Source organism: Pseudomonas donghuensis (assembly GCF_000259195.1).
GTDB classification, from domain to species: Bacteria; Pseudomonadota; Gammaproteobacteria; order Pseudomonadales; family Pseudomonadaceae; genus Aquipseudomonas; species Aquipseudomonas donghuensis.
Genome location: NZ_JH650764.1, coordinates 147056 through 192274, shown reverse-complemented (window position 1 = coordinate 192274; position 45219 = coordinate 147056). Strand labels below are relative to the sequence as shown.

Genomic DNA, 45219 nt, shown 5'->3' with positions numbered 1-45219 from the left:
GCTGTCCCGCCAGTCCATCGACGACCCCGATGCCTTCTGGAGCGAACAGGCCAAGGCCCTGGACTGGATCAAGCCCTGGAGCCAAATCCAGCAGAGCGACATGAATACCGGCCGGGCTGCCTGGTTCAAGGGCGCGCAACTGAACGTCAGCTACAACTGCATCGACCGCCACCTGGCCACCCGGGGCGATCAGCCGGCGATCATTCGTGAGGGCGACAACCCCACCGACTCCAGCGTCATCACCTACCGCGAACTGCACCAGCAGGTCTGCCGCCTGGCCAACGTGCTCAAGCAACGCGGGGTGAAAAAGGGCGACCGGGTGTGCATCTACATGCCCATGGTTCCGCAAGCGGCCTATGCCATGCTCGCCTGCAGCCGCATCGGCGCCATTCACTCGGTGGTGTTCGGTGGTTTCTCGCCGGATGCCCTGCGCGACCGTATTCTCGACGCCGATTGCCGTACGCTGATCACCGCCGATGAAGGCATTCGTGGCGGCAAGAGCGTGCCGCTGAAGAACAACGTCGACAAGGCCCTGCTCAGTTGCCCGGACGTCAGTACGGTGGTGGTGATCAAACGTACCGGCGGCGAGATCGACTGGAGTGAAGGTCGCGATCTCTGGTACCACGACGCAATCAAGCAGGTCAGTGATGATTGCCCACCCGAGCCAATGGACGCCGAAGACCCGCTGTTCATCCTCTACACCTCCGGCAGTACCGGCAAACCCAAGGGCGTGCTGCACACCACCGCAGGTTACCTGCTGCAGGCGGCGCTGACCTTCAGGAGCGTGTTCGATTACCGCGATGGCGAGGTGTTCTGGTGCACCGCCGACGTCGGCTGGGTGACGGGCCACAGCTATATCGTTTACGGCCCCCTGGCCAACGGCGCGATCACCCTGATGTTCGAAGGCGTGCCCAATTACCCCGATGCCTCGCGCTTCTGGCAGGTGGTCGACAAGCACCAGGTGAACATCTTCTACACCGCCCCCACCGCCCTTCGCGCACTGATGCGCGAAGGCCAGGGCCCGCTGGCGAGCACCTCGCGCAAGAGCCTGCGCGTGCTCGGCAGCGTGGGTGAGCCGATCAACCCGGAAGCCTGGGAATGGTACTTCGAGGCCGTCGGCGAAAAACGCTGCCCCATCGTCGACACCTGGTGGCAGACCGAAACCGGCGGCATCATGATCAGCCCGCTGGTGGGCACCCGGCGGGTCAAGCCCGGCTGCGCCACCCAACCGATGTTCGGCGTGCAGCCGGTGTTACTGGACGACAAGGGCACGCTGATCGAAGGCCCCGGCAGCGGCATGCTGGCAATCAAGGCCAGCTGGCCCGGGCAGATCCGCAGCGTGTACGGCGACCCGCAGCGAATGATCGACACTTACTTCAAGCCGCTGCCGGGTTACTACTTCACCGGTGACGGCGCGCGCCGCGACGAGGACGGCGACCTGTGGATCACCGGGCGCATCGATGATGTGATCAACGTCTCCGGACACCGCATCGGCACCGCGGAGGTCGAAAGCGCCCTGGTGCTGCACGACAGCATCGCCGAAGCCGCCGTTGTCGGGTACCCTCACGATCTCAAGGGGCAAGGCATCTATGCCTTTGTCACGCCCATGAATGGCGTAACCCCGGACGACAGCCTCAAGCAGGAGCTGCTGGCCCTGGTCAGCAAAGAGATCGGCAGCTTCGCCAAACCCGAGCTGATCCAGTGGGCGCCGGCACTGCCCAAGACCCGCTCAGGCAAGATCATGCGGCGCATCCTGCGCAAGATCGCCTGCAACGAGCTCGACAACCTCGGCGACACGTCGACCCTGGCCGACCCCAGCGTGGTCCAAGGCCTGATCGACAAACGCCTGAACATTTAAGCGGCAGCCTGTTTGGCTGCCTTGCAGACAAGGTAGCCATGGAAGCGATTCGCCGCCGTATCGAAACCCAGGTGATGAGCCTGACCGGTTTGTCCCTGGGGCAACTTGACCTGGAAAACCCCAAGGGTGACCCCGGGCTGTTCGGCCCGGGCAGCCTCAGCTGGCGCGTGCATGGCGACTTCCCAAGCATGTTGATCGGCGGCATCAGTGCCCTGCTCCTGCAACTGCTGCACCCGCTGGCGCTGGCCGGCGTGTGGGATCACTCCAACTTTCGCCAGGACCTGCTTGGCCGCCTGCGTCGCACCAGCCAGTTCATCTCCGGCACCACCTTCGGCTCGACTCAAGATGCCAACTGGCTGATCGAAAAAGTGCGCACCATTCACTTGCAGGTAGTCGGTAGCGCCGCCGACGGCCGGCCGTACGCGGCCAGCGATCCAGACCTGCTGACCTGGGTGCATGTAGCCGAGGTCAGCAGCTTCCTGGCTGCCCATAGGCGCTATCGCAACCCGCACATGCCGATCGCCGAACAGGATGCCTACTATGCCGAGATCGCCCTGATCGCCGAACGCCTGGGCGCCCGTAACGTGCCGCGCTCGCGCCAGCAGATTGCCGACTACCTGCAGGCCATGCGCCCACAACTGATCTGCGACGCCCGCAGCCATGAAGTGGTGCAGGTACTGCTCGACGCACCGGCGCCTAGCCGCCTGGCCCAACCGGTGGGCGCCCTGATGCTGCGTGCCGGGATCGACCTGCTGCCCGACTGGGCCAGCGCAATGCTCGAGCTGAGCCAGAACCCGCTGCAACGCCGGCTGATCCGCCTGGGCATCAACAGCACCGCACCGGTCCTGCGCTGGGCCATGCGCGATGGTTCCGCCCACCGTGCCCGGCGGCGCATGGGTATCGCCTGAACGGTGCGCCAATAGCCCTCGCCCGGCCATCTATGCCACCATGCAGGTCTAGCCAGGCCCTGGGGCCTGAACCGTTCTGACGCCAAATCCAATAAGAGTGAGGACCTGCGCCATGCAAGATGTCGTTATCGTTGCCGCCACCCGTACCGCTGTCGGTAGCTACCAGGGGGCGCTGGCCAACATTCCCGCCGTCGACCTGGGCGCTGCGGTGATTCGCCAGTTGCTGACCCAGACCGGCATCGATGGCGAACTGGTCGATGAAGTGATCCTCGGCCAGGTACTGACCGCCGGTGCCGGGCAGAACCCGGCGCGCCAGGCCGCGATCAAGGCCGGCCTGCCTCACGCGGTGCCAGCCATGACCCTGAACAAGGTCTGCGGCTCGGGCCTCAAGGCCCTGCACCTGGCAGCCCAGGCGATCCGCTGCGGCGATGCCGAAGTGATCATCGCCGGCGGCCAGGAGAACATGAGCCTGGCCAACTACGTCATGCCCGGGGCCCGTACCGGCCTGCGCATGGGCCACAGCAGCCTGATCGACAGCATGATCAGCGATGGCCTGTGGGATGCGTTCAACGACTACCACATGGGCATCACTGCCGAGAACCTGGTGGAAAAGTACGGCATCAGCCGTGAGGAGCAGGACGCCTTCGCTGCCGCTTCGCAGCAAAAGGCAACCGCAGCCATCGAAGCCCGGCGCTTCGTCGATGAGATCACCCCGATCCTGATCCCGCAGCGCAAAGGGGATCCGCTTGCGTTTGCCACCGACGAGCAACCGCGTGCCGGCACCACCGCCGAATCGCTGGGCAAGCTCAAGCCGGCATTCAAGAAAGACGGCACGGTAACCGCCGGTAATGCCTCGTCGCTCAATGACGGCGCAGCCGCGGTGCTGCTGATGAGCGCCGCCAAGGCGCAGCAACTGGGCCTGCCGATCCTGGCGCGCATCAAGGCCTATGCCAATGCCGGGGTCGATCCGGCGATCATGGGCATCGGCCCGGTCAGCGCCACCCGCCGCTGCCTGGCAAAGGCCGGCTGGGACCTGGCGGACCTGGACCTGATCGAAGCCAACGAAGCCTTTGCCGCCCAGGCCCTGTCGGTGGGCAAGGAGCTGGGCTGGGACGCCAGCAAGGTCAACGTCAATGGCGGCGCCATTGCCCTGGGCCATCCGATCGGCGCCTCGGGTTGCCGGGTGCTGGTAACCCTGCTGCACGAAATGATCAAGCGTGATGTCAGCAAGGGCCTGGCCACCCTGTGCATCGGCGGTGGTCAGGGCGTGGCCCTGGCAATCGAACGCTGATCAGCGCGGGAGGGGCCGCAACGGCCCCTCCCCTGGCTTGAACTGGTAAACTGCACGTCCGCAAACCAAGGCCACGTGCATGTCCCTCTTGAATCAGGCGCTGCGCGCCGCCCTCGACGCCCGCCTGGGCCTTCTCGCCGAACTGCATGCCCAGGGCACCGACTGCTATCGCCTGTTCCATGGCAGCCAGGAAGGCGCCAGCGGCCTGACCATCGACCGCTACGGCCCGCAGTTGCTGGTGCAGAGCTTCCACCACAGCCTCGAAACCAGCGCCTTGCTGGAGCTGCACGCCGCTGTCGAAGCGCACCTGGGCCTTGAGCTGCTGCTGGTCTACAACGACCGCTCCCAGGGCAACAGCCGCATCGACCGCCGCGACCCGGTGTACCAGGCCAGCGAGGCCGCGCTGGCCGATCACGTCGGCCACGAATGGGGCCTGAACTACCGGGTGCGTGGTCGCCATGCCGGGCAGGACCCACTGCTGTTTCTTGACCTGCGCAATGCCCGTGGCTGGGTCAAGCAGCACAGTGCCGGCAAAAGCGTGCTGAACCTGTTCGCCTATACCTGCGGTGTCGGCCTCAGCGCGGCGGCGGGCGGCGCCCGCGAGGTGTGCAACCTGGACTTTGCCGAAGGCAACCTGGCCGTCGGCAAGGAAAACGGCGCACTCAACCCGCAACTGCTGCCGATGAGTTTCATCCAGTCCGATTACTTCCCGGCAATCCGCCAGTTCGCCGGCCTGCCGGTCAGCCAGCGCCGCGGCCACACGCTGCCGTCGTACCCACGCCTGCAACAACGCCAGTTCGATCTGGTGTTTCTCGACCCGCCGGCCTGGGCCAAGAGCGCCTTCGGCACCGTCGACCTGCTGCGCGATTACCAGAGCCTGCTCAAGCCGGCACTGTTGAGCACCGCCGAGGACGGCGTACTGATCTGCTGTAACAACCTGGCCAAGGTCAATGTCGACGACTGGCGCGAGCAAGTGCTGCGCTGCGCCGACAAGGCCGGGCGGCCGGTACGCGACTGGCAGGTGCTCAAGCCCGCCGGCGACTTTCCGTCGCAGGACGGTCAGCCCCCATTGAAGACCTTGATTCTTCAGCTCTGAAACAAAAAATCGTTAATTTTCGGGGTATCTTCGGAACCGATTTTACGTGCCATACTCCAACCACTCCCGCTCGAGACAGACGACGCCACACATGCCCAAAGGATTGAAACGCGCCCTCGGCGCCATGCTGGCCGCAGTGGCCTTGTACAGCCTGCTAGGCTTTCTGATTCTCCCAGGGGTTGCCCTGCGTATCGTCAACCAGCAACTGGCCAATTACGCCACAGTACCTGCGCACCTGCAGCGGATCGAGCTCAACCCGTTCAGCCTCGAACTGACCCTCTGGGGCCTGCAGATCGGCGAGCCGGGCAAGGAGCAGGTCGGTTTTGAACGCCTGTACGCCAACCTGCAGCTCGACAGCCTGTGGAGCGGCGCCCTGCACCTGGACGGGGTCGAACTGGACAAGGCACGTACCGAGCTGCTGTTCGCCAAGGACGGCAGCCTCAACCTCACTCAGTTGTTCAAGCTGCCACCGAGCGAGCCCAAGCCTGAAGAGCCGGCCAGCGATCCATTCCCGCTGCGTATCGGCAGCATCAAGCTCAGCGAAGGCTACCTGCACTTCCAGGACCTGCGCCCGAGCGAGCCGATCGAGTTCCTCTACGACTCGATGAACCTGGAGCTGAAGAACCTCAGCACCCTGCCTGACGACAGTACCGAGATGACCCTGGTCGCCAATGGCCCGGCAGGCGGGCGCATCGACTGGTCCGGCAATTTCAGCCTGGTACCGATCGCCTCCGAAGGTACCCTGAAGGTCACCGACGGCAAGATGAAAGCCTTCTGGCCCTATGTCCGAGATGCCGTGCCGCTGGTGCTGGAAGAAGGCGTGGTCAGCCTCGATACCCACTACAAGCTGAATCTGTCCAAGGAAACCGAGCTGCTGCTGGACAACGCCTCGGTGAGCATCGCGCCCTTTGCCATCAAGGCCCCGGATGGCCGTCCGCTGGCGCGCCTGGCGCGTCTGGATGTCAGCGAAACCTCGATCGACCTGGCCAAGCAACTGGTCACCGTCGGCAAGATCCGCAGCGACAAGCTCGAAACCTGGGCGGCGCTGGAGTCCGACGGCCAGCTCGACTGGCAAAAACTGTTCGCCAGCCAGCCGGCCAAAGCCACGCCAAAAGAGCAAGCCGAACCCGCTACCGCCGAGCCGGATGCCAAGGACAAAGCCGCAGCTGAAGCGCCGAGCAAGCCATGGCAGGTACTGCTCAAGGACGTGCAACTGCGCAATTACCAGGTACACCTGGCCGACCGCTCGCAGAAAGAGCCAGTGGCTCTGGACGTTGGCCCGCTGAACCTTGACCTGCAGAATTTCGACAGTCTCAATCAGTCGCCCTTTACCCTCAAGCTCGATACCGGCGTCGGTAAACAAGGCAAGCTGCAGGCTGCCGGTGAGGTGAACCTGGCGCCCGTCACCGCCAAGCTCAAGGTCAACACCCAGGACATCGACCTGCGCGTCGCCCAGGCTTACATCAGCCCCTACATCCGCCTCGAACTGCGCAGCGGCATGCTCGGCAGCGACCTCAATGTCGACCTCAAGAGCACCGCACCGCTGGCCTTCAGCATCGACGGCAAGGCCCAGGTCAACCAGTTGCATACGCTGGACACCATCAAGGACCGCGACTTCGTCAAATGGCAGCAACTGAACCTCGACGCTGTGTCGTACCGCCACGGTGATGCCCTGACCATTGGCAAGGTGACCCTGAAACAGCCTTACGCGCGCTTCATGATCAACGAGGACCGCACCACCAACGTCGATGACCTGCTGATCCCGCAGCCGGCCACCGCGCAGTCCAAAGCGCCAAGCAAAGCCAAGGCCCCGGCCGAGAAGCCACTGGGTATCCGCATCGGTGAAATCGACATCAACGACGGCTCGGCCAACTTCGCCGACTTCAGCCTGACGCCCAACTTCGCCACGGCCATCCAGCAGCTCAATGGCCAGATCGGCACCATCGACAACCGTCAGCCAAAGCCTGCCAAAGTCGATATCAAGGGCAAGGTCGATCGCTATGCGCCAGTGACCATCAAAGGCTCACTGAACCCCTTCGACCCGATGGCCGCCCTGGACATCGCCACCAGCTTCAAACGCGTCGAGCTGACCACGTTGACGCCGTACTCGGGCAAGTTCGCCGGGTTCCGTATCCGCAAAGGGCGGCTGAACATCGACCTGCACTACGTGATCACCCAGGGCAAGCTCCAGGCCGAGAACAAGGTGGTGGTTGAGCAGCTGCAACTGGGTGAGAAGGTCGACAGCCCGGACGCGGTCGACTTGCCGATTCGTCTGGCGGTGGCCCTGCTCAAGGACACCGACGGCAAGATCTCCATCGAGCTGCCGGTGAGCGGCGACCTCAACGACCCGCAGTTCAGCGTCATGCCGATTGTCTGGCAGACCCTGCGCAACCTGGTGCTGCGTGCGGCCCAGGCGCCCTTCAAGTTCATTGGTGGGCTGGTCAGCGGCGGTGATTCCCAGGACCTGGGGAGCGTGGCCTTTGCCGCCGGCTCCAGTGACCTGAGCCCGGATGCGCAAAGCGCCCTGGACAAGCTGGCGACCGCACTCAAGGAACGCCCTGCCCTGCGCCTGGAAATCGAAGGCACCAGCGCCCAGAGCAGCGACGGCCCGCTGATTGCCCAGCAGCGACTGGAGCGTGAGTATCAGAGTACCTACTACAAGATCCTCCAGCGTCGCGGTGACAAGGTGCCAGCCCAGGCTTCCGACCTGAAGGTGCCGGATGGCGACAAACCGGCGATGCTCGAAGGCATCTACCGCGCCCGCATGAAACAGCAGCCACCGGCCGAATGGGAACAGCTGGACCGCGAGCAGCGCACTACCCAGTTGCGTGACGCGGTGCTCAAGTCGTGGGGCGAAAGCCCACTGCTACTGCGCCAGCTGGGGCAGGCCCGGGCCAGCAGCATCAAGGACTACCTGGTGGACAAGGGCCAACTGGCGGATGACCGGGTGTACTTCGTAGACGCCAGCCTGGGCCAGGCCGAAACGGATGGCCGGGTGATTTCGCCGCTGCACCTGGACGCGGAGTGAAGTAACCCCGATCGCGGGGCAAGCCCGCTCCTACAAATCCCCCCCCAAAAAAGAAGCCCCGGCAACCAGTGCCGGGGCTTTGAGTGACCAAGTCCTTTTGGTCTTTCGCATGAACCTGCAAGGGTCAGCGAGTCGGGAGCAACTACTCAGTTGGTTTTCAGGCCATCAGCCGAGACGGCTTGAACGCCTTTGATCTTCTTGGCAATGGCGACCGCCATCTCTTTCTGCGAATCGGTCAAGGTCACATCGGAAGACAGGGAGACCACGCCTTTGTTGGTTTCGACCTTGATGTCGGTGCCCGGGATGCCTTTCTCGGTTACCAGGTCAGCTTTGACCTTGGTGGTGATCCAGGTGTCAGAGGTCGCTTCTTTGACTTTGGTGACTTCACCGGCAGCAACAGTCAGCGGAGCCTGGGAAGGCTGTTGGGCAAACGCCGCATTAGCCAGGGTCAGGGTCAGGGCGGTGGCAGTAGCGGCAGCAATAGCGAACTTCTTCATACGAGACACTCCTGTTTTTCGAAAAGTCTGCGCCATCAGTCCTGGCAGCAGGGTATGAGAACTATTGCAGGGCTTGTGCCAGCTACTGTTATTGACTTTTTTACTTATAAATCAGCTAGTTATATATAAAGCTGAAATCCCGAATCGTGCAATTTGCACGCAGTGGCAAAATCCTGCATGCAAGATGCAAGTCCGCAAGACAATGCCTACAGGCATAAAAAAAGGACCCCGAGGGGTCCTTTTTCTTACGCTACGTTCTTAGACGCCGGATGCCTTGGCAGCGGCAACATCCTTGATCGACAGCTTGATACGGCCGCGGTTGTCCACGTCCAGTACCAGTACTTCAACTTCCTGACCTTCTTTGAGGATGTCGGTCACTTTCTCAACACGAGCATCGCTCAGCATGGAGATGTGAACCAGACCGTCCTTGCCAGGCAGGATGTTGACGAAGGCACCGAAGTCAACGATGCGCTCGACCTTACCGACGTAGATCTTGCCGATCTCGGCCTCGGCAGTGATGCTCAGAACACGCTGACGCGCAGCTTCAGCAGCGTCTTTGGTCTCGCCGAAGATCTTGATCGAGCCGTCGTCTTCGATATCGATCGAAGCCTTGGTTTCTTCGCAGATGGCACGGATGGTCGCGCCGCCTTTACCGATGACGTCACGGATCTTGTCGGTGTCGATCTTCATGGCGATCATGGTCGGAGCGTTTTCCGACAGTTCGCTACGGGACTGACCAATGATCTGGTTCATCTGGCCGAGGATGTTCAGGCGCGCTTCCAGGGCCTGGCCCAGGGCGATTTCCATGATCTCTTCGGTGATGCCGTTGATCTTGATGTCCATCTGCAGCGCGGTAACACCTTTGGCGGTACCGGCTACCTTGAAGTCCATGTCGCCCAGGTGGTCTTCGTCACCGAGGATGTCGGTCAGGACGGCGAATTTCTCGCCTTCTTTAACCAGACCCATGGCGATACCGGCAACCGGTGCCTTCATCGGTACACCAGCGTCCATCAGGGCCAGGGAAGCACCACAGACCGAAGCCATGGAGCTCGAACCGTTGGATTCGGTGATTTCCGATACGACGCGAATGGTGTACGGGAACACGTCGGCGGCAGGCAGCATGGCCTGGACCGAACGACGGGCCAGACGGCCGTGACCGATTTCGCGACGGCCAGCACCGCCCATGCGACCACACTCGCCCACCGAGAACGGCGGGAAGTTGTAGTGCAGCATGAAGGGGTCTTTCTTCTCGCCTTCGAGGGTGTCCAGCAGTTGCGCGTCACGGGCAGTACCCAGGGTCGCAACGACCAGGGCCTGGGTTTCGCCGCGGGTGAACAGCGCCGAACCGTGGGTCTTTGGCAGTACACCGACTTCGATGTTCAGCGGACGTACGGTCTTGGTGTCACGGCCATCGATACGTGGCTTGCCGTTAACGATGTTTTCGCGAACGGTGCGGTATTCGATTTCGCCGAAGATCTCTTTGACTTCGGAAGCCGAAGGTTGACCTTCTTCACCGGAGAACTTGGCGATCACTTGCTCGCGCAGTTCGCCCAGGCGAGCGTAACGGTCAGCCTTGACGGTGATGGTGTAGGCGTCGGAAACCGCAGCACCGAATTCACCACGGATGGCGTTCAGCAGTTCGGTGTTGGCAGCGGCTGGCTTCCAGTCCCAGGTCGGCTTGGCAGCTTCGGCGGCCAGCTCTTTGACAGCCTGGATCACAGCCTGGAATTCATCGTGGGCAAACAGTACGGCGCCCAGCATCTGGTCTTCGGTCAGCTCTTTGGCTTCCGATTCAACCATCAGCACGGCGTCGGAGGTACCGGCAACGACCATGTCCAGGCTCGAGGCAGCCAGTTGCTCGTAGGTCGGGTTCAGCAGGTAGCCGGTGCTTTCGTGGAAAGCAACACGGGCAGCGCCGATCGGGCCTTCGAACGGAATGCCGGAGATGGCCAGGGCAGCCGAGGTACCGATCATCGCAGCGATGTCCGGATCGGTCTTCTTGCTGGTGGAAACGACGGTGCAGACAACCTGCACTTCGTTCATGAAGCCTTCTGGGAACAGCGGACGGATCGGACGGTCGATCAGACGCGAGGTCAGGGTTTCTTTCTCGGAAGGACGGCCTTCACGCTTGAAGAAACCACCAGGGATCTTGCCGGCGGCGTAGGTCTTTTCCTGATAGTGAACGGACAGGGGGAAGAAGCCTTTGCCTGGATCGGCCTGTTTGGCACCGACCACGGTCACCAGTACGGTGACATCGTTGTCGACGGTGACCAATACGGCGCCGGACGCTTGACGAGCAATACGGCCCGTCTCGAGGGTAACGGTCGATTGACCGAACTGGAATTTCTTGATTACCGGGTTCACGGTTTCCTACCTTTTTCAGTGGCTCTGGGGGAACTGGTTCTTGCGAATTCTTGGGCAGCACAGGGAATCGGCCCTGTTGGCAGTCCAGATAAAACTAGAGGTTGGGAGCCTGCCCTGCCCTCGCGGTAAACCGCTCAGGCGAGACAGACAGCCAACCTCATAGATACACAAGGCGTGCTCACCAGCACGGGGGCCAAAGGCTCCGCCTGGTGACTGCAGCACGCCGTGCACACCACTGGCCAGGCCGCTATTAGCGACGCAGACCCAGACGACCGATCAGGGCGCTGTAACGAGTGGTGTCCTTGCCTTTCAGGTAGTCCAGCAGCTTGCGACGCTGGTTAACCATGCGGATCAGACCACGACGGGAGTGGTGGTCTTTGCCGTTGGCCTTGAAGTGGCCTTGCAGCTTGTTGATGTTGGCGGTCAGCAGAGCAACCTGCACTTCCGGGCTACCGGTGTCACCGGCGGCTTGCTGGTATTCGCCAACGATCTTTGCTTTTTCTTCAACGCTGAGTGCCATCTGGCTTCTCCAAATCAAGGGAAACCGAACAAACGGTTTCCAATAGGCCAGGGACTGCTCCCTGTATTCATAAAGTGAGGCGTGACCGTGCCTATTAACAGCCATCCTCTTTACCACCAGTGCCGGGCCTGAACCTGACGCTGAAGGTTTCGATCATTCTGACCGAATCAAGCGACGAGGCGCGATGCGCCCGTCTTCGCTCACTTCACCGATACCGATGAAGCGACCGTTGTGATCCTGTACCCGGACCATGCCGAACTTCGGCGCGTCGGGGGCTCTGACCGGCTGACCATTGAGCCAGTAGAACGCACTGTGCTCGGAGAACTGCAACAGTGGCCAGTCCAGCAGACCGCTGTCCGATGGCATCAGGAAGCGATCGACTGCTTCGTTGCCACCTTCGGCGTGGACCGCTTCGAGTTCTTCGAGGGTCACGGTCTGGGCCAGCTCGAAAGGACCGGCGTGCGTACGGCGCAGTTCAGCGACATAGGCTCCGCAACCGAGCACCTCGCCGATATCCTCGACCAGAGTGCGGATGTAGGTGCCTTTGCTGCAGCCGACTGACAGCCGAACACGGGTGCCTTCGCACTCGAGCAATTCCAAGCGGTTAATAGTAACAGAACGCGCCTCGCGCTCCACTACTTCACCTGCACGGGCGAGCTTGTACAGTGGCTGACCGTCGCGCTTGAGGGCCGAGTACATCGGCGGTATCTGACTGATTTGACCACGAAATTGTGGCAAAACCGCTTCGATATCGGCGCGACCAACGGTCACGTCACGGGTTTTCAGCACTTCACCTTCGGCATCGCCCGTGGTGGTGGTCTGACCCAGTTGCATGACCGTCTCGTAGCCCTTGTCGGAATCGAGCAGGTACTGCGAGAACTTGGTCGCCTCACCAAAGCACAGCGGCAGCACGCCGCTGGCCAGTGGATCGAGGCTACCAGTGTGCCCGGCCTTTTCGGCGTTGAGCAGCCAGCGGACCTTCTGCAGGGCGGCGTTGGAGGTGAACCCCAACGGCTTGTCGAGCAGGATGATGCCGCTGACGTTACGACGGATACGCTTGACCTGAGCCACCGCTTACTCCTTGGTGTCCAGGGGCGTGTCGGAAGCCTGGTGCAGCTTGTCTTCGGCGACGGCGCGCTCGATCAGTGCCGACAGGTGGGCACCGCGACTGATGCTTTCGTCATAGTGGAAATGCAGTTGCGGCACGCTGCGCAGTTGCATTTCCTTGCCCAGGTGCACACGCAGGAAACTGGCCGCGCCGTTGAGCACTTTGAGGGTCTGCTTGATGTCTTCCGCGCCTTCCTGGCCCATGGAGGTGATGAACACCTTGGCATGGCCGACATCGCGGCTGACATCCACAGCGGTAATGGTGACCACGCCGACGCGCGGGTCTTTGACTTCACGACGGATCAACTGGGCCAGCTCACGCTGGATCTGATCGCCGATGCGTTGGGTACGGCTATATTCTTTTGCCATTTTTGCTACCTGTAACTAAAGCGGCAAACGCCCGGCCAGGCTAGAGCCGGACCGGGCGTTGCGTTCAGAGCCGCCAAGCGGCGCCCTGGGGCGGGCGATTGGCGGTTCCCATGCTCGCGGCTTAGAGCGTACGAGCCACTTGGACTTTCTCGAAGACTTCGATCTTGTCGCCGACCTTGACGTCGTTGTAGCTCTTGACGCCGATACCGCATTCCATGCCGGCACGTACTTCGGACGCATCGTCCTTGAAACGACGCAGCGATTCCAGCTCGCCTTCGAAGATCACCACGTCCTCGCGCAGTACGCGGATCGGACGGTTGCGGTAGACCACACCCTCGACGACCATACAGCCGGCGATGGCGCCGAACTTCGGCGAACGGAACACGTCACGCACTTCGGCGATACCCAGGATGTTCTCGCGAACATCGCTGCCGAGCATACCGGTCAGGGCTTTCTTGACGTCTTCAATGATGTCGTAGATCACGTTGTAGTAACGCATATCCAGACCTTCCTGCTCGACGATCTTGCGCGCGCCGGCATCGGCACGCACGTTGAAGCCGAACAGTACTGCATTGGAAGCCAGGGCCAGGTTGGCGTCGCTCTCGGTGATACCACCGACACCGCCACCGATCACGCGAACCTGTACTTCGTCGTTGCCCAGGCCGCTCAGGGAGCCCTGCAGGGCCTCGAGAGAACCACGAACATCGGACTTGAGCACGATGTTGAGGGTCTTCTTCTCTTCCTGGCCCATGTTCTCGAAGATGTTCTCGAGTTTGCCAGCGTGAGCGCGAGCCAGTTTGACCTCGCGGAACTTGCCTTGACGGAACAGGGCAACTTCACGGGCTTTCTTCTCGTCAGCCACTACCGACAGCTCGTCACCGGCGTCCGGGGTGCCATCCAGGCCGAGGATCTCGACCGGGATCGACGGGCCGGCTTCTTTAACAGTCTTGCCGTTTTCGTCGAGCATGGCCCGTACACGGCCGTAGTTCGAACCGCACAGGACCATGTCGCCCTGACGCAGGGTACCGTCCTGAACCAGCACGGTAGCCACCGGGCCGCGGCCCTTGTCCAGACGCGACTCGACCACCACACCACGACCCGGGGCCGATGGAGTGGCCTTGAGCTCGAGGATCTCGGCTTGCAGCAGGACGGCTTCGAGCAGTTCGTCGACACCGGTACCCATCTTCGCCGACACCTTGACGAACGGCGTGTCTCCACCCCAGTCCTCGGAAGTGACGCCTTCGACGGCCAGTTCGTTACGGATGCGATCGAGGTCGGCACCCGGCTTGTCGATCTTGTTCACCGCAACGACCAGCGGAACACCGGCAGCCTTGGCGTGCTGGACCGCTTCGCGGGTTTGCGGCATCACGCCGTCGTCCGCCGCGACCACCAGGATCACGATGTCGGTCGCCTTGGCACCACGGGCACGCATGGCGGTAAACGCGGCGTGACCAGGGGTGTCGAGGAAGGTGACCATGCCGCGGTCGGTTTCCACGTGGTAGGCACCGATGTGCTGGGTAATACCACCGGCTTCGCCAGCGGCCACCTTGGCACGACGGATGTAGTCGAGCAGCGAAGTCTTACCGTGGTCAACGTGGCCCATTACGGTCACGACCGGCGCACGGGCGAAGGCTTCACCTTCGAACTTCAGCGATTCGGCCAGGGAATCTTCCAGGGCGGTATCGCTGACCAGGGTGACCTTGTGGCCCAGCTCTTCGGCGACCAGTTGAGCGGTCTCCTGGTCGAGCACCTGGTTGATGGTCACCGGAGTGCCCAGCTTGAACATGAACTTGACGACTTCAGCGGCCTTGACCGACATCTGCTGGGCCAGGTCGGAGACGGTAATGGTCTCGCCGATCTGGACGTCGCGGATAACCGGACCGGTCGGGTTCTGGAAGCCATGGGCGTTGCGCTTCTTCGGCTTGCCCTTGCCACGGCCACCACGACGGAAGCCATCGCTTTCTTCGTCGGTGGTACGCGGAGCGGCACGCGGGGTTGGCGCCTTTTCCTTTTCCTTGACCTTGACCGAAACGCGCGGCGCTTCGTTACGGCGCTCGCCGCCACGACGCTCGTCGTCACGCGACTTGTCGCTGCGACGGACGTCGTCTTTCTTGCGCTCGGCAACCGGTGCCGGTGCGGCATCGGCGGCGTCGATCACTGGCGCGGCAGCCGGAGCCGGAGCCGGCGCGGCAGCAGCCGGTGCGGCGTTCGCAGCGGCTGGCTGACGACGGGCTTCTTCCTCGGCACGCTGACGTGCTTCGGCATCGGCTTTTTCACGGGCAGCGTTTTCGGCTGCACGGCGCTCTTCCAGCTCGCGCTTCTGCTCGGCCTGGATTTCTTCCGGGCTGCGCTGAACGAATACTTTCTTCTTGCGTACTTCTACGCTGATGCTCTTGCTACCGGCGACACGCAGGGTGCTGGTGGTTTTGCGCTGCAAGGTGATCTTGCGCGGCTCTTCCACTTTTGCCTTGTGGCTGCTCTTCAAATGAGCCAGCAATGCCTGCTTCTCATTGTCGGTCACTACCTGACCGGCGTCGGTGTGCGGCAGACCTGCCTCACGCATCTGCTGCAGCAGGCGCTCTACCGGTGCAGCGACCTCTTGGGCCAATTCTTTCACCGTGACTTGCGTCATGCACTTCTCTCCTCAGGCCGCGCCTAATTACTCGAACCAGTGGGCTCGGGCGGCCATGATCAACTTGCCGGCACGCTCTTGGTCGATGCCGTCGATGTCGAGCAGGTCATCAATCGACTGCTCGGCCAGGTCTTCGCGGGTAACTACGCCGCGCACCGCCAGTTCCATCGCCAAATCCTTGTCCATACCCTCAAGCGAGAGCAGGTCTTCGGCCGGATGGGCGTCTGCCAGCTTTTCCTCAGTAGCGATGGCTTTGGTCAACAGGCGATCCTTGGCGCGAGCACGAAGCTCGTTGACGATGTCTTCGTCAAAGCCGTCGATGTTGAGCATTTCTTCCAGCGGTACGTAGGCAATCTCTTCCAGGCTGGTGAAGCCTTCATCGACCAGCACCTGTGCCAGCTCTTCGTCGACTTCCAGCTCGTCGATGAAGTTGCGCAGGATGTCACCGGTTTCAGCTTGCTGCTTGGCCTGGATGTCCGATTCGGTCATCACGTTCAGGGTCCAGCCGGTCAACTGACTGGCCAGGCGCACGTTCTGGCCACCACGGCCAATCGCCTGGGCCAGGTTGTCGGCACCCACCGCGATGTCCATGGCGTGGGCATCTTCATCGACGATGATCGCCGCGACTTCAGCCGGCGACATGGCGTTGATGACGAATTGTGCAGGGTTGTCGTCCCAGAGGACGATATCCACACGCTCACCACCCAGTTCGCCGGACACGGCCTGGACACGCGAACCGCGCATGCCGATACAGGCACCTTGCGGATCGATGCGTTTGTCCTTGGAGCGCACGGCGATCTTGGCGCGCGAACCCGGATCACGGGACGCGGCCATGACTTCGATCAGGCCCTCGGCGATTTCCGGCACTTCGATGCGGAACAGTTCGATCAGCATCTGTGGCGCGGTACGCGACAGGATCAACTGCGGGCCGCGGTTCTCGGTGCGGATTTCCTTGAGCAGTGCACGCAGGCGCACACCCACACGGAAAGTCTCGCGGGAGATGATGTCTTCACGGGCCAGCAACGCTTCGGCGTTGTTGCCCAGGTCAACGATGACATTGTCACGGGTGACCTTCTTGACGGTACCGGAGATGATCTCGCCCAGACGCTCGCGGTAGGCATCTACCACCTGAGCGCGCTCGGCTTCACGGACCTTCTGGACGATGACTTGCTTGGCGGTCTGGGCGGCAATGCGGCCGAACTCGATCGACTCGATCTTTTCTTCGATCACGTCACCGACTTTAGCTTCAGGATGGGTGTCCTGAATCTTCGCTGGCCACACTTCGATCGCCGGATCGTCCAGATCCTTTTCTTCGACGACAGTCCAGCGACGGAAGGTTTCGTAGCTACCGGTGTGGCGGTTGATTTCCACACGCAGGTCGACTTCGTCGTCAAAACGTTTTTTGGTTGCAGTGGCCAGAGCCACTTCCAGCGCTTCAAAAATCACGCCGGCCGGTACGCCCTTTTCGTTGGATACCGACTCAACAACCAGCAGTACTTCTTTGCTCATCGTACGCCTCGCCTTTCGCAAGCCATTGGATCCGCGCGGTCCGCGGGATCCGGCACGTCTCAGTCAAAACTGGGAATAATGTTGGCCTTGTCGATCGAATCGATCGGCAACAGGAATTCGTTGTTGTCTACCTGGACCACAACATCCTGATCCTCCACGCCACGGAGAAGGCCCTGAAAGTTACGACGACCTTCAAAGGGCGTACGCAGCTTGATCTTCACTTGTTCGCCGGCATGCGAAGCAAACTGTTCCAAGGTGAACAGCGGGCGATCCATGCCAGGAGAGGACACTTCAAGGGTATATTCGGACGTAATCGGGTCTTCGACATCGAGGATCGCACTGGCCTGGTGACTGACTTTTGCGCAGTCATCAACCAGCACGCCATCTTCTTTATCGATGTAAATCCGCAGGACCGAATGTTTGCCTTGAGAGATGAATTCGATCCCCCAGCATTGATAGCCAAGAGCCTCGACCACCGGGGCCAACAAGGCCTGCAACTGTTCTAGCTTGCTCGACACCTGAACCCCCTCGTGCATGCTATGCAAATAAAAAATGGGCAAAGCGCCCATCCCTGATACGCCGTTGAATACCGGCGTTATGACTGTTCAGCCAAGAAAAAGCCCCTGCAAAAGGGGCTCCGCTGAAACTGGTTGCGGGGGCTGGATTTGAACCAACGACCTTCGGGTTATGAGCCCGACGAGCTACCAGACTGCTCCACCCCGCGACAAAGCTGGGGCGAAAGTATACGACCGAACCCCGACAGGGTCAATCTAACCTCCACCTACAAGAAAGCCCGCTGTAGCGGGCTGTCTTGTTTCAATTGGTACCGAGAAGGGGACTCGAACCCCTACACCCTATGGGCACAACCACCTCAAGGTTGCGTGTCTACCAATTCCACCACCTCGGCAATACTACTTTGAAACCCGTTACTTCTGCTCTTGAGCGGGAGGAACATCGCCAGTCTTAGTGGCTTCGCTCTTCTGCTCCTGGAGCACCGGTACATCATCTGTTGCCGGTTTTTGCTGCTTCACTTCCAAGACCGCTGGATCTGGTAACCCTACTTGAGTCAGCTCTTGAGCTTTCTCCTTAGCAAAGTATCCTAACCCAAGAGCAGTTAAGAAGAAAGAGGCAGCTAGTATAGCAGTAAACTTACTCAGAAAGGTAGCAGAACCTTGGCTTCCGAACACAGTATTTGAAGCACCTGCGCCGAAAGATGCACCCGCTTCCGCACCTTTACCCTGTTGCAGCAACACCAGCACTACCAAACCCAGCGCGCCCAACAGATGCAAAACAACGATCACTGTTTCCAGCATTTTTCAGTTTCCTGCGGCGCGACAAATTGCACCGAATTCGTCTGCGTTCAGGGAAGCCCCACCAATCAGGCCCCCATCGATATCCGGCATGCCGAACAGTTCAGCCGCATTGGCCGCCTTCACGCTGCCGCCGTATAGAAGCCGCACACTCGCTGCGACTTCCGGGTTCTTTGCCGCCAGCTGCTCGCGAATGGCCTTATGCACATCCTGAGCCTGCTGTGGCGAGGCCGTCAGCCCTGTGCCGATGGCCCATACAGGCTCATAGGCAATCACCGCACTGGCGAAGACTTCGACACCGAACGCTTCGATGACGCTGTCCAGCTGACGCCCGACAATCTCAAGCGTTTTACCCGCTTCGCGCTCTTCGAGGGTTTCCCCTACACAGAGCACCGGCTTCAAACCACAAGCCTGTGCCGCAGCGAACTTGCGATTGAGGACTTCGTCGTTCTCGCCAATGATCTGGCGGCGCTCGGAGTGCCCAATCAGTACCAGCTCGCAACCTGCCTCGGCCAGTTGACTCGGTGCAATTTCACCGGTCAGTGCGCCTTGCTCAGGCTGTACCGCAGAATTCTGAGCGCCGACGGCGATCGCCTTGCCTTGTACGCCATCAATTACCTGATTGATGTACAGGGCGGGGGGAAACACCGCGACCTCGACACCGCTCGGCAGGGCGAGATTACTCAAGCCCTTGATCAGCTCAGCGACGCTGGCGCGGGTACCGTGCATCTTCCAGTTACCAGCTACCATAGGGCGACGCATGCTGTACCTCGTCGGTCAAAGAGGGCGCAGATGTTACCCAACCCGATCACCTCTGGCAAGCGTAATTCAAACGCAAACTTCACTTACCAGTTTTGCCAGGGCTTCGGCGTGGCCGCGAACCTGATTTTCATCCTCGCCTTCGACCATTACCCGCACCAGAGGCTCTGTCCCGGACTTGCGCAGCAGCACACGGCCACGACCGGCCAGTGCCTCGGTAACCTTGGCACTGGCGTCCTTGACCGCTGGATGCTCCAGCGGGTCGACCTTGCTCGCACCAAAGCGCACGTTGATCAGCACCTGCGGGCACTTGCGCAGGGCCTGACGGGCCTGGGCCAGGGTTTCTTCGCGGCGCTTGAGGGCCATCAGCACCTGCAGCGCGGCGATGATCGCATCACCGGTGGTGGTGTGGTTGCAGCACACCACGTGCCCGGAGTTCTCGCCACCGATGACCCAGTCGCGCTCCAGCAGCTCGGCCATCACGTAGCGGTCACCGACCTTGGCGCGCACGAACGGGATGTCGAGATCCTTCAGGGCCAGCTCCAGCCCCAGGTTGCTCATCAGGGTGCCCACCACCCCGCCCTGCAGCTTGCCGCGCTCATGCAGGTCACGGGCGATGATGAACAGCAGCTCGTCGCCATCGACGATGGCGCCGGTGTGATCGACCATCAGCACCCGGTCACCGTCGCCGTCGAAGGCGATGCCGAGGTCGGCATGGCCCACCAGCACCGCCGCCTGCAGCGACTCGATGTGGGTCGAACCGCAGTTCTCGTTGATGTTCAGGCCATCAGGCTGCGCTGAGAGCACGGTGACATCAGCACCCAATTCGCGGAACACGCTCGGCGCGACCTTGTAGGTAGCGCCGTGGGCGCAGTCGACCACCAGCTTGAGGCCGGCAAAATCAGTGCTGCTCGGCACGCTGCTCTTGCAGAATTCGATGTAACGCCCAGCCGCATCGTTGATGCGCGAGACCTTGCCCAGCTTGCTCGATTCGACCACGGTCATCGGCTGGTCGAGCAGCTCCTCGATCATCAGCTCGACTTCGTCCGGCAGCTTGGTACCCTGCCCGGAGAAGAACTTGATGCCGTTGTCGTCATGGGGATTGTGCGAAGCACTGATAACGATGCCCGCTTCGGCATGGAAGGTACGGGTCAGGTAGGCGATGGCCGGGGTCGGCATCGGCCCGAGCAACATCACATCGGCGCCCGCCGCTGACAGCCCGGCTTCAAGCGCCGATTCAAACATGTAACCGGAAATTCGCGTGTCTTTGCCGACCAGTACCCGGCAGGCACCCTGCCTGCGAAAGGCCATGCCCGCCGCCCAGCCAAGCTTGAGCATGAAGTCAGGGGTGATGGGGTATTCGCCGACACGGCCACGAATACCGTCGGTACCAAAATATTTTCTGCTCATAGATGCTCCATCACTCTTATTCGGCGGCTTGCACCGCAGCAATCATCCGCACTACATCGGCGGTTTCGGCGACATCGTGAACGCGCAATATGCTCGCGCCCTTGGTCATCGCCAGCGCAGCCAGGGCAAGGCTGCCATAGAGCCGTTCTCCGACCGGACGGCCCAGGGCCAGGCCGATCATGCTCTTGCGCGAAACACCTACCAGCAAGGGACGCCCCAACCGGTAAAGTGCTTCCATGTGCTTGAACAGGCTGAGGTTGTGCGCCAGGGTCTTGGCGAAGCCGAAGCCTGGATCGAGGATGATCCGCCCGGCTTCGATGCCGACTGCCGCACACGCAGCCATACGCTCTTCAAGGTAGTTCGCCACCTCGGCGGTGACATCCTCGTAATGCGGATTGTCCTGCATGTCGCCCGGCTCGCCACGCATATGCATCAGGCACACCGGCAAGCCGGTGGCTGCTGCGGCATCCAGGGCACCATCACGGCTGAGCGAGCGCACATCGTTGATCAGCCCGGCACCGAGCCTGGCCGATTCGCGGATAACCGCTGGCGTCGAGGTATCGACCGAGATGATCACATCCAGCTCACGATTGATCGCTTCGACGATCGGCGCGACGCGCTCCAGCTCTTCAAGCGCCGACACCGCACGCGCGCCGGGGCGAGTGGACTCGCCACCGACATCGACCAGGGTCGCACCGGCAGCCACCATCGCTTCGGCGTGGCGCAAGGCTGCGTCACGCTGGGTGAAGCGGCCGCCATCGGAGAAGGAATCGGGGGTGATATTGAGGATACCCATGACATGGGTACGGGACAAATCAAGAACCCGGTTGCCGCAAGGCAACCGGGTCGGGTACTGCTGTGAAGTCATATGTGCCCTTAGACTTGCGCCGCTGGACCGCCGATCGGCGACTCAGGGCGATCGCTCTGCGGAGCAGAGGCGCCTGGAGTGCCCGATCCACCTTCCCAGTCACGCGGCTCGCGTGGCTCGCGACCAGCCATGATGTCGTCGATCTGATCGGCATCGATGGTCTCGTACTTCATCAGCGCATCGGCCATGGCGTCGAGCTTGTCGCGGTTTTCGGTGAGGATCTGCTTGGCCGTGGCGTAGCACTGGTCAATGATGCTGCGTACTTCCGAGTCGATCAACTTGGCGGTCTCACCGGAGACACTGGCGTGCTGGGAACCGGCACTGCGGCCCAGGAACACCTCACCCTCTTCTTCGGCATACATCAGCGGACCGAGTTTTTCCGACAGGCCCCACTTGGTGACCATGTTGCGGGCGATCTGACTGGCACGCATGATGTCGTTGGAGGCACCGGTGGTGACGCCATCGAAGCCCAGGGTCATCTCTTCGGCGATACGGCCACCGTACAGCGAGCAGATCTGGCTGATCAGTGCGCGCTTGGACAGGCTGTAACGGTCTTCCTCCGGCAGGAACATGGTGACACCCAGTGCCCGGCCACGCGGAATGATCGAGACCTTGTACACCGGGTCATGCTCGGGCACCACACGGCCAACAATGGCATGGCCGGCTTCGTGGAAGGCGGTATTGCGCTTCTCTTTCTCGGACATGACCATGGTCTTGCGCTCGGCGCCCATCATGATCTTGTCTTTGGCCAGTTCGAACTCTTTCATCTCGACGACGCGCTTGCCACCACGGGCAGCGAACAGCGACGCTTCGTTGACCAGGTTGGCGAGGTCGGCACCGGAGAAGCCTGGAGTACCACGGGCAATCACGGCTGGATTGACGTTCTCGCCAATCGGCACCTTGCGCATGTGTACCTTGAGGATCTGCTCACGACCGCGGATATCCGGCAAGCCAACGACGACCTGACGGTCGAAGCGGCCTGGACGCAGCAGCGCCGGGTCGAGGACGTCCGGACGGTTGGTCGCGGCGATGACGATGATACCGTCGTTCATTTCGAAGCCGTCCATCTCAACCAGCAACTGGTTGAGGGTCTGCTCGCGCTCGTCGTGACCGCCACCCATGCCGGCGCCACGATGGCGACCGACGGCGTCGATCTCGTCGATGAAGATGATGCACGGTGCGTGTTTCTTGGCCTGCTCGAACATATCGCGAACACGGCTGGCACCGACACCGACGAACATCTCGACGAAGTCGGAACCGGAGATGGTGAAGAACGGCACCTTGGCTTCGCCGGCAATAGCCTTGGCTATCAGGGTCTTACCGGTACCTGGCGGGCCAACCATGAGTACACCGCGAGGAATACGACCGCCCAGGCGCTGGAACTTGCCCGGATCGCGCAGGAATTCGACCAGTTCGCCGACTTCTTCCTTGGCTTCGTCGCAGCCGGCAACGTCGGCCAGGGTGGTTTTCACCTGATCTTCAGACAGCAGGCGCGCCTTGCTCTTGCCGAAGCTCATCGGCCCGCCCTTGCCACCGGCACCGCCTTGCATCTGGCGCATGAAGAACATGAATACGGCAATGATGACCAGGATCGGGAAGCTGGCGACCAGCAGTTGGGTCCAGATGCTCTGCTGCTCTGGCTGTTTGCCTTCGACCACGACGTGGTTGTCGACCAGGTCACCGATCAGGCCGTTGTCCTGAATGGCCGGACGGATGGTCTTGAAGCTGTCGCCATCGGTACGTTTACCGGTAATGACGTAGCCGTCGACCGCAACGCGCTCGACCTTGCCATCCTTGACCTGCTGAATGAAGTCGGAATAGTTGAGGGTCTGCGGCTCATTCGGGCTGGAGAAGTTGTTCATCACTGTCACCAGGACAGCCGCGATGATCAACCACAGGATCAAGTTCTTTGCCATATCGTTCAATTAGCTACCCTCTGAAGCCGGCTGACGGCGCAGCCGTGCCTCGCATGATATTCACCGGCTTAACTTACTACATAACCTACACATCTGCAGGCGCCGTCTGTAACCCTTTGTGAAACCTAGACTACACGATGTTCATCCAGGTCAGGCAGGAGAGCCGATTGGAAAAAACTATCGGATACCCTGAAAGCCGCCGGCCTGACGCCCTACTCGCCGCGGTAACCCCTCGCCAGCAAGTACTGTTCGCGGGAGCGGTCCCGCGAAGAATCAGGCTTGAGCATCTGGACCTTGTCGAATTTCTGACGAGCGTCCTTGAGGTATACGTCAAACCCTTCGCCCTGGAAAATCTTGATCAGGAAATCACCACCCGGCTTGAGCACCCGGGTCGCCAGATCAAGGGCCAGCTCACAGAGAAACATGGCCTTGGGAATATCCACGGCAGGCGTACCACTCATATTGGGGGCCATATCGGAAATCACAAGGTCTACGTGCGAATTACCCACCGCCTCGAGGATCTGCGCCAGCACTTCGTCCTGGGTAAAGTCCCCCTGGATGAAGGTAACGTCAGGAATGCTGTCCATTTCCAGGATGTCGGAAGCGATCAAACGCCCCTGACCACCAATCAGACGACTGGTCACCTGCGACCAGCCACCCGGGGCCGCACCCAGGTCGACGACGCTCATACCAGGGCGGATAATCCGGTACTTTTCCTGGATTTCCAGCAATTTGTAGCTCGCACGCGAGCGATAACCGTCCTTTTGCGCCTTTTTAACGTAAGGATCGTTGAAGTGTTCTTTCAGCCAGCCAAGGCTTGTCTTGGAACGCGCCATTGGGCACCTCGATGATAAGGGTCGTGATTAACTGGGCGGATCCACGGGCCCTCGGGTAAAATGGCCGCCATTTTTACAGAATCAGACAAAGGGTCAGATTATGCCGCTCAATAACGAGCAGAAGAAACAGTACAAATCCATTGGCCACGACCTGAAACCAGTTCTGATTGTGGCAGGCAATGGGCTGACTGAAGGGGTTATCGCCGAACTCGAACGCGCCCTGGTCGATCACGAACTGATCAAGGTCGAGATTCGCTCCGAAGACCGCGAAGAGCGTGCCGCCGCAATTGCCGCGCTGTGCAAGGCCGGCCGCGCCGAACTGGTACAGACCATCGGCAAGAAGGCGCTGATCTATCGCCGCAATCCGCAACCGAACAAGCAGTTGTCGAACATCCACCGTTACAAGTGATGTTCGCCCCGGTCAGTGGCGCGCCTTGCGCGCCCTGCCCGGCACGGGCTGCATGACCAGCAGCAAGCCGGTCAGGCCCAGCACCAGGTAACAGAACAGCTGCCAGCGCAGTTCCCCCGGCATGCCCACGCGCAACGCGAAATACACCACGCACGCCAGCATCACCATCGACAACAACTGCCCCCGCATGTCCCGCCACAGACTGGACAGGCCCTGCGCCTGAATCAGCACCAGCGCCTGCACGCCTGCGCAAAACGCCGCAAACGCCACCAGCAACGATGCCATCAGGCTACCGATATCCTCGATCAACAGCGGCGCCAGGCCAATCTGGCCCAACGCCGGCAGCAGACCGAAATGCAGCATCCACAGGCCGCCAACCCAGAGTACCTGGGTCAGCTGCCAGATTGCCGGGGCGGCAGCAAAGCCCCGGCGACGGTCAGATGTGTTTGACTTCGACAATCTCGTACTCGACCGTACCGCTTGGCGTCTTGATCACCACGGCATCACCCTCTTCCTTGCCAATGATGGCACGGGCGATCGGAGCACCGACCGAGAGCTTGCCCTGCTTGACGTCGGCTTCGTCCTCACCAACGATCTGGTAAGTCACCTGCTCGCCGGTCTCGGTGTTTTCCAGGTCCACGGTGGTGCCGAAGATCACCTTGCCGGTGTGGGCAATGGTGGTGACGTCGATCACGACCGAGTTCTGCAGACGGCCTTCGATATCGCGAATACGCGCCTCGACCATCCCCTGCTCTTCGCGGGCAGCGTGGTACTCGGCGTTTTCCTTGAGATCGCCCAGCTCGCGAGCCTCACCAATGGCCTGGCTCAGGCGCGGACGCTCGGTCTTGCTCAGGAACAGGTGCTCTTCCTCCAGGGCGCGAGCGCCCTGGACGGTCATCGGGTATTTGGTAATGCTCATGCGTTGAGTCCTGCATGCAGATCCTGCAAGCGGCGAACGGTCTTTTCAGGACCAAATTTCAGCGCTTCGCAGATGGCTTCACCGGCCGCAATGGTGGTGGTGCAGTAAATCTTGTGCTGCAACGCATTGCGACGAATCGAGTAGGAGTCGGCAATCGACTGGCGACCTTCGGTGGTGTTGATGATCAACGACACTTCGTCGTTCTTGATCATGTCGACCACGTGCGGACGACCTTCGGTCACCTTGTTCACGCGACGCACTTTCAAGCCAGCCGCTTCAATGACCTTGGCGGTACCGACGGTGGCGACCACTTCGAAGCCCAGGGCGATCAGGTCGCGGGCAACGCCAGCCACTTGTGGCTTGTCGTCGTCACGCACGCTGATGAATGCGGTACCGCCAGTCGGCAGCACTTCGCTGGCGCCCATCTGGGCCTTGGCAAACGCTTCACCGAAGCTGTCGCCGACACCCATGACCTCACCGGTGGATTTCATCTCAGGGCCGAGGATCGGGTCAACACCCGGGAACTTGGCGAACGGGAACACCGCTTCCTTGACGCTGTAGAAGTTAGGAATGATTTCCTTGGTGAAGCCGATTTCCTTGAGGCTCTTGCCGGCCATGACCCGCGCGGCAATCATCGCCAGCGAAGTGCCAATGCACTTGGAGACGAACGGCACGGTGCGCGAGGCGCGCGGGTTGACTTCGATCACGTAGATCTTGTCGCCCTGCAGGGCCAGCTGCACGTTCATCAGGCCGACAACGCCCAGTTCCAGGGCCATTTTCTTGACCTGTTCGCGGACTTCGTCCTGAACATGGGCCGGCAGCGAGTACGGTGGCAGCGAGCACGCCGAGTCACCGGAGTGAACACCGGCCTGCTCGATGTGCTGCATGATTGCGCCGATCACCACGTCGGTGCCGTCGCAGACCGCATCCACGTCCATCTCGATGGCGCAGTTGAGGAAGTGGTCGAGCAGCACCGGGCTGTCGTTGGACACTTGCACCGCTTCACGCAGGTAACGCTTGAGCTCGTCCAGCTCGTAGACGATCTCCATGGCGCGGCCGCCCAGTACGTAGGACGGGCGCACAACCAGCGGGTAGCCGATGATGCCGGCGGCGCGGATGGCTTCGTCTTCGCTGCGCACGGTGGCGTTTGGTGGCTGCAGCAGATTCAGGCGCTGAACCATCTGCTGGAAACGCTCGCGGTCTTCGGCGCGGTCGATGGCGTCCGGGCTGGTACCGATGATCGGCACGCCGGCTTCTTCCAGGGCACGAGCCAGTTTCAACGGGGTCTGGCCGCCGTAGTGGACGATCACGCCTTTCGGCTTCTCGACACGAACCACTTCCAGCACGTCTTCCAGGGTCAGCGGCTCGAAGTACAGGCGGTCGGAGGTGTCGTAGTCGGTGGAGACGGTTTCCGGGTTGCAGTTGACCATGATGGTCTCGTAACCGTCTTCACGCAGGGCCAGTGCCGCGTGTACGCAGCAGTAGTCGAACTCGATGCCCTGGCCGATACGGTTAGGGCCGCCACCCAGGATCATGATCTTGTCGCGGGTCGACGGATTGGCCTCGCACTCTTCCTCATAGGTCGAGTACAGGTAGGCGGTATCGGTGGCGAACTCGGCCGCGCAGGTGTCAACGCGCTTGTAGACCGGGAACACTTCCAGCTTGTGACGGTGACGACGCAGGTTCTTGTCGGTGATGCCCAGCAGCTTGGCCAGGCGCTGGTCGGAGAAGCCCTTGCGCTTGAGGCGCAGCATCAGGTCCTTGTCGATCGCCGACAGGGCCAGGGTCTTGACCTTCTCTTCGTCCTTGATCAGGTCTTCCATCTGCACCAGGAACCAGTGGTCGATACCGGTCAGGGCGAAGATTTCGTCGCAGGTCATGCCCGAACGCATGGCGTCGGCGACGTACCAGATGCGCTCGGCGCCCGGTACGGTCAGCTCGCGCTTGAGGATGCTGGCAGCGTCAGGGCTGGCCAGGTCGACTTTCGGGTCCAGGCCGCTCACGCCGACTTCAAGGCCGCGCAGGGCTTTCTGCAGCGACTCCTGGAAGGTCCGGCCGATGGCCATGACTTCACCCACGGATTTCATCTGGGTAGTCAGGCGGGCGTCGGCTTTCGGGAATTTCTCGAAGGCGAAACGCGGCAGCTTGGTGACGACATAGTCGATCGACGGCTCGAAGGACGCCGGGGTACGGCCGCCGGTGATGTCGTTCTGCAGTTCGTCGAGGGTGTAACCGACAGCCAGCTTGGCGGCGATCTTGGCGATCGGGAAGCCGGTGGCTTTCGACGCCAGGGCCGAGGAACGCGAAACCCGTGGGTTCATTTCGATCACGACCATGCGGCCGGTGTCCGGGCAGATACCGAACTGCACGTTGGAACCGCCGGTTTCGACACCGATTTCACGCAGCACCGCCAGCGAGGCGTTGCGCATGATCTGGTATTCCTTGTCGGTCAGGGTCTGTGCCGGCGCCACGGTGATCGAGTCACCGGTGTGCACACCCATCGGGTCGAAGTTTTCGATCGAGCAGACAATGATGCAGTTGTCCTTTTTGTCGCGGACCACTTCCATCTCGTACTCTTTCCAGCCGATCAGCGATTCGTCGATCAGCAGTTCCTTGGTTGGCGACAGGTCCAGACCACGGGCGCAGATTTCTTCGAATTCTTCACGGTTGTAGGCGATGCCGCCACCGGTGCCGCCCATGGTGAAGGACGGACGGATGATGCACGGGAAGCCGAGCTTCTCGAGGACCGCGTTGGCCTCTTCCATGCTGTGGGCGATACCGGAACGCGGGCACTCAAGGCCAATGGCCTTCATGGCGGTGTCGAATCGCGAACGGTCTTCAGCCTTGTCGATGGTGTCGGCGTTGGCGCCGATCATTTCCACGCCGAACTTTTCCAGGATGCCTTCGCGTTCCAGGTCCAGGGCGCAGTTCAGGGCAGTCTGGCCACCCATGGTCGGCAGCAGCGCGTCAGGGCGCTCTTTTTCGATGATCTTGGCAACGGTCTGCCACTTGATCGGTTCGATGTAGGTCGCATCAGCCATGGCCGGGTCGGTCATGATGGTCGCCGGGTTGGAGTTCACCAGGATGACGCGATAGCCCTCTTCGCGCAGGGCTTTGCACGCCTGGGCGCCGGAGTAGTCGAATTCGCAGGCCTGGCCGATCACGATCGGGCCAGCGCCGAGAATCAGGATGCTTTTAATGTCTGTACGTTTTGGCATGGGTTGTCACTCAATTCCGCAGGTCAGTCGGCAAGCCGCATTGAACAATCTTGGGGGCGGCACCTGAACGCGGCTTGCACCGGTCCAGGGCCTTCTCGCCAGATGCTCAGCGGCGCTTGGCCATGGCATCGATGAAACGGTCGAACAGTGGCGCGACGTCGGTCGGGCCCGGGCTGGCTTCAGGGTGGCCCTGGAAGCTGAACGCGCTCTTGTCGGTACGCTCGATACCCTGCAGGGTACCGTCGAACAGCGACTTGTGGATGGCACGCACGTTGCCCGGCAGGGTCGCTTCGTCAACCGCAAAGCCGTGGTTCTGGCTGGTGATCATCACCACACCGGTGTCCAGGTCCTGGACCGGGTGGTTGGCGCCGTGGTGACCATGACCCATTTTCACGGTCTTGGCACCGGAGGCCAGGGCCAGCAGCTGGTGACCCAGGCAAATGCCGAACACCGGGATCTCGGTTTCGAGGATGTCCTTGATCGCCTGGATCGCGTAGTCGCAAGGCTCCGGATCGCCAGGGCCGTTGGACAGGAACACACCATCAGGATTGAGCGCCAGGACTTCGCTGGCCGGAGTTTGCGCCGGCACTACGGTCAGGCGGCAGCCGCGGGCAACCAGCATGCGCAGGATGTTCAGCTTGACGCCGAAGTCGTAGGCCACCACGTGGTACGGCAGCTCGGCGGCTTCAATGGTGGCGTGGCTGTCGGTCTTCAGCTCCCAGACGCTGGAGCGCCATTCGTAGCTGCTCTTGGTGCTGACGACTTTTGCCAGGTCCATGCCCTTCAGGCCCGGGAAACCGCGAGCAGCGGCGATTGCCGCCTCTTCGCTGATGTTGTCGCCGGCCAGGATGCAGCCGTTCTGCGCGCCCTTCTCACGCAGGATGCGGGTCAGGCGACGGGTATCGATACCCGCGATCGCCACCACGTTGTTGGCCTTGAGGTAATCAGGCAGGGATTGCTTGTTGCGCCAGTTGCTCGCGATCAGAGGCAGGTCGCGAATCACCAGACCAGCCGACCAGACGCGGTCGGATTCGGCGTCTTCCGGCGTGGTGCCGGTGTTGCCGATGTGCGGGTACGTCAGAGTAACGATTTGCTGCGCATAGGAAGGGTCAGTCAGGATTTCCTGATAGCCGGTCATTGCGGTGTTAAACACCACCTCACCAACGGTCTGACCGTCGGCTCCAATGGCTTCACCGCGAAAAATGCTGCCATCAGCAAGGGCGAGTATGGCTGGCTTAGTCAAGAAGACCTCCCGTAAATCTAGCCTGAAGGGGCGATCGCAGGTTGCAAAAAAGCGGAATGACGTATAGACACGTCACCCCGCTTTCTTCGTCGAATTATCTGCGCGCTTTTAGTGGACACACTAAAGCTGTAGCTTACAGAAAAACGCTTTTTTGGTCTACCACTTAAGTGCCTGAAAGGCGCAGGAATGCGACAGGGCGTCGCGGGAATGGAAAAGCATCGCTGGCAAGCCAGCTCCCACAGGAGCCACTGAGACTCAGGAATTGCAGCCATGGCGCAATTCCCGTGGGAGCTGGCCTTGCCAGCGATGGGCCGCGCAGCGGCCCCTGAACAGCGATCAACGCAGGTCGAGCACGTCCTGCATGTCGTACAGGCCAGGCTCGCGCCCGTCCAGCCACAGGGCGGCACGTACCGCACCCCTGGCGAAGGTCATGCGGCTGGAGGCCTTGTGGGTGATCTCCAGGCGCTCACCTTCAGCAGCGAACAGCACGGTGTGATCACCGACCACATCGCCAGCACGCACGGTGGCGAAGCCGATGGTCTGGCGATCACGCGCACCGGTCTGGCCTTCACGGCCATACACCGCCACTTCCCGCAGGTCACGACCCAGCGCATTGGCAACCACTTCACCCATGCGCAGCGCGGTACCCGACGGCGCATCGACCTTGTGCCGGTGGTGAGCCTCGATGATCTCGATATCCACGTCATCGCCCAGCACCCGCGCAGCCATGTCCAGCAGCTTCAGGCTGAGGTTGACGCCAACGCTGAAGTTGGCGGCGAAGACGATCGGAATGTCCTTGCCCGCCTCGACCAGCAACTGCTTCTCTTCAGCAGAGAAACCGGTGGTGCCGATGATCATCGCCTTGCCTGCCTTGCGGCAGAACGCCAGGTTCTTCAGGGTCACCGACGGGTGAGTGAAGTCGATCAGCACGTCGAACTCGTCGGCGACCTTGGCCAGGTCGTCGGACAGCAGCACGCCAATCCGGCCCAGCGCCGCCAGCTCACCAGCATCGGCGCCGACCAGCGAGCTGTCCGGGCGATCGATCGCCGCGGTCAAACCGGCACCCGGGGCTTGCTGCACAGCTTCGATCAGGGTCTTGCCCATGCGCCCTGCCGCGCCCATTACCGCTATACGTCGCATGCCCTACTCCTTCTTACAGATCGCCGAAGAAGCGCTTCACGCCTTCGAACCAGCCATTGGCTTTCGGCGAATGGGAACTGTCGCCTTCCAGCGAATCACGCAGCTCTTCGAGCAGCTCGCGCTGACGACGGCTGAGGTTGACCGGGGTTTCCACCGCGACCCGGCACATCAGGTCACCGGCACCACCACCGCGAACCGGCGCCACACCCTTGCCACGCAGACGGAATTGCTTGCCGGTCTGGGTGCCTTCCGGGATTTTCAGCTTGACCCGACCATCAAGGGTCGGCACTTCCAGCTCGCCACCCAAGGCGGCATCGGTGTAGCTGATCGGCACTTCACAGTACAGATGCTTGCCGTCGCGCTGGAAAATCGAGTGTTCACGCACGTTGATCACAACGTACAGGTCGCCAGTCGGGCCACCCTGGGAACCAGCCTCGCCTTCGCCGGACAGACGAATACGGTCGCCGGTATCGACGCCAGCCGGGACTTTGACCGAAAGCGTCTTGTACTCTTCGATGCGGCCTTCGCCGTGGCACGAATCACACGGATCGGTGATGACCTTGCCCTGGCCGTGGCAACGCGGGCAGGTCTGCTGGACCGAGAAGAAGCCCTGCTGCATGCGCACCTGGCCAATACCGCCACAGGTCGGGCAGGTCGAAGGCGACGAGCCTTTCTTGGCCCCGGAACCGTCACACGGCTTGCAGTTGACCAGCGTCGGCACACGGATGTTGACCGTGGTACCGCGCACGGCTTCTTCCAGGTTCAGCTCCAGGGTGTAACGCAAGTCGCTGCCACGCTGGGCGCCACCACGCGAACCACCACGGCCGCCGCCGAAGAAATCGCTGAACACATCACCGAAGATATCCGAGAAGTTCGCGCCGCCGAAACCGGCACCGCCGCCACCCATGCTCGGATCCACGCCGGCATGACCATACTGGTCATAGGCCGCACGCTTGCTGGCATCGGAGAGCACTTCGTAAGCCTCGTTGGCTTCCTTGAATTTCTCTTCCGACGCTTTGTCATCAGGATTACGGTCCGGGTGATGCTTCATCGCCAGACGGCGGTAGGCTTTCTTCAGATCCGCTTCACTGGAGCCGCGCTCAACTCCCAGAACTTCGTAATAGTCACGCTTTGCCATAAGTCTTTGCACTCTTGAGGACGTTCGGCAAACCTCTGCGCATTCCGCGCTGTGCCGCCAGCACCCGCCTCACCCACCCTCCGGGCGGCTGACAGATGCTGTAAAAATTCGGGTATTGCAGACACGCCAACGCGGGAGCAAGCCCCCGCGCGGCGACATCCTACCAGCCAACCATCAAAAAACAGTCAATTGGCCGACAACCTGTAGCAATTACTTGTCTTTGACTTCTTCGAACTCAGCATCGACAACGTCGTCATGCTTGGCTTCCGGCTCGGCCTGCTGAGCGCCGCCCTTAGGCTGTTCAGCCGACTGCTCGGCGTACATCTTCTGGGCAACCGGAGCCGAAACCTTCGACAGCTCTTCGACCTTGGCGTCGATGGCAGCCTTGTCGTCGCCCTTGATGGCGGCCTCCAGGGCAACCACGGCAGCTTCGATCGCAGTCTTCTCGTCGGCAGTAACCTTGTCACCGGCGTCAGCGACCATCTTGCGAGTCGAGTGAACCAGTGCATCACCCTGGTTACGGGCAGTGGCCAGCTCTTCGAACTTGCGGTCTTCTTCCGAGTTCGCTTCAGCGTCGCGGATCATCTGTTGAATTTCTTCATCAGACAGGCCGGAGTTGGCCTTGATCACGATCGACTGGGTCTTGCCAGTAGCCTTGTCCTTGGCGCCTACGTGCAGAATGCCGTTGGCGTCGATGTCAAAGGTCACTTCGATCTGCGGCACGCCACGTGGTGCTGGTGGAATGTCGGCCAGGTCGAACTTGCCCAGGGACTTGTTCTGTGCTGCCTGCTTGCGCTCACCTTGCAGCACGTGAATGGTCACGGCGCCCTGGTTGTCATCGGCAGTCGAGAACACTTGCGACTTTTTGGTCGGGATAGTGGTGTTCTTCTCGATCAGCGCGGTCATCACGCCACCCATGGTTTCGATACCCAGGGTCAGCGGACTGACGTCCAGCAGCAGTACGTCTTTGACGTCACCGGCCAGTACCGCACCCTGGATCGCAGCACCCATGGCAACCGCTTCGTCCGGGTTAACGTCTTTACGGGCTTCTTTACCGAAGAAGTCGGTAACAGCTTTTTGCACCAGCGGCATACGGGTCTGACCGCCGACCAGGATCACGTCGTCGATCTTGCTGACGTCGATACCGGCGTCTTTCATGGCGATGCGGCATGGCTCGATGGTGCGCTGAACCAGGTCTTCTACCAGCGATTCCAGCTTGGCGCGGGAGATCTTCACGTTCAGGTGCTTAGGACCGGTAGCGTCTGCAGTGATGTACGGCAGGTTGACGTCGGTCTGCTGACTCGAGGACAGCTCGATCTTGGCCTTTTCAGCGGCTTCTTTCAGGCGCTGCATGGCCAGCGGGTCACCTTTGAGGTTCATGCCGCTTTCTTTCTTGAACTCGTCGACGAGGTAGTCGATCAGGCGGATGTCGAAGTCTTCACCACCGAGGAAGGTGTCGCCGTTGGTGGCCAGCACTTCGAACTGATGCTCGCCATCGACTTCGGCGATTTCGATGACCGAAACGTCGAAGGTACCGCCACCCAGGTCATAAACGATCACGGTGTGATCGCCCTTGGCCTTGTCCATGCCGTAGGCCAGGGCAGCCGCGGTTGGTTCGTTGATGATCCGCTTGACGTCCAGGCCGGCGATGCGGCCGGCGTCTTTGGTGGCCTGACGCTGGCTGTCGTTGAAGTAGGCCGGAACGGTGATCACCGCTTCGGTCACTGGCTCGCCGAGGTAGTCTTCGGCGGTTTTCTTCATCTTTTTCAGGATTTCAGCCGAGATTTGTGGCGGTGCCATTTTCTGGCCGTTCACTTCAACCCAGGCGTCGCTGTTGTCAGCCTTGACGATTTTGTACGGAACCATCTGGATGTCTTTCTGCACCACTTCTTCTTCGAAGCGACGACCGATCAGACGCTTGACCGCGTACAGGGTGTTGTGCGGGTTGGTGACCGCCTGGCGCTTGGCCGACTGGCCAACCAGGATTTCGCCATCGTTGGCGTAGGCGATGATCGACGGCGTGGTACGAGCGCCTTCGGCGTTCTCGATGACCTTGACGTTGCCGTTTTCCAGAATGGAGACGCAGGAGTTGGTGGTCCCCAGGTCGATACCGATGATTTTACCCATGTTAACTCTCCCGAAACTTGAATTTGGTTGCCGCAGCAGTGGTGGCTAACTGCGGTAATACTTGAATGCTTGACACCTAGATGGGGGCGCCGGAAACGATTTCAAGCCTGCTCGTCAATCGACGGCGTAACCGCTGCCGGGGCCTTGCTGACCACGACCATGGCCGGGCGCAGCAGGCGACCGTTGAGCTGGTAGCCCTTCTGGAACACCTTGAGCACGCTGTTGGGCTCGACTTCGGCGCTTTCCTGCATGGCCATCGCCTGATGGTGCTCGGCATTGAACGGTTCGCCGTGCGGGTCAATGGCCTCGAGGTTGTAGCGCTTGAGGGTGTCGTGGAACATTTTCAGGGTCAGCTCGATGCCTTCACGCATCGGGCGAATGCTCTCGTCGTCCGCGCTGGACAGCTCCAGGCCGCGCTCGAGGCTGTCGATGACCGGCAGCAGGTCACCGGCGAATTTTTCCAGGGCGAACTTGTGCGCCTTTTCTACGTCCTGCTCGGCGCGGCGGCGCACGTTCTGCAGGTCGGCGGCGGTGCGCAGGGATTGATCCTGGGCCGCCGCCAGCTGCTCTTCGAGCACCTGCACGCGGGCGCTCAGCTCTTGGTCGCCAGTCGCTTCGGCGTTCAGATTCTGTTCATCCAGCTGTTCGTCAGCCATAAAATCTCTCCTCTCGAATAAGGTCTGCGAGCATGACTCGCGCTTCTGCCGGCTATATGGGGTCGCAAAATCCAGGTTCAAGGGCCTTCAAGACAGCTTGCTCACATTCGCTCATAACCCAGCGCAATCAGAACCGCGCCCTGATAACCAAATCGAACTAAACATCAGCATTGTCAGCGGATTTGAAAACACTGTATAAATAACCAGACCTAACGCCTGGGAGCCGCCCCAATGCTGGTGCACCTGTCCGTACACAACTACGCCATCGTCGAACACCTGGACCTCGAGCTCGCCCGCGGGATGAGCGTCATCACCGGTGAAACCGGGGCCGGCAAATCGATCATGCTCGACGCCCTGGGCCTGACCCTGGGCGATCGCGCCGACAGCGGCGTGGTGCGCCCCGGGGCCGACAAGGCCGACATCCTCGCCACCTTCGACCTGGAAGACATCCCCGAGGCGCGCACCTGGCTGGCCGAGCGCGACCTCGACAGCGACGGCCCGTGCATCCTGCGCCGGGTGATCACCGCCGAAGGCCGCAGCCGTGGCTACATCAACGGCACGCCCTGCCCGCTCGGCGACCTCAAGGCCCTGGGCGAGCTGCTTATCGACATCCACAGCCAGCATGAGCACCAGTCGCTGCTGAAAACCGACACCCACCGCCGCCTGCTCGACGAATACGCCGGCGCCACCGACCTGGCCCGCCAGGTACAGCTGGCGGCCCAGCGCTGGCGCCAGACCCGCCAGGAGCTGGAACGGCTGTCCAACTCCGGCGATGAGCAGCGCGCGCAGCACCAGTTGCTCAGCTACCAGCTCGAAGAACTGGACAACCTCGGCCTGGGTGAAAACGAACTGGAGCTGCTGGAGCAGGAACACAAGAACCTGACCAATGCCGAAGCGTTGTTCGGCATCTGCCGCCAGGTCATCGACCACTGCAGCGAAAACGATTCGGGCAACGTCCTCAACGCCCTGACTGCCAGCCTCAACCGCCTGACCGCCGTGCACAACGCGCCCAGGGCCCTGGGTGAAGCCGCCAGCATGATCGCCAGCGCACAGATCCAGGTCGAGGAAGCCGTCGGTGAGCTGAACCGCTTCCTCGACAACTTCGATGCCGACCCGGCGCGCCTGCAACAGCTCGAAGAGCGCCTCGATACTATTTATACCCTTGCTCGCAAGCACCGGGTGCACCCCACCGAGCTGGCCAGCCTGCAGCAGCGCTTGATGGAAGAGCTGGAAAACCTCAACGCCAACGACGAATCGATCGAGCGCCTGGGGGAAGAACTGGCCGCCTATGCCCGCCATTACCAGGACAAGGCTGGCGAACTGAGCGCCTTGCGCCAGCACGCCGCCAGCCAGCTGGCCAGTGCGGTGGAGCAGGAAATCCAGCGCCTGGGCATGCCGGGTGGCCGCTTCAGCATCGAGTTGCGCGCCAACAGCAGCGACGAACTGCAACCCCAGGGCCTGGAACAGGTCGAGCTGCTGGTCAGCGCCAACCCCGGGCAGCCGCTCAAGGCCCTGGCCAAGGTTGCTTCCGGTGGCGAGCTGTCGCGGATCAGCCTGGCGATCCAGGTGATCACCGCACAGACCTCGCGTATCCCGACCCTGGTGTTCGACGAAGTCGACGTGGGTATCGGCGGGCCAACGGCAGAGATCGTCGGTCAATTGCTACGCCGCCTGGGCGAGCGCGGCCAGGTGCTGACCGTAACCCACCTGCCGCAGGTCGCTGCCCAGGGCCACCATCACCTGTTCGTGCATAAAGTACGTGACAGCGATGCCACCCATACCGCCGTGGCCAACCTGGGCAAGCGCGAGCGTGTAGAAGAGGTCGCACGCATGCTCGGTGGCATCGACCTGACCAAGGAATCCCTGGCCCACGCACGCAAGATGGTGGTTACCAGCAAGGCCTGAGCGCGCGCAGCTATATAAAGCAAGCCACCAGAAAGCACGAAGGCGACCCCAGGGTCGCCTTCAGTACTTATGCAGCAATGTAATAATTGCTTACTTCTTTTTGCGTACGTACAGAACCAGATTGTGGTCAACCAGCTCGAAGCCGTGCTCTTCCACGATTTGCTTCTGGCGCTTCTCGATTTCAGCGTCAAAAAACTCGATGACTTCGCCGGAGTCGACTACGACCATGTGATCGTGGTGACCACCGTCAGCCAGCTCGAACACGGCGTGACCGCCATCGAAGTTATGGCGCACGACCAGGCCAGCGGCTTCGAACTGGGTCAGAACACGGTAAACCGTGGCCAGACCGACGTCCTCGCCTGCCTCCATCAGCGCCTTGTAGACATCCTCAGCACTCATGTGACGCTGCTCGGTAGAGTCGAGCATCTGTAGAATTTTCACTCGAGGCAGTGTCACCTTGAGACCGGCTTTGCGCAGTTCGCTATTTTCAACCATGGTCAGCTTTCTCGCCGATGCTGCTTCGCAGCTTCTCTGAATACGGGTATGATCGGGGTTTACGTTGTCCAGCCAAGATAGTGGAAGTCGCCCACCGATGCAAAACACCAAGCTCTTGCTAACCAGCCTCACCCTCGTGGGACTGCTCGCACTCGCCGGTTGCTCGTTCCCCGGGGTTTACAAAATCGACATCCAGCAGGGCAATGTCGTCACGCAAGACATGATAGACCAATTGCGCCCCGGAATGACCCGTCGGCAAGTAAGGTTTATCATGGGTAATCCGCTGATCCAGGATACCTTCCACACCAATCGCTGGGATTACCTGTACAGCCTGCAGCCTGGCGGCGGTGAGCGCCAACAGGAGCGCATGAGCATCTTCTTCAACGAGAACGATCAGCTCGCCAGCCTGTCCGGCGACTTCATGCCGGGTGTCAGCCGCGACCAGGAAATCCTCGGTGGCAGCGGCGATACCACGGTTAGCCCGACCGGCAGCACCGAACCCGCAGCGCAGGAAAAACCTGCCAAGCCAGGCTCGCTGGAAGCCACCATCCAGAAAGACGTGGACACCATCGAAGTGATCCCGGTACCGGTGCCAGAACCACTGGACACCTCGCCGCAGTAAGCCTGCAGCGCGTATAAAAAAGCCCGGATCAGTCCGGGCTTTTTCTTACCTGTAATTCAGCGTTTGGCTTTCTTGAATACCCTGGCGACCTTGGCGGCGCGCTGCTTGCGCACCTCCTTGGGATCCACCAGCAATGGCCGGTAGATCTCGATGCGATCACCCGCCTCGACCTTTTGCTCTTCAGGGTTAGCGATCACCCGGCCAAAGATACCGATCGGGCAGGCTTGAATATCAGCCTCGGGAAAATGCGCGGCGATTCCCGAGAGTTTTACCGCCTCAGTAAGCGTCGTACCCGTCGGCACCTCAAGAGTGAGCAGCACCTGCCGCTCGGCCTGGGCATACACCACTTCGACCGCTAGCAAGGCTTCAGACATGAAGCTGCTTGGCACGCTGACAGAAGGCATCGACCAGGGTGTTGGCCGCCTGGTTGAACAATGGCCCCAAGGTGGCACGGACCAGTGGCCCGGCATAATCGAACGACAGGTCAAGGCTGATCTTGCAGGCTTTCTCGCCCAGCGGCTTGAATACCCAGACACCATGCAACTGGGTAAAAGGCCCTTCTTCAAGGTTCATTTCAATGGACTGGCCCGGCACCAGCACATTGCTGGTTACAAACTGCTGGCTCATCCCCCCCTTGGCGACCTCCAGGCGCGCGCGCATGTGCGTGTCGCTTTCTTCCATCACGGTGCTGGACGAACACCAGGGCAGGAATTCCGGGTAGCGCGCTACATCATTGACCAGGTCGTACAGGGCCTGGGCGGGATATGGCAGCAGGGCCGAACGTTGAATATGGGTAGTCATCCAGGGGTCAATTCCAAAGCTGGGCGGCAAACACAACCAGAATGCCGAGGGGCGCCATCGAGCGCATCAAGAGCGCGCATTGTCCGGGATTCACGGCAACGGCTCAAGCACACTGCTACCCCGTAGCCGACAGCGCGGCGACTGCCTATAATGCCGCCCCTATGGCTAACCAAAAGAAACATCCGACAGGGACTATCGCGCAGAATAAAAAGGCGCGTCACGATTACTTCATCGAACACAAGTTCGAGGCCGGATTGGTCCTGTCCGGTTGGGAAGTAAAAAGTCTGCGTGCCGGCAAGGCGCACCTGACCGACAGTTACGTGGTGCTCAAGGATGGCGAGGCCTGGCTGATGGGCAGCCATATCACGCCGCTGACAGCCGCCAGTACTCACGTCATCGCCGACCCGACACGTACCCGTAAACTGCTGCTCAACCGTCGTGAGCTGGAGCGCCTGCATGCGGCCGTCCAGCAAAAAGGCTACACCTGCGTGGCCTTGTCGATCTATTGGAGCAAGCACTTGATCAAGTGCGAAATCGCACTGGGCAAGGGCAAGAAGGAATACGACAAGCGCGACACCCAGCGCGAGCGTGATTCCGACCGCGAATTGCAGCGCGCGGTGCGTAACAAGGGCAAGGAAGACTGATTCCAGCCTGAAGCGCCTTTATCGCGGGGTAAGCCCGCTCCTGCAGGAGCGGCGCTGCCCCGTGACCGCTAACGCCCGCTACGCCGCTCCGCCCGCGCCACCCGCTGGACTTCCTGACGCACTTCATCGAGCACTTCCTGCACATAGGTGATGTGCCGGCTGGAGACTTCGCGTGCATCCTCCGCACGCCCTTCGACAATCGCCAGGTACAGCTCGCGGTGCTGGCTGATGAGCATGTCGCGGGTTTCGCTGCGCTGTTTGTACATGCCGCCGATGTTGGTCACCACGTTGCGCTTGAGCAGGTCGAACAGACCACGAATGGTGTGCAGCAGCACCGCATTATGGCTGGCCTCGGCGATCGCCAGGTGGAAGCGCGCATCGGCCGCGCCCTCCTCGGCCCGGTCCACTTCATCGGCACGGGCGTAGCAGTCCTGCAGGGTATCGAACGCCGCCTTGAGCCGCTGACGATCCGGCTCAGTGGCGCGGATCGCCGCATAATAGGCGCACGATGCCTCCAGGGTATGCCGGAACTCCAGCAAGTCGCGCTGTGCTTCGGGGTTGCTTTCAAGCAACTGCAACAGTGGGTCGCTGAAGGTTGAGCCGAGCGATTCGGCCACATAGTTGCCACCGCCCTGGCGGCTGACCAACAAGCCTTTGGCCACCAGCTTCTGGATCGCTTCGCGCAACGACGGTCGTGACACGCCGAACTGCTCGGCCAGCACCCGCTCGGCAGGCAGGCGCTGACCGGCCGTCAAGGTGCCTTCGAGAATCATCCCTTCCAGCCGTTCGACGATATCGTCGGACAAACGGCGTTGGCGGACCTGATCAAAAACCATCACATGCTCTCCACAATCCCGATTGCGTTCGGGGCTGTCTATTCTGGCGCATCCGCATCCCGCCGGCACCCATCAGTTGGCAAATTTCCCTGCCGTTCAGGCGCCCGATTCATTGCGCATCCGACGAAAGTTTTCCTGGGACAAATTGACACAGCCGCAGCGAGGCTTTTAACCTAGCGCCTCGACATTGTAAATTGGTCTTACCAATTATCCAATGCCAGTGCTGACCAACAACAATTAGGGGCCACCCCATATGCAAACCTGGCAACAGCTTTACAGTCCGCTTGGTAGTCTTGGCCTGTCCGCGCTCGCGGCAGTCATCCCGATCGTGTTCTTCTTCCTCGCGCTGGCGGTGTTCCGCCTCAAGGGTCATGTGGCCGGCAGCATCACGCTGGGCCTGTCGATCCTGGTGGCGATCTTTGCTTTCCAGATGCCTGCCGACATGGCGCTTGCCGCCGCCGGATACGGCTTTGCCTATGGCCTGTGGCCGATTGCCTGGATCATTGTCGCCGCCGTATTCCTGTACAAATTGACGGTCAAGAGCGGCCAGTTCGAAGTGATCCGCAGCTCGGTACTGTCGATCACCGATGACCAGCGCCTGCAGGTGCTGCTGATCGGTTTCTGCTTCGGTGCCTTCCTCGAAGGTGCGGCAGGCTTCGGCGCACCGGTGGCGATCACCGCCGCCCTGCTGGTTGGCCTGGGTTTCAACCCGCTGTACGCGGCCGGCTTGTGCCTGATCGCCAACACCGCACCAGTAGCCTTCGGCGCCCTGGGCATCCCGATCATCGTGGCCGGCCAGGTTACCGGTATCGATGCGTTCAAGATCGGCGCCATGACCGGCCGCCAGCTGCCACTGCTGTCGCTGTTCGTACCGTTCTGGCTGGTGTTCATGATGGACGGCCTGCGCGGCGTCAAAGAGACCTGGCCTGCCGCCCTGGTGGCCGGCCTGAGCTTTGCCGTGACCCAGTACTTCACCTCGAACTTCATCGGCCCGGAACTGCCGGACATCACCTCGGCCTTGGCCAGCCTGATTTCCCTGACCCTGTTCCTCAAGGTCTGGCAGCCCAAGCGCTCGTTCGCCAGCGCCACCGGCAGCGTTGGCGCCGCCGTGGTCCAGGGCGGCGGCAGCCAGCCTTCGCCGTACAGCTTCGGCGAGATCTTCAAGGCCTGGTCGCCGTTCCTGATCCTCACCGTGCTGGTCACCATCTGGACCCTCAAGCCATTCAAGGCCGCCTTCGCTGCTGGCGGTTCGATGTACAGCTGGGTGTTCAACTTCGCCATCCCGCACCTTGATCAACTGGTGATCAAGTCCGCACCGATCGTTGCCACCCCGACGGCGATCCCGGCGGTGTTCAAGCTCGACCCGATTTCCGCCACCGGTACCGCGATCTTCTTCTCGGCGCTGATCTCGATGCTGGTGCTGAAGATCAATTTCAAAACTGGTCTGACCACTTTGAAAGAGACCTTCTTCGAACTGCGCTGGCCGATCCTGTCGATCGGCATGGTCCTGGCCTTCGCCTTCGTCACCAACTACTCGGGCATGTCGTCGACCATGGCGCTGGTATTGGCCGGCACGGGTGCGGCATTCCCGTTCTTCTCGCCATTCCTTGGCTGGCTGGGCGTGTTCCTGACCGGTTCCGACACCTCGTCCAATGCCCTGTTCAGCTCGCTGCAGGCCACCACTGCGCACCAGATCGGGGTCAACGACACCTTGCTGGTAGCGGCCAACACCAGCGGCGGCGTGACCGGCAAGATGATTTCGCCACAATCGATCGCGGTGGCCTGCGCCGCCACCGGCCTGGTCGGCAAAGAGTCGGACCTGTTCCGTTTCACCCTCAAGCACAGCCTGTTCTTCGCCACCATTGTCGGCCTGATCACCCTGATCCAGGCCTATTGGCTGACTGGCATGCTGGTTCACTAAAGTGTCAGGGGCCGGGCGCGTTGTGGCGCGCCCGGCAGCCTCCCCTTTAACCAACGCTGCGAGACCCCATGATCATTTCTGCCTCTACCGATTACCGCGCAGCTGCCCAACGCAAGCTGCCGCCGTTTTTGTTCCACTACGCCGACGGCGGTGCTTATGCCGAGCACACGCTGCGCCACAACGTTCAGGACCTGGCCGGTATCGCCCTGCGTCAGCGCGTGCTGAAGAACATGTCCGAGCTGAGCCTTGAGACCCAACTGTTCAACGAAACCCTGAGCATGCCGGTGGCCCTGGCGCCGGTCGGCCTGACCGGCATGTATGCACGCCGCGGCGAAGTCCAGGCGGCCCGCGCGGCAGCGGCCAAAGGCATTCCGTTCACCCTGTCGACCGTGTCGGTGTGCCCGATCGAAGAAGTGGCACCCGCCATCGACCGGCCCATGTGGTTCCAGCTCTATGTGCTCAAGGACCGCGGCTTTATGCGCAACGCCCTGGAGCGCGCCAAGGCTGCTGGCGTCACCACCCTGGTGTTCACCGTCGACATGCCGGTACCCGGCGCTCGCTACCGTGATGCCCACTCGGGCATGAGCGGCCCGAATGCACCGCTGCGCCGGGTCTGGCAGGCCATGACCCATCCGCAGTGGGCCATGGATGTCGGTCTGCTGGGCAAACCCCATGACCTGGGTAATATCTCCGCCTACCGCGGCAGCCCGACGGGCCTGGCCGACTACATCGGCTGGCTGGGTGCCAACTTCGACCCGTCGATTTCCTGGAAAGACCTTGAGTGGATCCGTGATTTCTGGGAAGGCCCGATGGTGATCAAGGGCATCCTCGACCCGCAAGATGCCAAGGACGCCGTGAAGTTCGGCGCCGACGGCATCGTCGTCTCCAACCACGGCGGCCGCCAGCTCGACGGCGTACTGTCCAGCGCCCGCGCCTTGCCGGCGATTGCCGACGCGGTCAAAGGCGAGCTGAAGATCCTCGCCGACTCCGGCATCCGCAGCGGCCTGGATGTAGTGCGCATGATCGCCCTGGGCGCCGACACCGTGCTGATCGGCCGCGCATTCCTCTATGCCCTGGCCACCGCCGGCGAAGCTGGAGTGAAAAACCTGCTGGACCTGTTCGAAAAAGAAATGCGCGTGGCCATGGTGCTGACAGGTGCCAAATCGATCAGCGAAATCACCCGCGACTCGCTGGTCCGCGAACTGGGTGCCTGATTGGTGCGCCTTCGAATCACCGCCTGATTGACCGGGGCACGCGGCGCACCAGACGCCAAGGCCCCACGAGGAGATTGCATGAGTCTGCCCGCCGCGTTCCTCGATTCGGTAGCCCGCCTGATACCCGGCGAGCGACGTTTCGACGACCCGCTCTCGACCCTGGCGTTCGGCACCGATGCCAGCTTCTACCGGCTGATCCCCAAGCTGGTGGTGCGCGTCGAATCCGAAGATGAAGTGGTCGCCCTGCTCAAGCTGGCCCAGCGTGAGCGCGTGCCGGTAACCTTCCGCGCCGCCGGCACCAGCCTGTCTGGCCAGGCCATCAGCGATTCACTGTTGATCGTGCTCGGCGATAACTGGAACGGCCGCGAGATTCGCGACCAGGGCCAGCAGATTCGCCTGCAACCCGGGGTGATCGGCGCCCAGGCCAACGCCTGGCTGGCACCGTTCGGGCGCAAGATCGGCCCGGACCCGGCCTCGATCAATGCCTGCAAGATCGGCGGCATCGTCGCCAACAATGCCAGCGGCATGTGCTGCGGCACCGCGCAGAACACCTATCACACCCTGGCCGGCATGCGCCTGGTGCTGGCCGACGGCACGCGCCTGGACAGCGAAGATCCGGCCAGTGTCGCCGCCTTCGAACACAGCCACGCCGGCTTGCTCGATGAGCTCGCGCGCCTGGCTCGGGAAACCCGCGCCAACAGCGAACTGGCAGCGAAGATTCGCCACAAGTACCGCCTGAAGAACACCACCGGCCTGTCGCTCAATGCCCTGATCGACTACGACCAGCCGCTGGATATCCTCAGCCACTTGCTGGTCGGCTCCGAAGGCACCCTGGGCTTTATCAGTGCCGTGACCTACGACACGGTGATCGATCACCCGAACAAAGCCTCGGCACTGATCGTCTTCCCGGATGTGGAAACCTGCTGCAACGCCGTCACCGTACTCAAAAGCCAACCGGTATCGGCGGTGGAGCTACTCGACCGGCGCAGCCTGCGCTCGGTGCAGGACAAGCCCGGGATGCCGGCCTTCGTCCAGCAACTGTCCGAAGGTGCCTGCGCGCTGCTGATCGAATCGCGGGCGGCAACCCAGGCGCTGCTGCACGAACAACTGGCGCAGATCATGGCCTCGCTGGCCAGCTTCCCGGTGGAAAAGCAGGTCGACTTCACCGAAGACGCCAAAGAGAACGCCAAGCTCTGGGCCATCCGCAAGGACACCTTCCCCGCCGTCGGCGCCGTGCGCAAGACCGGCACCACGGTGATCATCGAAGACGTGACCTTCCCGGTCGAACAACTGGCCATTGGCGTCAATCGCCTGATTGCGCTGTTCGACAAGCACCACTATGACGAGGCGATCCTGTTCGGCCATGCCCTGGAAGGCAACCTGCACTTCGTCTTCACCCAGGGCTTTAACAGCGCTGAAGAGGTCGCGCGTTACCAGGCGTTCATGGACGACGTAGCGCAACTGGTGGCGGTGGAATTCGGCGGCTCGCTCAAGGCCGAACACGGCACCGGGCGCAACATGGCGCCCTTCGTCGAACTGGAATGGGGCAGCGATGCCTACCAGTTGATGTGGCAGCTCAAGCGCCTGCTCGACCCCAATGGCATTCTCAACCCGGATGTGGTGCTCAGCGAAGACCCGCAAATCCACCTGAAG

38 protein-coding genes and 2 tRNA genes are annotated in these 45219 nt (G+C 61.3%); 12 read left to right on the top strand and 28 right to left on the bottom strand.

Going from position 1 to position 45219, the window contains the following annotated elements; all coding sequences use genetic code 11:
- Position 1 precedes the first annotated feature (1 nt).
- From acs to UW3_RS0113320, 5 genes are all read left to right on the top strand, one after another.
- Positions 2 to 1858 carry an acetate--CoA ligase gene (acs, locus tag UW3_RS0113340; protein ID WP_010222992.1) on the top strand — a complete coding sequence of 619 codons (1857 nt, stop codon included), beginning with the start codon at positions 2 to 4 and terminating at the stop codon, positions 1856 to 1858.
- A gap of 38 nt (positions 1859 to 1896) precedes the next feature.
- Entirely contained in the window at positions 1897 to 2766 is an 870-nt protein-coding gene (locus UW3_RS0113335; RefSeq protein WP_010222991.1) for an oxygenase MpaB family protein, read from the top strand.
- A gap of 112 nt (positions 2767 to 2878) precedes the next feature.
- Positions 2879 to 4057, top strand: coding sequence for an acetyl-CoA C-acetyltransferase (locus UW3_RS0113330; protein ID WP_010222990.1), 1179 nt, complete (start codon positions 2879 to 2881; stop codon positions 4055 to 4057).
- A 79-nt stretch (positions 4058 to 4136) separates the two neighbouring features.
- Complete coding sequence (locus UW3_RS0113325; RefSeq protein ID WP_010222989.1) at positions 4137 to 5153, top strand: class I SAM-dependent rRNA methyltransferase; 1017 nt, start codon at positions 4137 to 4139, stop codon at positions 5151 to 5153.
- Between the two features lie 46 nt (positions 5154 to 5199).
- Positions 5200 to 8181: a DUF748 domain-containing protein gene (locus tag UW3_RS0113320; protein ID WP_437127810.1), complete on the top strand. Its 2982-nt coding sequence runs from the start codon at positions 5200 to 5202 to the stop codon at positions 8179 to 8181.
- A gap of 146 nt (positions 8182 to 8327) precedes the next feature.
- Here UW3_RS0113320 and UW3_RS0113315 read toward each other — a convergent pair whose 3' ends face one another.
- From UW3_RS0113315 to rlmE, 16 genes are all read right to left on the bottom strand, one after another.
- Positions 8328 to 8678 (bottom strand): BON domain-containing protein, encoded by a 351-nt coding sequence (locus UW3_RS0113315; RefSeq protein WP_010222987.1) that lies wholly within the window; start codon positions 8676 to 8678, stop codon positions 8328 to 8330.
- A 258-nt stretch (positions 8679 to 8936) separates the two neighbouring features.
- A complete protein-coding gene (pnp, locus tag UW3_RS0113310) occupies positions 8937 to 11042 on the bottom strand; it encodes a polyribonucleotide nucleotidyltransferase (protein ID WP_010222986.1) in 2106 nt (701 codons plus the stop codon).
- Between the two features lie 250 nt (positions 11043 to 11292).
- The gene (rpsO, locus tag UW3_RS0113305) at positions 11293 to 11562 is read right to left on the bottom strand and encodes a 30S ribosomal protein S15 (RefSeq protein WP_010222985.1); all 270 of its coding nucleotides are present in this window, start codon (positions 11560 to 11562) and stop codon (positions 11293 to 11295) included.
- A 153-nt stretch (positions 11563 to 11715) separates the two neighbouring features.
- The gene (truB, locus tag UW3_RS0113300; protein WP_010222984.1) at positions 11716 to 12633 is read right to left on the bottom strand and encodes a tRNA pseudouridine(55) synthase TruB; all 918 of its coding nucleotides are present in this window, start codon (positions 12631 to 12633) and stop codon (positions 11716 to 11718) included.
- Between the two features lie 3 nt (positions 12634 to 12636).
- Positions 12637 to 13038: a 30S ribosome-binding factor RbfA gene (gene rbfA, locus UW3_RS0113295; RefSeq protein ID WP_010222983.1), complete on the bottom strand. Its 402-nt coding sequence runs from the start codon at positions 13036 to 13038 to the stop codon at positions 12637 to 12639.
- 121 nt (positions 13039 to 13159) lie between these two features.
- Complete coding sequence (infB, locus tag UW3_RS0113290; protein WP_010222982.1) at positions 13160 to 15670, bottom strand: translation initiation factor IF-2; 2511 nt, start codon at positions 15668 to 15670, stop codon at positions 13160 to 13162.
- 27 nt (positions 15671 to 15697) lie between these two features.
- Positions 15698 to 17179, bottom strand: coding sequence for a transcription termination factor NusA (nusA, locus tag UW3_RS0113285; RefSeq protein WP_010222981.1), 1482 nt, complete (start codon positions 17177 to 17179; stop codon positions 15698 to 15700).
- Positions 17180 to 17238: 59 nt separating this feature from the next.
- Positions 17239 to 17697 carry a ribosome maturation factor RimP gene (gene rimP, locus UW3_RS0113280; RefSeq protein WP_010222980.1) on the bottom strand — a complete coding sequence of 153 codons (459 nt, stop codon included), beginning with the start codon at positions 17695 to 17697 and terminating at the stop codon, positions 17239 to 17241.
- 129 nt (positions 17698 to 17826) lie between these two features.
- Positions 17827 to 17903, bottom strand: a tRNA-Met gene (locus UW3_RS0113275).
- 97 nt (positions 17904 to 18000) lie between these two features.
- Positions 18001 to 18086: transfer RNA gene (locus tag UW3_RS0113270), tRNA-Leu, on the bottom strand.
- 19 nt (positions 18087 to 18105) lie between these two features.
- Positions 18106 to 18492: a preprotein translocase subunit SecG gene (gene secG / locus UW3_RS0113265; RefSeq protein ID WP_010222979.1), complete on the bottom strand. Its 387-nt coding sequence runs from the start codon at positions 18490 to 18492 to the stop codon at positions 18106 to 18108.
- 3 nt (positions 18493 to 18495) lie between these two features.
- Complete coding sequence (gene tpiA, locus UW3_RS0113260) at positions 18496 to 19251, bottom strand: triose-phosphate isomerase (protein WP_010222978.1); 756 nt, start codon at positions 19249 to 19251, stop codon at positions 18496 to 18498.
- A gap of 66 nt (positions 19252 to 19317) precedes the next feature.
- The gene (gene glmM / locus UW3_RS0113255) at positions 19318 to 20658 is read right to left on the bottom strand and encodes a phosphoglucosamine mutase (protein ID WP_010222977.1); all 1341 of its coding nucleotides are present in this window, start codon (positions 20656 to 20658) and stop codon (positions 19318 to 19320) included.
- A 16-nt stretch (positions 20659 to 20674) separates the two neighbouring features.
- Positions 20675 to 21526 carry a dihydropteroate synthase gene (folP, locus tag UW3_RS0113250; RefSeq protein WP_010222976.1) on the bottom strand — a complete coding sequence of 284 codons (852 nt, stop codon included), beginning with the start codon at positions 21524 to 21526 and terminating at the stop codon, positions 20675 to 20677.
- 8 nt (positions 21527 to 21534) lie between these two features.
- Positions 21535 to 23442 carry an ATP-dependent zinc metalloprotease FtsH gene (gene ftsH / locus UW3_RS0113245; RefSeq protein ID WP_010222975.1) on the bottom strand — a complete coding sequence of 636 codons (1908 nt, stop codon included), beginning with the start codon at positions 23440 to 23442 and terminating at the stop codon, positions 21535 to 21537.
- Between the two features lie 212 nt (positions 23443 to 23654).
- The gene (gene rlmE, locus UW3_RS0113240) at positions 23655 to 24278 is read right to left on the bottom strand and encodes a 23S rRNA (uridine(2552)-2'-O)-methyltransferase RlmE (RefSeq protein WP_010222974.1); all 624 of its coding nucleotides are present in this window, start codon (positions 24276 to 24278) and stop codon (positions 23655 to 23657) included.
- Positions 24279 to 24378: 100 nt separating this feature from the next.
- On the opposite strand from rlmE, the gene yhbY reads away from it, so the two are divergent.
- Positions 24379 to 24687 (top strand): ribosome assembly RNA-binding protein YhbY, encoded by a 309-nt coding sequence (yhbY, locus tag UW3_RS0113235; RefSeq protein WP_010222973.1) that lies wholly within the window; start codon positions 24379 to 24381, stop codon positions 24685 to 24687.
- A 12-nt stretch (positions 24688 to 24699) separates the two neighbouring features.
- Here yhbY and UW3_RS0113230 read toward each other — a convergent pair whose 3' ends face one another.
- The 8 genes from UW3_RS0113230 to grpE form a co-directional block, all read right to left on the bottom strand.
- Entirely contained in the window at positions 24700 to 25146 is a 447-nt protein-coding gene (locus UW3_RS0113230; RefSeq protein ID WP_174242310.1) for an MFS transporter, read from the bottom strand.
- Positions 25124 to 25606, bottom strand: coding sequence for a transcription elongation factor GreA (gene greA / locus UW3_RS0113225; protein WP_010222971.1), 483 nt, complete (start codon positions 25604 to 25606; stop codon positions 25124 to 25126). Before greA ends, UW3_RS0113230 begins: the two co-directional genes overlap by 23 nt.
- Positions 25603 to 28824, bottom strand: a complete 3222-nt coding sequence (gene carB / locus UW3_RS0113220; RefSeq protein WP_010222970.1) for a carbamoyl-phosphate synthase large subunit — start codon at positions 28822 to 28824, stop codon at positions 25603 to 25605. Before carB ends, greA begins: the two co-directional genes overlap by 4 nt.
- Positions 28825 to 28930: 106 nt before the next feature.
- Positions 28931 to 30067, bottom strand: a complete 1137-nt coding sequence (gene carA / locus UW3_RS0113215; RefSeq protein ID WP_010222969.1) for a glutamine-hydrolyzing carbamoyl-phosphate synthase small subunit — start codon at positions 30065 to 30067, stop codon at positions 28931 to 28933.
- 336 nt (positions 30068 to 30403) lie between these two features.
- Positions 30404 to 31207, bottom strand: a complete 804-nt coding sequence (gene dapB / locus UW3_RS0113210; protein WP_010222968.1) for a 4-hydroxy-tetrahydrodipicolinate reductase — start codon at positions 31205 to 31207, stop codon at positions 30404 to 30406.
- A 13-nt stretch (positions 31208 to 31220) separates the two neighbouring features.
- Positions 31221 to 32345 (bottom strand): molecular chaperone DnaJ, encoded by a 1125-nt coding sequence (gene dnaJ / locus UW3_RS0113205; RefSeq protein ID WP_010222967.1) that lies wholly within the window; start codon positions 32343 to 32345, stop codon positions 31221 to 31223.
- Between the two features lie 210 nt (positions 32346 to 32555).
- A complete protein-coding gene (dnaK, locus tag UW3_RS0113200) occupies positions 32556 to 34472 on the bottom strand; it encodes a molecular chaperone DnaK (protein ID WP_010222966.1) in 1917 nt (638 codons plus the stop codon).
- Positions 34473 to 34573: 101 nt separating this feature from the next.
- Positions 34574 to 35128 (bottom strand): nucleotide exchange factor GrpE, encoded by a 555-nt coding sequence (gene grpE, locus UW3_RS0113195; protein ID WP_010222965.1) that lies wholly within the window; start codon positions 35126 to 35128, stop codon positions 34574 to 34576.
- Between the two features lie 231 nt (positions 35129 to 35359).
- Between grpE and recN the strand changes: the two genes are divergently transcribed.
- Positions 35360 to 37033: a DNA repair protein RecN gene (recN, locus tag UW3_RS0113190; protein WP_010222964.1), complete on the top strand. Its 1674-nt coding sequence runs from the start codon at positions 35360 to 35362 to the stop codon at positions 37031 to 37033.
- Positions 37034 to 37123: 90 nt separating this feature from the next.
- Here the strand turns inward: recN and fur are convergent, their stop codons facing one another.
- A complete protein-coding gene (fur, locus tag UW3_RS0113185; protein WP_010222963.1) occupies positions 37124 to 37528 on the bottom strand; it encodes a ferric iron uptake transcriptional regulator in 405 nt (134 codons plus the stop codon).
- Between the two features lie 97 nt (positions 37529 to 37625).
- Between fur and UW3_RS0113180 the strand changes: the two genes are divergently transcribed.
- On the top strand, positions 37626 to 38150 hold the full coding sequence (locus tag UW3_RS0113180; protein ID WP_010222962.1) for an outer membrane protein assembly factor BamE: 525 nt from the start codon (positions 37626 to 37628) through the stop codon (positions 38148 to 38150).
- 56 nt (positions 38151 to 38206) lie between these two features.
- Here UW3_RS0113180 and UW3_RS0113175 read toward each other — a convergent pair whose 3' ends face one another.
- Both UW3_RS0113175 and UW3_RS0113170 read right to left on the bottom strand, forming a co-directional pair.
- Positions 38207 to 38524 (bottom strand): RnfH family protein, encoded by a 318-nt coding sequence (locus UW3_RS0113175; protein ID WP_010222961.1) that lies wholly within the window; start codon positions 38522 to 38524, stop codon positions 38207 to 38209.
- The gene (locus UW3_RS0113170) at positions 38517 to 38951 is read right to left on the bottom strand and encodes a type II toxin-antitoxin system RatA family toxin (protein WP_010222960.1); all 435 of its coding nucleotides are present in this window, start codon (positions 38949 to 38951) and stop codon (positions 38517 to 38519) included. Before UW3_RS0113170 ends, UW3_RS0113175 begins: the two co-directional genes overlap by 8 nt.
- 161 nt (positions 38952 to 39112) lie before the next feature.
- Between UW3_RS0113170 and smpB the strand changes: the two genes are divergently transcribed.
- Positions 39113 to 39595, top strand: a complete 483-nt coding sequence (smpB, locus tag UW3_RS0113165; protein WP_010222959.1) for an SsrA-binding protein SmpB — start codon at positions 39113 to 39115, stop codon at positions 39593 to 39595.
- 68 nt (positions 39596 to 39663) lie between these two features.
- Here smpB and UW3_RS0113160 read toward each other — a convergent pair whose 3' ends face one another.
- Positions 39664 to 40431, bottom strand: coding sequence for an FCD domain-containing protein (locus tag UW3_RS0113160; RefSeq protein WP_010222958.1), 768 nt, complete (start codon positions 40429 to 40431; stop codon positions 39664 to 39666).
- A 253-nt stretch (positions 40432 to 40684) separates the two neighbouring features.
- Between UW3_RS0113160 and UW3_RS0113155 the strand changes: the two genes are divergently transcribed.
- From UW3_RS0113155 to UW3_RS29535, 3 genes are all read left to right on the top strand, one after another.
- Positions 40685 to 42352: a lactate permease LctP family transporter gene (locus tag UW3_RS0113155; protein WP_010222957.1), complete on the top strand. Its 1668-nt coding sequence runs from the start codon at positions 40685 to 40687 to the stop codon at positions 42350 to 42352.
- A gap of 68 nt (positions 42353 to 42420) precedes the next feature.
- The gene (lldD, locus tag UW3_RS0113150; protein ID WP_010222956.1) at positions 42421 to 43566 is read left to right on the top strand and encodes an FMN-dependent L-lactate dehydrogenase LldD; all 1146 of its coding nucleotides are present in this window, start codon (positions 42421 to 42423) and stop codon (positions 43564 to 43566) included.
- A 78-nt stretch (positions 43567 to 43644) separates the two neighbouring features.
- Positions 43645 to 45219 (top strand): FAD-binding oxidoreductase (locus UW3_RS29535; RefSeq protein WP_010222955.1); only part of this gene is annotated, 1575 nt, incomplete at its 3' end.

Bases quoted from the DNA above. Each gene is read 5' to 3' on its own strand.
- UW3_RS0113335 (WP_010222991.1), top strand. From the start codon at position 1,897: ATGGAAGCGATTCGCCGCCGTATCGAAACCCAGGTGATGAGCCTGACC.
- UW3_RS0113330 (WP_010222990.1), top strand. From the start codon at position 2,879: ATGCAAGATGTCGTTATCGTTGCCGCCACCCGTACCGCTGTCGGTAGC.
- UW3_RS0113325 (WP_010222989.1), top strand. From the start codon at position 4,137: ATGTCCCTCTTGAATCAGGCGCTGCGCGCCGCCCTCGACGCCCGCCTG.
- UW3_RS0113315 (WP_010222987.1), bottom strand. From the start codon at position 8,678: ATGAAGAAGTTCGCTATTGCTGCCGCTACTGCCACCGCCCTGACCCTG.
- rpsO (WP_010222985.1), bottom strand. From the start codon at position 11,562: ATGGCACTCAGCGTTGAAGAAAAAGCAAAGATCGTTGGCGAATACCAG.
- rbfA (WP_010222983.1), bottom strand. From the start codon at position 13,038: ATGGCAAAAGAATATAGCCGTACCCAACGCATCGGCGATCAGATCCAG.
- infB (WP_010222982.1), bottom strand. From the start codon at position 15,670: ATGACGCAAGTCACGGTGAAAGAATTGGCCCAAGAGGTCGCTGCACCG.
- nusA (WP_010222981.1), bottom strand. From the start codon at position 17,179: ATGAGCAAAGAAGTACTGCTGGTTGTTGAGTCGGTATCCAACGAAAAG.
- secG (WP_010222979.1), bottom strand. From the start codon at position 18,492: ATGCTGGAAACAGTGATCGTTGTTTTGCATCTGTTGGGCGCGCTGGGT.
- tpiA (WP_010222978.1), bottom strand. From the start codon at position 19,251: ATGCGTCGCCCTATGGTAGCTGGTAACTGGAAGATGCACGGTACCCGC.
- glmM (WP_010222977.1), bottom strand. From the start codon at position 20,658: ATGAGCAGAAAATATTTTGGTACCGACGGTATTCGTGGCCGTGTCGGC.
- folP (WP_010222976.1), bottom strand. From the start codon at position 21,526: ATGACTTCACAGCAGTACCCGACCCGGTTGCCTTGCGGCAACCGGGTT.
- ftsH (WP_010222975.1), bottom strand. From the start codon at position 23,442: ATGGCAAAGAACTTGATCCTGTGGTTGATCATCGCGGCTGTCCTGGTG.
- rlmE (WP_010222974.1), bottom strand. From the start codon at position 24,278: ATGGCGCGTTCCAAGACAAGCCTTGGCTGGCTGAAAGAACACTTCAAC.
- yhbY (WP_010222973.1), top strand. From the start codon at position 24,379: ATGCCGCTCAATAACGAGCAGAAGAAACAGTACAAATCCATTGGCCAC.
- greA (WP_010222971.1), bottom strand. From the start codon at position 25,606: ATGAGCATTACCAAATACCCGATGACCGTCCAGGGCGCTCGCGCCCTG.
- carB (WP_010222970.1), bottom strand. From the start codon at position 28,824: ATGCCAAAACGTACAGACATTAAAAGCATCCTGATTCTCGGCGCTGGC.
- dapB (WP_010222968.1), bottom strand. From the start codon at position 31,207: ATGCGACGTATAGCGGTAATGGGCGCGGCAGGGCGCATGGGCAAGACC.
- dnaJ (WP_010222967.1), bottom strand. From the start codon at position 32,345: ATGGCAAAGCGTGACTATTACGAAGTTCTGGGAGTTGAGCGCGGCTCC.
- dnaK (WP_010222966.1), bottom strand. From the start codon at position 34,472: ATGGGTAAAATCATCGGTATCGACCTGGGGACCACCAACTCCTGCGTC.
- grpE (WP_010222965.1), bottom strand. From the start codon at position 35,128: ATGGCTGACGAACAGCTGGATGAACAGAATCTGAACGCCGAAGCGACT.
- recN (WP_010222964.1), top strand. From the start codon at position 35,360: ATGCTGGTGCACCTGTCCGTACACAACTACGCCATCGTCGAACACCTG.
- fur (WP_010222963.1), bottom strand. From the start codon at position 37,528: ATGGTTGAAAATAGCGAACTGCGCAAAGCCGGTCTCAAGGTGACACTG.
- UW3_RS0113180 (WP_010222962.1), top strand. From the start codon at position 37,626: ATGCAAAACACCAAGCTCTTGCTAACCAGCCTCACCCTCGTGGGACTG.
- UW3_RS0113175 (WP_010222961.1), bottom strand. From the start codon at position 38,524: ATGTCTGAAGCCTTGCTAGCGGTCGAAGTGGTGTATGCCCAGGCCGAG.
- UW3_RS0113170 (WP_010222960.1), bottom strand. From the start codon at position 38,951: ATGACTACCCATATTCAACGTTCGGCCCTGCTGCCATATCCCGCCCAG.
- smpB (WP_010222959.1), top strand. From the start codon at position 39,113: ATGGCTAACCAAAAGAAACATCCGACAGGGACTATCGCGCAGAATAAA.
- UW3_RS0113160 (WP_010222958.1), bottom strand. From the start codon at position 40,431: ATGGTTTTTGATCAGGTCCGCCAACGCCGTTTGTCCGACGATATCGTC.
- UW3_RS0113155 (WP_010222957.1), top strand. From the start codon at position 40,685: ATGCAAACCTGGCAACAGCTTTACAGTCCGCTTGGTAGTCTTGGCCTG.
- lldD (WP_010222956.1), top strand. From the start codon at position 42,421: ATGATCATTTCTGCCTCTACCGATTACCGCGCAGCTGCCCAACGCAAG.